At 68.2% G+C, this 57671-nt stretch carries 49 protein-coding genes and 1 pseudogene (1 of these 50 running past the window's edge); 30 read left to right on the top strand and 20 right to left on the bottom strand.

What is annotated here, in order from left to right:
• The 3 genes from ACT53N_RS04150 to pbpC all read left to right on the top strand — a co-directional run.
• Nucleotides 1–801 carry the 3' portion of a carbonic anhydrase gene (locus ACT53N_RS04150; RefSeq protein ID WP_476062719.1) on the top strand. 27 nt of this gene lie to the left of the window's left edge, so 801 of the gene's 828 nt are visible here — the last part of the coding sequence; its start codon lies beyond the left edge, outside the window; it ends in the stop codon at nt 799–801.
• A gap of 74 nt (nt 802–875) precedes the next feature.
• On the top strand, nt 876–5933 hold the full coding sequence (locus tag ACT53N_RS04145) for an alpha-2-macroglobulin family protein (RefSeq protein WP_476062718.1): 5058 nt from the start codon (nt 876–878) through the stop codon (nt 5931–5933).
• A gap of 26 nt (nt 5934–5959) precedes the next feature.
• A complete protein-coding gene (gene pbpC, locus ACT53N_RS04140; protein ID WP_476062717.1) occupies nt 5960–8143 on the top strand; it encodes a penicillin-binding protein 1C in 2184 nt (727 codons plus the stop codon).
• A 4-nt stretch (nt 8144–8147) separates the two neighbouring features.
• Here pbpC and ACT53N_RS04135 read toward each other — a convergent pair whose 3' ends face one another.
• From ACT53N_RS04135 to ACT53N_RS04125, 3 genes are read right to left on the bottom strand one after another with little or no spacing between them, the layout of a single operon-like run.
• On the bottom strand, nt 8148–8774 hold the full coding sequence (locus ACT53N_RS04135) for a carbonic anhydrase (protein WP_310213724.1): 627 nt from the start codon (nt 8772–8774) through the stop codon (nt 8148–8150).
• Entirely contained in the window at nt 8775–9407 is a 633-nt protein-coding gene (gene maiA / locus ACT53N_RS04130) for a maleylacetoacetate isomerase (RefSeq protein ID WP_476062716.1), read from the bottom strand.
• 40 nt (nt 9408–9447) lie between these two features.
• Nucleotides 9448–10128, bottom strand: a complete 681-nt coding sequence (locus ACT53N_RS04125; RefSeq protein WP_476062715.1) for a fumarylacetoacetate hydrolase family protein — start codon at nt 10126–10128, stop codon at nt 9448–9450.
• 300 nt (nt 10129–10428) lie between these two features.
• Between ACT53N_RS04125 and ACT53N_RS04120 the strand changes: the two genes are divergently transcribed.
• The 3 genes from ACT53N_RS04120 to ACT53N_RS04110 are packed head-to-tail and all read left to right on the top strand — an operon-like array spanning nt 10429 to nt 15339.
• Entirely contained in the window at nt 10429–11313 is an 885-nt protein-coding gene (locus ACT53N_RS04120) for an ABC transporter ATP-binding protein (protein ID WP_476062714.1), read from the top strand.
• 13 nt (nt 11314–11326) lie between these two features.
• Nucleotides 11327–14914, top strand: coding sequence for an ABC transporter permease/M1 family aminopeptidase (locus tag ACT53N_RS04115; protein ID WP_476062713.1), 3588 nt, complete (start codon nt 11327–11329; stop codon nt 14912–14914).
• Entirely contained in the window at nt 14911–15339 is a 429-nt protein-coding gene (locus ACT53N_RS04110) for a PaaI family thioesterase (RefSeq protein ID WP_476062712.1), read from the top strand. Before ACT53N_RS04115 ends, ACT53N_RS04110 begins: the two co-directional genes overlap by 4 nt.
• Here the strand turns inward: ACT53N_RS04110 and ACT53N_RS04105 are convergent, their stop codons facing one another.
• Nucleotides 15340–15966, bottom strand: coding sequence for a DUF4142 domain-containing protein (locus ACT53N_RS04105; RefSeq protein WP_476062711.1), 627 nt, complete (start codon nt 15964–15966; stop codon nt 15340–15342).
• 137 nt (nt 15967–16103) lie between these two features.
• Between ACT53N_RS04105 and ACT53N_RS04100 the strand changes: the two genes are divergently transcribed.
• A complete protein-coding gene (locus tag ACT53N_RS04100; protein ID WP_476062710.1) occupies nt 16104–17303 on the top strand; it encodes a CaiB/BaiF CoA transferase family protein in 1200 nt (399 codons plus the stop codon).
• Between the two features lie 20 nt (nt 17304–17323).
• Here the strand turns inward: ACT53N_RS04100 and aac(6') are convergent, their stop codons facing one another.
• Complete coding sequence (gene aac(6'), locus ACT53N_RS04095; protein ID WP_476062709.1) at nt 17324–17767, bottom strand: aminoglycoside 6'-N-acetyltransferase; 444 nt, start codon at nt 17765–17767, stop codon at nt 17324–17326.
• A 2-nt stretch (nt 17768–17769) separates the two neighbouring features.
• Complete coding sequence (locus ACT53N_RS04090) at nt 17770–19605, bottom strand: HWE histidine kinase domain-containing protein (protein WP_476062708.1); 1836 nt, start codon at nt 19603–19605, stop codon at nt 17770–17772.
• A gap of 166 nt (nt 19606–19771) precedes the next feature.
• On the opposite strand from ACT53N_RS04090, the gene ACT53N_RS04085 reads away from it, so the two are divergent.
• From ACT53N_RS04085 to ACT53N_RS04075, 3 genes are all read left to right on the top strand, one after another.
• A complete protein-coding gene (locus ACT53N_RS04085) occupies nt 19772–20116 on the top strand; it encodes a hypothetical protein (protein WP_476062707.1) in 345 nt (114 codons plus the stop codon).
• Nucleotides 20113–20514 (top strand): hypothetical protein, encoded by a 402-nt coding sequence (locus ACT53N_RS04080; RefSeq protein WP_476063385.1) that lies wholly within the window; start codon nt 20113–20115, stop codon nt 20512–20514. The genes ACT53N_RS04085 and ACT53N_RS04080 overlap by 4 nt, the downstream gene beginning before the upstream one ends.
• Nucleotides 20515–20730: 216 nt before the next feature.
• Nucleotides 20731–21351, top strand: coding sequence for a superoxide dismutase (locus tag ACT53N_RS04075; protein ID WP_476062706.1), 621 nt, complete (start codon nt 20731–20733; stop codon nt 21349–21351).
• 42 nt (nt 21352–21393) lie between these two features.
• Here ACT53N_RS04075 and ACT53N_RS04070 read toward each other — a convergent pair whose 3' ends face one another.
• Both ACT53N_RS04070 and ACT53N_RS04065 read right to left on the bottom strand, forming a co-directional pair.
• Nucleotides 21394–22182 (bottom strand): metallophosphoesterase family protein, encoded by a 789-nt coding sequence (locus ACT53N_RS04070; RefSeq protein WP_476062705.1) that lies wholly within the window; start codon nt 22180–22182, stop codon nt 21394–21396.
• Nucleotides 22182–23033, bottom strand: a complete 852-nt coding sequence (locus ACT53N_RS04065) for a diacylglycerol/lipid kinase family protein (RefSeq protein WP_476062704.1) — start codon at nt 23031–23033, stop codon at nt 22182–22184. Before ACT53N_RS04065 ends, ACT53N_RS04070 begins: the two co-directional genes overlap by 1 nt.
• Before the next feature lie 129 nt (nt 23034–23162).
• Here ACT53N_RS04065 and ACT53N_RS04060 point away from each other — a divergent pair, with 129 nt between their 5' ends.
• The 4 genes from ACT53N_RS04060 (at nt 23163) to ACT53N_RS04045 (ending at nt 24845) form a co-directional block, all read left to right on the top strand.
• Nucleotides 23163–23507, top strand: a complete 345-nt coding sequence (locus ACT53N_RS04060; RefSeq protein WP_476062703.1) for a YMGG-like glycine zipper-containing protein — start codon at nt 23163–23165, stop codon at nt 23505–23507.
• Nucleotides 23508–23587: 80 nt separating this feature from the next.
• Entirely contained in the window at nt 23588–24046 is a 459-nt protein-coding gene (locus tag ACT53N_RS04055) for an OmpA family protein (RefSeq protein ID WP_476062702.1), read from the top strand.
• 334 nt (nt 24047–24380) lie between these two features.
• Entirely contained in the window at nt 24381–24569 is a 189-nt protein-coding gene (locus ACT53N_RS04050) for a hypothetical protein (protein WP_476062701.1), read from the top strand.
• A gap of 12 nt (nt 24570–24581) precedes the next feature.
• Nucleotides 24582–24845: a hypothetical protein gene (locus ACT53N_RS04045; protein ID WP_476062700.1), complete on the top strand. Its 264-nt coding sequence runs from the start codon at nt 24582–24584 to the stop codon at nt 24843–24845.
• A gap of 75 nt (nt 24846–24920) precedes the next feature.
• Here ACT53N_RS04045 and ACT53N_RS04040 read toward each other — a convergent pair whose 3' ends face one another.
• The 4 genes from ACT53N_RS04040 to dapB are packed head-to-tail and all read right to left on the bottom strand — an operon-like array spanning nt 24921 to nt 29585.
• A complete protein-coding gene (locus ACT53N_RS04040) occupies nt 24921–25277 on the bottom strand; it encodes a YdbL family probable chaperone protein (RefSeq protein WP_476062699.1) in 357 nt (118 codons plus the stop codon).
• 15 nt (nt 25278–25292) lie between these two features.
• Entirely contained in the window at nt 25293–25478 is a 186-nt protein-coding gene (locus ACT53N_RS04035) for a YnbE family lipoprotein (RefSeq protein ID WP_024265977.1), read from the bottom strand.
• A gap of 35 nt (nt 25479–25513) precedes the next feature.
• A complete protein-coding gene (locus ACT53N_RS04030) occupies nt 25514–28762 on the bottom strand; it encodes an intermembrane phospholipid transport protein YdbH family protein (protein WP_476062698.1) in 3249 nt (1082 codons plus the stop codon).
• 49 nt (nt 28763–28811) lie between these two features.
• The gene (gene dapB / locus ACT53N_RS04025; RefSeq protein WP_476062697.1) at nt 28812–29585 is read right to left on the bottom strand and encodes a 4-hydroxy-tetrahydrodipicolinate reductase; all 774 of its coding nucleotides are present in this window, start codon (nt 29583–29585) and stop codon (nt 28812–28814) included.
• Nucleotides 29586–29839: 254 nt separating this feature from the next.
• Between dapB and ACT53N_RS04020 the strand changes: the two genes are divergently transcribed.
• The 8 genes and pseudogenes from ACT53N_RS04020 (at nt 29840) to ACT53N_RS03985 (ending at nt 38419) form a co-directional block, all read left to right on the top strand.
• Nucleotides 29840–32125: an NADP-dependent malic enzyme gene (locus ACT53N_RS04020; RefSeq protein ID WP_476062696.1), complete on the top strand. Its 2286-nt coding sequence runs from the start codon at nt 29840–29842 to the stop codon at nt 32123–32125.
• Nucleotides 32126–32342: 217 nt separating this feature from the next.
• Nucleotides 32343–32555, top strand: a pseudogene (locus ACT53N_RS04015) (hypothetical protein); the annotation flags it as partial.
• A gap of 544 nt (nt 32556–33099) precedes the next feature.
• On the top strand, nt 33100–33369 hold the full coding sequence (locus ACT53N_RS04010; RefSeq protein WP_310213670.1) for an usg protein: 270 nt from the start codon (nt 33100–33102) through the stop codon (nt 33367–33369).
• A gap of 49 nt (nt 33370–33418) precedes the next feature.
• A complete protein-coding gene (locus ACT53N_RS04005) occupies nt 33419–34078 on the top strand; it encodes a phosphoribosylanthranilate isomerase (RefSeq protein WP_476062695.1) in 660 nt (219 codons plus the stop codon).
• 22 nt (nt 34079–34100) lie between these two features.
• Nucleotides 34101–35321 (top strand): tryptophan synthase subunit beta, encoded by a 1221-nt coding sequence (gene trpB / locus ACT53N_RS04000; RefSeq protein ID WP_476062694.1) that lies wholly within the window; start codon nt 34101–34103, stop codon nt 35319–35321.
• A gap of 12 nt (nt 35322–35333) precedes the next feature.
• A complete protein-coding gene (gene trpA / locus ACT53N_RS03995; RefSeq protein ID WP_476062693.1) occupies nt 35334–36161 on the top strand; it encodes a tryptophan synthase subunit alpha in 828 nt (275 codons plus the stop codon).
• A gap of 12 nt (nt 36162–36173) precedes the next feature.
• Entirely contained in the window at nt 36174–37097 is a 924-nt protein-coding gene (locus ACT53N_RS03990; protein ID WP_476062692.1) for an acetyl-CoA carboxylase carboxyltransferase subunit beta, read from the top strand.
• An 8-nt stretch (nt 37098–37105) separates the two neighbouring features.
• A complete protein-coding gene (locus ACT53N_RS03985) occupies nt 37106–38419 on the top strand; it encodes a bifunctional folylpolyglutamate synthase/dihydrofolate synthase (protein ID WP_476062691.1) in 1314 nt (437 codons plus the stop codon).
• Nucleotides 38420–38481: 62 nt separating this feature from the next.
• Here ACT53N_RS03985 and trxA read toward each other — a convergent pair whose 3' ends face one another.
• The 7 genes from trxA to ACT53N_RS03950 form a co-directional block, all read right to left on the bottom strand.
• Nucleotides 38482–38814, bottom strand: a complete 333-nt coding sequence (gene trxA / locus ACT53N_RS03980; protein WP_010921368.1) for a thioredoxin — start codon at nt 38812–38814, stop codon at nt 38482–38484.
• 125 nt (nt 38815–38939) lie between these two features.
• Nucleotides 38940–42401, bottom strand: coding sequence for a double-strand break repair helicase AddA (gene addA / locus ACT53N_RS03975; protein WP_476062690.1), 3462 nt, complete (start codon nt 42399–42401; stop codon nt 38940–38942).
• The gene (gene addB / locus ACT53N_RS03970; RefSeq protein WP_476062689.1) at nt 42398–45388 is read right to left on the bottom strand and encodes a double-strand break repair protein AddB; all 2991 of its coding nucleotides are present in this window, start codon (nt 45386–45388) and stop codon (nt 42398–42400) included. Before addB ends, addA begins: the two co-directional genes overlap by 4 nt.
• Nucleotides 45385–46110, bottom strand: coding sequence for an N-acetylmuramate alpha-1-phosphate uridylyltransferase MurU (gene murU, locus ACT53N_RS03965; protein ID WP_476062688.1), 726 nt, complete (start codon nt 46108–46110; stop codon nt 45385–45387). Before murU ends, addB begins: the two co-directional genes overlap by 4 nt.
• Nucleotides 46107–47201: an N-acetylmuramate/N-acetylglucosamine kinase AmgK gene (amgK, locus tag ACT53N_RS03960; protein WP_476062687.1), complete on the bottom strand. Its 1095-nt coding sequence runs from the start codon at nt 47199–47201 to the stop codon at nt 46107–46109. The genes murU and amgK overlap by 4 nt, the downstream gene beginning before the upstream one ends.
• The gene (tsaE, locus tag ACT53N_RS03955; protein WP_476062686.1) at nt 47185–47631 is read right to left on the bottom strand and encodes a tRNA (adenosine(37)-N6)-threonylcarbamoyltransferase complex ATPase subunit type 1 TsaE; all 447 of its coding nucleotides are present in this window, start codon (nt 47629–47631) and stop codon (nt 47185–47187) included. Before tsaE ends, amgK begins: the two co-directional genes overlap by 17 nt.
• Nucleotides 47628–48503: a GNAT family N-acetyltransferase gene (locus ACT53N_RS03950; RefSeq protein ID WP_476062685.1), complete on the bottom strand. Its 876-nt coding sequence runs from the start codon at nt 48501–48503 to the stop codon at nt 47628–47630. Before ACT53N_RS03950 ends, tsaE begins: the two co-directional genes overlap by 4 nt.
• 79 nt (nt 48504–48582) lie before the next feature.
• On the opposite strand from ACT53N_RS03950, the gene zapE reads away from it, so the two are divergent.
• Nucleotides 48583–49701, top strand: a complete 1119-nt coding sequence (gene zapE, locus ACT53N_RS03945; RefSeq protein ID WP_476062684.1) for a cell division protein ZapE — start codon at nt 48583–48585, stop codon at nt 49699–49701.
• Nucleotides 49702–49710: 9 nt separating this feature from the next.
• Nucleotides 49711–50295 (top strand): GDP-mannose pyrophosphatase, encoded by a 585-nt coding sequence (locus tag ACT53N_RS03940; protein ID WP_476062683.1) that lies wholly within the window; start codon nt 49711–49713, stop codon nt 50293–50295.
• 28 nt (nt 50296–50323) lie between these two features.
• On the opposite strand, the gene ACT53N_RS03935 is transcribed toward ACT53N_RS03940, so the two are convergent.
• Nucleotides 50324–51757: a sensor histidine kinase gene (locus ACT53N_RS03935; RefSeq protein WP_476062682.1), complete on the bottom strand. Its 1434-nt coding sequence runs from the start codon at nt 51755–51757 to the stop codon at nt 50324–50326.
• A gap of 172 nt (nt 51758–51929) precedes the next feature.
• Here ACT53N_RS03935 and sdhC point away from each other — a divergent pair, with 172 nt between their 5' ends.
• The 6 genes from sdhC (at nt 51930) to ACT53N_RS03905 (ending at nt 57067) form a co-directional block, all read left to right on the top strand.
• The gene (sdhC, locus tag ACT53N_RS03930) at nt 51930–52337 is read left to right on the top strand and encodes a succinate dehydrogenase, cytochrome b556 subunit (protein WP_476062681.1); all 408 of its coding nucleotides are present in this window, start codon (nt 51930–51932) and stop codon (nt 52335–52337) included.
• On the top strand, nt 52304–52759 hold the full coding sequence (gene sdhD, locus ACT53N_RS03925; RefSeq protein WP_476063384.1) for a succinate dehydrogenase, hydrophobic membrane anchor protein: 456 nt from the start codon (nt 52304–52306) through the stop codon (nt 52757–52759). Before sdhC ends, sdhD begins: the two co-directional genes overlap by 34 nt.
• Nucleotides 52759–54546: a succinate dehydrogenase flavoprotein subunit gene (gene sdhA / locus ACT53N_RS03920; protein ID WP_476062680.1), complete on the top strand. Its 1788-nt coding sequence runs from the start codon at nt 52759–52761 to the stop codon at nt 54544–54546. Before sdhD ends, sdhA begins: the two co-directional genes overlap by 1 nt.
• A 7-nt stretch (nt 54547–54553) precedes the next feature.
• Nucleotides 54554–55336 carry a succinate dehydrogenase iron-sulfur subunit gene (locus ACT53N_RS03915; RefSeq protein ID WP_310213631.1) on the top strand — a complete coding sequence of 261 codons (783 nt, stop codon included), beginning with the start codon at nt 54554–54556 and terminating at the stop codon, nt 55334–55336.
• Nucleotides 55337–55464: 128 nt separating this feature from the next.
• On the top strand, nt 55465–56703 hold the full coding sequence (locus ACT53N_RS03910; protein ID WP_476062679.1) for an NAD(P)/FAD-dependent oxidoreductase: 1239 nt from the start codon (nt 55465–55467) through the stop codon (nt 56701–56703).
• A gap of 43 nt (nt 56704–56746) precedes the next feature.
• Nucleotides 56747–57067, top strand: a complete 321-nt coding sequence (locus ACT53N_RS03905; protein ID WP_476062678.1) for a 2Fe-2S iron-sulfur cluster-binding protein — start codon at nt 56747–56749, stop codon at nt 57065–57067.
• Nucleotides 57068–57671 lie beyond the last annotated feature (604 nt).

The raw sequence follows: 57671 nt of genomic DNA, 5'->3' as shown, positions 1-57671 counted from the left end.
GCGCTGGCGGGCATGGCCGCGCCGGCTCTGGCGTTCGCCGAGGGCGACGGGCACGCGCCGAGCGTGCTGACCAAGAAGGGCCGCCGTACGGCCAGCGCCCTCAAGCATCAGGCTAGCGACAAGGCCGCGCTCGACAGGGCCATGGCCAGCGTCAAGCCGATGGAGCCCGATCCCGCGCACGAACCTGAAAATCATGCGCCGCCGCAGGAGGTCTCACCCGAAGAGGCCCTCGGCCGCCTCAAGCACGGCAACGCCATCTTCGCGCGGGGCGGCGCCAATCTGATGCTGCCCAGCCTCGCCCGGATCAATGATCTATCGAAGGGCCAAAAGCCTTTCGCGATCATCGTCGGCTGCTCGGACAGCCGTGTGGCGCCCGAACTGGTCTTCGACTGCAATCTCGGCGAACTGTTCGTGGTCCGCGTCGCGGGCTCGACGGTCGGTCGCGAGGGCCTGGGATCGATCATCTACGCCGTTGAGCACCTGGGCGCGCCGTTGATCGTGGTGCTGGGCCACACCAAGTGCGGCGCGGTGGGCGCCGCCGTCGATGTCGCCACCAAGCACGCCCACCTGCATGGGGCTTTGCACGAGATGGTGCTGCCGATCCTGCCCGCCGTCGTCGCCGCCGAGGAAAAGCATCCGGCGGACCTCCAGGACGCCGCCATCCGCCAGAATGTTCGCGACGTCGCTGGCCGACTGAAGGTGGCCGACGGCGTGCTGGCCGAGCGGATCGAGCAAGGGCGCTTGAAGGTGGTCTCGGCCTGCTACGATCTGGCCAGCGGCCTGGTGGCCTTCGACGCATAACATCGTCATCTTGGCGCCGTTGACCCCTGTCGCCGCTTAGGTTCAAGTCCCCCCCGGGGCTGAGCCGAAGGGGAATGACGATGTCGACGGACGAGACGCCGCCGGAAGGTGGCCGCGACTTCCGCGCGGCGCTACAGGCTCGCTGGAACGCTACGCGTGAAGCGGTCGCCCAACGTTGGCCCGCCTCCCTGAAAGGCCCTGTCGCCCTGGCCCTGGCCGGGGCGCTGGTCGTCGGCTTCGGCGGCGGCTTCGCCGTCGGCAAGGGCGGTCATTTCTTCGGCGGCGGCAAACCGGCCGGCGCGGAGTCGGTCAAGGGCGAAGCCTGGTCGCTGTTCGGCAAGCCGCGCTCGGCCAACGCGCCCCGGCGCGGGATCCCCAAACCCGAAGGTTTCGCCGTCTGGCAGACCCGCGTCGACAGCAGCGGCCCCGACCCGCTGGCCTGTATCCGCATGAGCCGGGATCTGGATCCCTCCAAATCCTACGCCGACTTCGTGCTGGTCTCGCCGGACCTCGGCCGCCAGCCGTCGGTGCGGGTGAAGGGGGATGAGTTGTGCCTGGGCGGCGTCGGCTTCACCGATCATCGCATCACGCTGCTGAAGGGCCTGCCCGCCAAGGGCGGCGAGACCCTGGGCGCCAACGCCGATGTCGACTTCACCTTTGGCGAGAAGCCGCCCTACGTCGGTTTCGCCGGCGACGGCGTGATCCTGCCGCGCGAGGAGTCGGACGGCGTCGCCATCGAGACGATCAATGTCCAGACCCTGGCCATCGAGGTCTGGCGCGTGCCGGACCGCAACCTCGTCCGCAAGTCGATCAGCGCGCCCGACCCCTCGGGCGAGGGCGACTGGGCCGGCGACTATGGCGAGGATGCGGTCGGCGACGACGGCCGTCAGGTCTGGAAGGGCACGGTGCAGGTCACCGGCGGCGCGACCGGCCAGAAGGCGACCACCGTCTTCCCGCTCGGCGCGGTGCTGAAGGACATGAAGGCCGGCGCCTTCGTGATCAAGGCGCGCGACGCCTCGGGCGGCCGCGACGCCGAGGACGGCGACAACAATCCCGCCCAGGCCCGCCGCTGGATCGTGTTCACCGACATGGCGATGCTGGCCTATGACGGCTCCGAAAGCCTGGATGTCGTGGTCCGCTCGCTGAAGAGCGCCAAGACCCTGTCGGGCGTACGCGTGGCCCTGGTGGCCGCCGACGGCGAGCCGCTGGCCGAGGCCCAGAGCGACGCCGACGGCCGCGTGCGGTTCCTGCGTCCGCTGCTGAAGGGCCAGGGCGCTGAGCGCGCCAAGATGGTCATGGCCTACGGCGCGCAAGGTGATCTGGCGGTGCTGGATCTGGACCGCTCGCCGGTGGACTTGTCCAAGCAGGGCGTCGGCGGCCGCACTGAGGGCGGCGTCGATGGTCGCAGCGTCGCGGCCGATATCGACGGCTACCTCTACGCCGACCGGGGCATCTATCGTCCGGGCGAGACGGTTCATCTGACCGCCATGATCCGCGACCGGATGGCCAAGGCCGTCAACGATCGCAAGGGCGAGATCATCGTCAAGCGTCCTTCGGGCGTGGAGTTCCGCCGCTATCCGTTCAGCCAGGCCAACGCCGGCGTCGCCCTGGCCGACATCGCCTTGCCGCGCTCGGCGCCGCGTGGGCGCTGGATGGCCGAGTTGCATGTCGAGGGCATCGAGGAGGCGACGGGGTCGTTGAGCTTCTCGGTCGAGGACTTCGCGCCTCAGCGTCTGGCGGTCACCGCCACCGGCCAGGAGTCCGTGCCGCTTGGCGCGGGCGACACCCGCAAGGTCGATGTCTCGGCCCGGTTCCTTTATGGCGCGCCGGGCGCGGGCCTGCAGACGCAAGGCGAGGCGCGGCTGCGCGCCGACACCGATCCGTTCCCGGCCTTCAAGGGCTTTGAATGGGGCGACCAGGGCAAGCCGTTCGAGGAGAAGTATCTCGACCTCGGCTCGACGGTGACCGACGGCGAGGGCCGCGCGATCCTGTCGGTCGGAACCGGCGATGTCGGCGACACCGCCCAGCCGCTGGTGGCCTCGGTCACGGCCTCGGTGTTCGAGCCGGGCGGCCGTCCGGTTCGCGAGGGGCTGGAGCTGAAGGTCCGGCCCAAGGCCGTCTACTACGGCGTCAAGGTCGAGCAGGGCGAGGGCAAGGGCGATCCGCCCGTCAGCCTCGACATCATCGCCGTCAACGCCGCCGGTCAGCGCATCGGCGCGACGGCGACCTACACCCTGGTGGCCGAGCGCTGGGACTATGACTGGTTCCAGCAGAACGGCCGCTGGCAGTGGCGCCGCAGCAGCCGCGACGCGATCGTGGCCAAGGCGCAGGTCAATATCGGCGCCGGTCAGCCCGCCAAGATCAACCGCCGTCTGGGCTGGGGCGACTATCGCCTCGAGGTCGAAGGCGCCGACGGCGCGCGCACCGTGACCCGCTTCTCGGCGGGCTGGGGCGCGCCGGCCCGCGAGGGCGAGGCGCCGGACGTCGTCCGCGTCACCGCCGGAACCAAAACCTATGCGCAAGGCGGCACGGTCGAGATCACCCTGAAGCCGCCCTATGCGGGCGAGGCCCAGATCGCGGTCGCCACCGATCGCCTGATCGACCTGAAGACCGTCAGCGTCGGCGAGAACGGAACCACCGTGCGCCTGAAGACCTCGGCCGCCTGGGGCGGCGGGGCCTATGTGATGGTCAGCGTGATCCAGCCGCGCGATCCGGTGGCGTCGCCGAAGCCGCGCCGGGCTTTGGGTCTCGTCTATGTCCCGATCGACCCCAAGGGCCGTAAGCTGACGGTCGACCTGGGCACGCCGAGCAAGATCGATAGCAAGGCCCCGGTCGAGATCCCGGTGAAGGTGTCGGGCATGGGCCTGGGCCAGAAGGCCCGGATCACCATCGCGGCGGTGGATGAGGGCATCCTGCGCCTGACCCACCAGGAAAGCCCCGATCCGGTTAAGTGGTACTTCGGCAAGCGGGCCCTGACCCTCAACTACCGTGACGACTATGGGCGTCTGCTCGACCCGAACATGGGCGCGCCGGCCAATGTCAATTTCGGCGGCGACGAGATCGGCGGCGAGGGGCTAACAACGACTCCGATCAAGACCGTGGCCCTGTGGTCGGGTGTTGTGGAGACGGGCTTTGACGGCAAGGCGGTGGTCAAGCTGCCGGCCGCCGACTTCAATGGCGAGCTGCGCATCCAGGCGGTGGCCTGGACCGACACCGCCGTCGGCTCGGCCTCCAAGCCCCTGACCGTGCGCCAGCCGGTGGTGGCCGACCTGAACCTGCCGCGCTTCCTGGCGCCGGGCGACCAGGCCTACGCCACGCTGGAGCTGCACAATGTCGAGGGCAAGTCCGGCGCCTACACCGCCGAGGCCTTCTCGGTCGGCGGGCTCAAGGTCGCCTTCAACAAGGTGTTCCAGCTGATCCTGGGCCAGCGCGTCGCCGAGAAGATCCCGTTCCTGGCCCCCGACGTCACGGGCGTCGGCAAGATCGGCTTCAAGGTCGCAGGGCCCGGCTTTACGACCCAGAAAGACTATCCGATCCAGACGCGCCTCGGCTGGGGCGACATCGTGCGCACCACCACCGAGCCGCAGAAGCCGGGCGAGGCCTTCACGCCGTCGTATCCGCTGCTGGCGGGCCTGGCGGCGGGCGATGTGACGATGCAGGTCAGCTACTCGCCGATCCGGGGCTTTGACCCTTCGGCGATCGCGGTGGCGCTGCAGCGCTATCCGTACGGCTGCACCGAGCAAATGGTTTCGACGGCCTATCCGCTGCTCTACGCCCAGACCTTCTCGAACGACCCCAAGCTCAAGCGCACCCCGGCCGCCCTGGCTGGCGCGGTGGGCAAGCTCTTGGACCGTCAGACCCTGGACGGCGCCTTCGGACTCTGGCGCGTGGGCGACGGCGAGGCAGACCCGTGGCTGGGCGCCTATGTCGTCGACTTCCTGCTCGAGGCCAAGGCGCAGGGTGTGGCCGTGCCGGACGCGGCCATCGACAAGGCCGTCAGCGCCATGCGCCAGGTCAGCCGTCCCGACGGCTGGGCCTCGGTCGCCTATCGCATGGAGTATCCAGGCTGGTGGGCCAGCAACCAGGAGGCCTCGAAGCAGGCCACCGAACGCATGCGTCGCCGCGCCAGCGCCTACGCCCTCTACGTGATGGCCAAGGCCGGCAAGGGCGACCTTGCGCGCCTGCGCTGGTGGCACGACGTGCAGATGAAGGACGAGGACCAGCCGATCGCCAAGGCCTATGTCGCCGCCGGCCTGGCCCGGATGGGGGACAACGCCCGCGCCCGCTCAGCCATGCGCCAGGCGGTGAAGTCGCTGGGCTATCGCGACGAGATGGACTGGTACCAGTCCACCCTGCGCGACACTGCCGTGCTGACGGCCCTCGCCGCCGAGTCCGGCATGATGGACGTGGCGCGCCAGATGCAGGGTCGCCTGGAGAACTCGGTCAAGGATCCCGACGCCCTGAACACCCAGGAGCAGGCGGCGCTGCTGCACGCGGCCAACGCCCTGATCAAGGCCTCGGGCCCGATCTCGATCCAGGCCACGGGCGCCAATCCGCTGCCGCCCGCCGGCGGCGCGCCCCGCTGGGCGGTGGGCAAGCTGACCGACGCCCGCTTCGTCAACACCGGCAAGGGCTTGCTGTGGCGGACGGTCAGCGTGCGCGGCACGCCGGTTTCCGCCCCGCCGGCCACCGCTAGCGGCCTGTCGGTGGGCAAGCGCCTGCTGTCGATGGGGGGCGCGGCGATCGACCCGGCGACCATCCGGCAAGGCGACCGGATCATTGTGCTGGTCTCCGGCCGCTCGATGCAGGAGCGCTCGGTGGCCCTGGTGGTCGACGACGCCCTGCCGGCCGGGTTCGAGATCGAGACCACCCTGGGGGCCGACGACGCCCAGAATGGTCCGTTCAAGTTCCTGGGCGAGCTGACCGCCGCAGACGTGCAGGAAAGCCGCGACGACCGCTTCATCGCGGCCCTGGACCTGGAGGGGAACAAGCCCTTCGCCCTGGCCTATGTGGCGCGGGCGGTGACGCCGGGCTCGTTCTTCCTGCCGGGCGCCGTGGCCAAGGACATGTACCGACCGGCCATAGTGGCGCGCTCGGACGCCTCGCGCGCGACCATCGCGCCGGGGCAATAGATGACTTCAGTGCGGCCTGAAACGTCGTGTCATCCCGGACGGCCCGCAGGGTCGATCCGGGACCCAGCGGCCAAGCGCAGTGCGGTCGCTCCTGGGTCCCGGCTCTCCCCCCGGCTCAAGGCCGGGGTCCGGCCGGGATGACACGGTTTGAGTTTTGGGGAGACGAAGCCCGTCGCGTCCCCCGCCTGACCAAAGCCCTTATCGCGGCCCTCGCCCTCGAGCTGGCCCTCTTCACCCTCAGCGCCCTCTTCCCGCCCGACATGACCCGCGCCCGGCAGTCCTCGCCGGTGGTGCTGGATCGGCGCGGCGCCTGGCTGCGCGCGTTGCCGGTGGAGGATGGCCGTTGGCGGATTCGGGCCGATCTCGAGCGCACCGACCCGACCTTCCAGAAGCGCCTAATCAAGGTCGAGGACGCCCGGTTCTATCTCCATCTGGGCGTTGACCCGCTGTCGCTGGTCCGCGCCGTGGGCTCAGCGGTGGTCCGTGGCCGGGTGACCTCGGGCGCCTCGACCCTGACCATGCAGACCGCGCGTCTGTTGGAGCCGCGCCCGCGCACCCTGGGCGCCAAGCTGATCGAGATGGTTCGCGCCATGCAGCTGGAGTCGCGGCTCTCCAAGCGCGAGATCCTGACCCTCTATCTGACCCTGGCCCCCTATGGCGGCAACCTGGAGGGCGCACGGGCGGCCAGCCTCAGCTATTTCGGCCATGAACCGTCCAGCCTGACCGACGGCGAGCAGGCCCTGCTGATCGCCCTGCCGCAGTCGCCCGAGGCCCGGCGTCCGGACCGCCGGCCCGAGGCGGCCAAGGTGGCGCGGCGGGCGGTTCTGGACAAGATGGTTCGGGGCGGAACCCTCAGCGCGGCGGCCGCCTACGAAGCCGAAAACGAGCCCATGCCGCGCCGGGCCGCCTTCCCTACCCTGGCCTGGCACGCGGCGGGGGAGCTCGCGCGGACCGCCCCCGAGGGCCAGGCCAGCGTGGTCTCGACCCTGGACGCCGACCTGCAGTCGCGCCTGGAGCCCATGGCCGCCGCCGTCGCCGCTGCGCAGGGCCCGGACGCCACCGCCGCGATCATCGTCGTCGAGATCCGCAACCGAGCGGTGCGCGCTTCGGTGGGCTCGGCGGGCCGCGACCGGGCCGGCGGTTGGGTCGACATGACCCGCGCTTTGCGCTCGCCCGGCTCGGCCCTGAAGCCGTTCATCTACGCCATGGCCATGGACGACGGCCTCGTCGCCGCCGACACCCAGCTGACCGACAGCGCCACCCGCTTCGCCGACTATCAGCCTGAGAACTTCGACCGGGTGTTTCACGACAAGGTCACGGTGCGCGAGGCCCTGGCCCATTCGCTCAATGTCCCGGCCGTCGCCACCCTGGAGAAGCTGGGGCCTGAGGCCTTCGCGGGCCGTATCGAGGCGGCCGGCGCGCATCTGGCCCGGCCCAAGGCGCAGCTCAAGGAGGCGGGCCTCGCCCTCGCGCTGGGCGGTGAGGGGATCACCTGGCGCGACCTCGTCATGTTGTACGCGGCGCTGGGCGACAACGGGATCGCCAAGCCCCTGGCCTGGACGGAGACTGAGGCAAAGGCGCGCGAGAAGGCCGGCGGGACGCGCCTCGTCCGGCCCGAGGCGGCGCGGCAGGTGCTCGACATCCTGCGCGAGGCGCCTGCGCCCAAGGGCCGCGCGCCGTCAGCCCTGACCCGGGGCGGGCCATCGATGGCCTTCAAGACCGGAACCTCCTACGGCTTCCGGGATGCGGTGGCGGCCGGCGTGGTTGGCGGCTATGCAATCCTGGTCTGGACGGGCCGCGCCGATGGGGGCGCGCGGGGCGGGCTGACGGGACGCGACGCGGCCCTGCCGCTGCTCTTCGACGTGGCCGACGCGATCGGCGCCCAGGGCTCCGCACCCCGGCCCATCGCGCCCAAGGCCGCGCCGCTGGCGCTCCAGAAGCTGCGCGCCGCCGATGACGGCCCGCGCCTTATCTTTCCGCCCGACGGCGCCTCAGTGCAGGTCGACGCCCTGGGGCCCAAGGCGCGAGGGCTCGTGCTCGCCGCCGAAGGCGAAGGTCTGACCTGGTACGTGGAGGGCGCGCCGCTGGACCCCGACCCCGTCAGCGGCCGCGCGATCTGGAAGCCCGCAGCGCCGGGCTTCTACAAGCTCACGGTCGTGGACGCGGAAGGGCGGAGGGTCAGCGCCAAGGTCCGGATCAGGGGCGGGTAGGTCCTCACCCCGGTTGGCCGACCGCCCGCTGATAGTCCTCCAGCCCGGCGATGCCGACATTGAGATCGTTCACCAGACCGTCGGCCAGCGAATAGACCCAGCCATGCACGGCCAGCGACTGGCCGCGCGCCCAGGCGTCCTGCACGAAGACGTCCGAGGCGACATTGCGCACCTGGCGGGTGACGTTCAGCTCGGTCAGGCGGTCGAGGCGAGCGCGCTCTTCCGGGATCGCCTCCAGTTCGTGGCGGTGTTCGGCGTGGACCTCGCGGATCGGGTGCAGCCAGTGGTCGACGAGACCCCGGCGCTTGCCGTCGATGGCCGCCGCGACGCCGCCGCAGCCATAGTGGCCCACGACCATGATGTGCTTGACCTTCAGCACGTCGACCGCGAACTGCAGCACGCTCAGATAGTTGGCGTCCTGCGGCGGGGCGAGGTTGGCGACATTGCGGTGGACGAACAGCTCGCCCGGATCCAGGCCGACGATCTCGTTGGCCGGCACTCGGCTGTCGCTGCAGCCGATCCACAGATATTCGGGGCTCTGCTGATTGGCGAGGCGCTTGAAGAACTCGGGATCGACCGCCGTCTTGCTCTTCGACCATGCGGCGTTGTTGGCTTTCAGGTCCTCAAGCATCTAGCGCTCCGGGTGGTGATCAGGGTGGGCGGCGGCGATGGCCGGATGCGCCCGGGCGTGGGCGGCGGCGGCCTCGATGGCCGGGAACGGCGACAGGTCGACGTTGAAACGGTTGGCGTTGAACACTTGCGGCACCAGCAGGCAGTCGACCAGCCCGGGCGTATCGCCGAAGGCGTAGCCCCGGCCGTGCTGGGCCACCATGGGCTCCAACGCGGCAAACCCGTCCTGGATCCAGCGCGCCACCCAGGCGTTACGGGCCGGCTCGTCGATGTCCATCGCCGTGAGCTGACGCAGGATGCGCAGGTTATTCAGGGGGTGGATGTCGCAGGCGATGATCTCGGCCATCGCGCGAACCGCCGCGCGGTCGAAGGCGTCCTTCGGCAGAAGCGGATTTTCGGGGAAGGTTTCGTCCAGCCACTCCAGAATGGCGAGGCTCTGGGTCAGCGGCCGGCCATCGACCTCGAGGGTCGGCACGAGCGCCTGGGCGTTCAGGGCGCGGTAGGCCTCGCCCTGGTGGGCGTTGGCCACCAGGTCGACGGGCCGCAGCTCGAACGGAATGCCCTTCAGGTTCAGGCCGATCCGCACCCGATAGGGCGCGCTGGCGCGCTTGGCGCTGTGCAGGACGAGCTTCATCGAAGTCTCTCTCAAAGACGGCGGGATCGTGCCAGCGACGTCAGGCCAGGGTGAATTCCAGGCGGCCCACGCCCTCGATCTCGCCGACGACCTTGTCGCCGCGGGCGATGGCGGCGACGCCCTCGGGCGTGCCGGTGAAGATCAGGTCGCCGGCGGCGAGGGTCCAGAGCTCGCTGGCCTTGGCGATCACCTCGCCGATGTTCCAGATCATGTCGCCCACCAGGCCGTGTTGGCGCGCCTGGCCGTTGACCGACAGCGTCACCGCCGCCTCGGCCGCAGGCGCGTCCGTCACCTGGATGGCGCTGATCGGCGCGCTCTCGTCGAAGCCCTTGGCGGCCTCCCAGGGCTGGCCCTTGGCCTTGGCCGCGGCCTGTAGGTCGCGGCGGGTCAGGTCGACGCCGACCGCATAGCCGAACACGCAGGCCAGAGCCTGTTCGATCGAAAGGTTGGCGCCGCCCGCCTTCAGCGCCACTACAAGCTCGATCTCGTGATGCAGATCGCTGGTCGCCGACGGATAGGCGATCTCTGCGGCCAGCGGCGCGATCGCGTCGGCGGGCTTGGCGAAAAAGAACGGCGGATCGCGATCATCGCCGCCCATCTCGCGGCGGTGCGCGGCGTAGTTGCGGCCAACGCACAGGATGCGACGCACCGGAAAAACAGCGTCCGATCCCTCCACCGGGACCGTCGGGATGGCGTGCGGGGGAAAAGCGTAGGTCGTCATGGCGCTTCCTGTAGACCCAAAAGCGGCGCGCCAAAACCCCGGTCGCGCAACCGTGAAAGTCTGGGCTCAAAATGGCTGTGGTTCCGCAAAGAGATGGTTGAACAGCCGGTCTAAACGTTCTTTCACTTGCCGCCGCGCTCGCCGTCGAGTCATCTCGCCGTTGGGGACTAGGGCTTAGGCTCGTCGGGCGGGTGGCGACACCGGGCCGACGGACGCTGAATTGGAAACTTTGGAGCTTGGCTCAGCCGCGCCGTCATGGCCGGCGGCGGCCCGGCTTCCATCGGGGGCATTAGGAAGACCATGCTGATCATCGAGAATCTGACCCACGTCTATGGCAACGGCACCCGCGCCCTGGATGAGGTCAGCCTGACGATCCCGCGCGGCATGTACGGCCTCTTGGGCCCCAATGGCGCCGGCAAGTCGACCCTGATGCGCACCATCGCCACCCTGCAGGCGCCGACCTCGGGCCATATCCGTTTCGGCGACATCGACGTGCTCAAGCACCCCGAAGAGCTGCGCAAGACGCTGGGTTATCTGCCGCAGGATTTCGGCGTCTATCCGCGCGTATCCGCCTACGACATGCTCGACCACATGGCCGTTCTGAAGGGCATCGCTGGGGGCAAGGAGCGCAAGGAAACTGTCGAGAACCTGCTGAACCAGGTGAACCTCTGGGGCGTGCGCAAGAAGGCGATCGCCGGCTTCTCGGGCGGCATGCGCCAGCGCTTCGGCATCGCCCAGGCCCTGATCGGCGATCCGCGCCTGATCATCGTCGATGAGCCCACCGCCGGCCTCGACCCCGAAGAGCGCAACCGCTTCCTGAACCTTCTGGCCGAGATCGGCGAGAACGTGGTGGTGATCCTGTCGACCCACATCGTCGAGGACGTCTCCGACCTCTGCCCGGCCATGGCCATCATCTGCAACGGCCGCATCGTGCGCGAGGGCGCGCCGGCCGACCTGGTGGCCCAGCTGAAGGGCCGCATCTGGAAAAAGATCATCGACAAGGCCGAGCTGGAAGCCGCCAAGGCCCAGTACAAGGTCATCTCCACCCGCCTGCTGGCCGGCCGCACCGTGATCCACATCGAGTCCGAGACCGATCCGGGCGCGGGCTTCGCCCCCGTCGAGGGTGGGCTGGAGGACGTATACTTCTCCACCCTGTCGTCCACCCGCTCGCGCCAAGCGGCGTAAGGAGGACGAGTCGATGTTTGGCAAGATCGCGGGCTTTGAGCTCCGCTACCAGCTGAAGTCGCCCGTGTTCTGGGTGGTGGCGGTCATCTTCTTTCTGATGACGTTCGGCGCGGCGACGATCGATCAGATCCGGATCGGCGGCGGCGGCAACATCCACAAGAACGCCCCGTACGCGATCGCCCAGACGCACCTGATCCTGGCGATCTTCTACATGTTCGTGACCACGGCCTTCGTGGCCAATGTAGTGGTGCGCGACGACGAAACGGGCTTTGGTCCGATCCTGCGATCCACGCGGGTTCGCAAGTTCGACTACCTGTACGGCCGGTTCACCGGCGCGTTCCTGGCGGCGGCGATTTCGTTCCTCGTCGTGCCGCTGGCCATTTTCGTGGGTTCGTTCATGCCCTGGGTCGACCCCGAGCGGCTGGGCCCCAACGATCTGAACGCCTATCTGTTCGCGTACTTCGCCCTGGCCCTCCCAGCGATCCTGCTGACCTCGGCGATCTTCTTCGCCCTGGCCACCGTCACCCGCTCGATGATGTGGACCTATGTCGGCGTCATCGCTTTCCTGGTTCTGTACATCGTCGCCGGCATCGCGCTGGATCGGCCTGAGTACGAGAAGGGCGCGGCGCTCTGGGAGCCGCTCGGTACGGCCGCCTTTGGCCTCGCGACCAAGTACTGGACCGCCAGCGAACGCAACAGCCTGACCCCGCCGCTGGCCGGCGCGCTGCTGTTCAACCGCGTGTTCGTGCTGGCTCTTGCAGCCGGCTTCCTGGCGCTCGCCTACAGCCTGTTCCGCTTCCAATCGGCGGAGCTGTCGGGTCAGCGCAAGAGCGCCAAAAAAGCCAAGGCCGCAGCGGCCGAGCCCGCGCCCGTCGCCTCCGGCCCGCTCCCGGCTCCGGTGTTCGATCGCAGGACAGCCTGGGCCCAGCTCGTCGTCCGCACGCGCCTCGACATGGGCCAGGTGTTCAAAAGCCCGGCCTATTTCGTGCTGCTGTTCTTAGGGTTGGCCAACGCCATGGGCTCGTTGTGGTTCGCCACCGAGGCCGGCCGCTACGGCGGCGTCGTCTATCCGGTCACCCGCATCCTGCTTGACCCGCTGCTGGGGTCGTTCGGCCTGATCCCGATCATCATCGCCATCTACTATTCGGGCGAGCTGGTCTGGCGCGAGCGCGAGAAGAAGACCCATGAGATCATCGACGCCACCCCGGTCCCGGACTGGGCGTTCGTCGCGCCCAAGACCCTGGCCATCAGCCTTGTCTTGATCTCCACCCTGCTGGTCAGCGTGGTCGCCGCCATGCTCAGCCAGGTGTTCCACGGCTACTTCAATTTCGAGCTTGAGAAGTACCTAGTCTGGTATGTCCTGCCGCAGGCCCTGGACTTTATCCTGATGGCCGTCCTGGCGGTGTTCCTGCAGACGATCAGCCCGCACAAGTTCATCGGCTGGGCCCTGATGGTGGTCTACATCGTCAGCACCATCACGTTCAATAACCTCGGTTTCGAGCACAAGCTCTACAACTACGGGGCCACGACCGGCACGCCGTTCTCGGACATGAACGGGCTGGGCAAGTTCTGGATCGGCGCCTGGTGGCTGCGGGCCTACTGGACGGCCTTCGCTCTGGTGCTTCTGGTGCTGGCCTACGGCCTGTGGCGGCGCGGGACGGAAAGCCGGCTTCTGCCGCGTCTGCGCCGACTGCCGCTTCGCCTCAACGGCGGCGCCGGGGCGCTGATGGGCGTGTCGCTGGTCGCCTTTGCGGGTCTGGGCGGGTTCATCTACGTCAACACCAACGTCTGGAACGAATACCGCACCAATATCGACGGCGAGAAGTGGCAGGCCGAGTATGAAAAGACCCTGCTGCCGTTCGAAAACGTGCCTCAGCCCAAGATCATCGCCCAGACCCTGGACGTCTATATCCAGCCCCATGCGCCCAGCCTCGAAACCAAGGGCTCCTACGTCCTGGAGAACAAGACCGGCGCGGCGCTGAAGGAAATCCACGTCCGCTTCGACCGCGATCTGCAGGTCAAGGGCCTGTCGATCGAGGGGGCGCGGCCCAAGAAGACCTTCGAGAAGTTCAACTACCGCATCTTCGCCTTCGACACCCCCATGGCGCCGGGCGAGCAGCGCAAGATGAGCTTCATCACCCTGCGGGCCCAGCGCGGCTTCCCCAACAGCGGGGCCGAGACGCGGGTCGTCGACAACGGGACCTTCGTCAACAACCTGGAGATCGCGCCGATCCTGGGCATGTCGCGCGACGGCCTGCTGAGCGACCGCGCCAAGCGCCGCAAGTACGGCCTGCCGCCCGAACAACGCATGGCCAAGCTGGGCGACGTCCCCACCCGGCAGTTCCACCAGCTGCGCAAGGACGCCGACTTCATCCGCTCCGACATCACGGTGACCACCGTCGCCGACCAGACGCCGATCGCGCCTGGCTACAAGGTGTCCGACACGGTCAAGAATGGTCGCCGCACCGCCCGCTTCGTCACCGAAGCGCCAATCATGCCGTTCGTCTCGATCCAGTCGGCGCGCTACAAGGTGGCCGAGGAGACCTACAAGGGCGTTCAGCTGGCGGTCTATTACGATCCCCAGCACGCCTGGAACATCGACCGGATGAAGACGTCGATGAAGCGGTCTCTGGACTATATGGGGACCAACTTCAGCCCCTATCAGTTCCGCCAGCTGCGCTACCAGGAGTTCCCCGACTACGCGCAGTTCGCGCAGTCGTTCGCCAACACCATTCCGTGGTCGGAAGGGATGTTCTTCATCTCCGACTACCGCGACCCGACCAAGATCGACATGGTCACCTATGTCGGCGCCCACGAGATTGGCCACCAGTGGTGGGCCCACCAGGTGGTCGGCGCCGACCAGCAGGGCGCGGCCATGCTGACCGAGACCTTCGCCCAGTACTCGGCCCTGATGGTGATGAAGCACACCTATGGCGAGGACCAGATCCGAAAGTTCCTCAAGTTCGAGCTGGACAGCTATCTGCGGGCGCGAGGCGGCGACGTCATCGACGAGCAGCCGCTCTACAAGGTCGAGAACCAGCCCTACATCTACTATCGCAAGGGCTCGCTGGTCATGTACCGGCTGCAGGACCAGATCGGCGAGGAGGCCGTCAACCGCGCCCTGCGCAAGCTGATCGCCGACTTCGCCTTCAAGGGCGCGCCCTATCCGACGACGCTGGACTTCCTGGCGGCGCTTCGGGCTGAAGCTCCGGCCGACAAGCAAGCGCTGATCACCGATCTCTTCGAGAAGATCACGCTCTACGACCTGAAGACCAAGACCGCTTCGGTGAAGAAGCGGGCCGACGGCAAGTTCGACGTCACGGTCGTGGTCGACGCCCAGAAGAAGTACGCCGACGGCAAGGGCAAGGAGACCAACGCCCCCCTCAACGAGACGATGGAGATTGGCCTCTTCACCGCCAAGCCGGGCGACAAGGGCTTCGCCGCCAAGAACGTGGTGCTGTACCAGCGCCGGCCGATCCGCTCCGGCGAGAACCGCTTCACCTTCACGGTCGACAACGCGCCGACCTTCGCAGGCATTGATCCGTACAATACGGTCATCGACCGCAATGGCGACGACAACACGGTCAAGGTCGGCGGATGAGCGACGGGGGCGAGATCCGGATGGATGCGGGGGCGCTCAATGCATTCCTGCGTCGCGCTTTTCCCGAGGTGGATCCTGAGCAGATGCCGCAGGTGCTGGAGGTCGAGGCGGGGCGGGCGCTGCTGAAGATGCCCTATGCGTCCCGGCAACTGCGGCCGGGCGGCGTAATCTCGGGCCCGACGATGATGAGCCTGGCGGACACCGCCGCCTACGCGATGATCCTGGCGCGGATCGGCGAGGTGGCCCTGTCTGTGACCACCTCGCTCAACATCCACTTTCTTCGCGGCTGCAAGCCGGGCGACCTCTATGCCGAGGCCGTCCTGCTCAAGCTCGGCCGTCGGATCGCGACGGTCGATGTCCTGATGTGGACTGAAGGACGCGAGCGCGCCGCCGCCAAGGCGACGGTCGCCTACGCCATTCCGTAACTACTGACGGGCCTTGGCCACGTCTTCACCGGTCTCGAAGCCCTTCTTCAGGCCTTCGGCCATGTTCAGGTGCTCCTGGACCTTCGGCGCGGTTTCGGCGGCGAAGGTCTTCAGCGCCGGCGTGTCACCGTCCTGGGCGTAGCGTTGCAGCAGGTTCAGGGCCGACTGGTGCGCGTCGACCATGGCGTCGGCGTACTCCTTGTCGAAGTCCTTGGCGTCGGCCTTCGACAGATCGTCCAGCTCGTCCTGCATGTCCTTGGACAGCATGGTCGGCGCCGTGAACGCCACGCCCGAGGCCGAGATCGCCGACTTCAGACCATCGCTGGTCTTCTTGTGTGCGGTCTCCATCATCATGGCGAACTTCTTGACCGACGGATTGTTCGAACGCGAGGCGGCCAGCTTGGCGGCTTCGATCTCGAACATGTCGCTGTCGGCCATCTTGGTGGCGAAGACATCGGCCTTGGTTTCATCGGCCATGGTCGGGACCGTGGCGGCGGGGTTGGCGTCCGGCGTCGCGGCCTGTTCGGCCGGCGTGGCGGCGCCCTTGGTTTCATCGGATTTCTGGCCGCAAGCGGCGAGGCTCAGCGCGGCGACGGCGGCGCCGACGACGAGAAAATGACGGGTCATGGCTGTCTTTCCCTGGAGTTCTTTTTGTAGTGAGGGTCTCTTCAAAGAGAGATCGGGGCCGGCGCCGCGGTTCGCCGTCGTGCCATAAAGAACATCACGGGGCCGTGATCGGTTCCTCAAGCTTGGGGTAAATTCGTATGGGCCAGGGTCCGTTGACCGGGTTGCGGGTGATCGAGATGGGCTCGCTGATCGCCGGCCCCTTCTGCGGTCAGGTCTTGGGCGACTTCGGCGCCGAGGTGATCAAGCTGGAGGATCCCAAGGTCGGCGATCCGATGCGCCAATGGGGGCGCTCCAAGCCCAAGGGTCTGTCGCCCTGGTGGCCGGTGATCGGCCGCAACAAGAAGTCCGTCACGGTGGATCTGCGCACCGAGGAAGGCCGCGATATCGCGCGAGCCCTGATCGCCAAGGCCGACGTCGTGGTCGAGAACTTCCGTCCCGGCACGCTGGAGAAATGGGGCATGGGCTACGAGGCCCTGTCCAAGACCAATCCGGGCCTGGTGATGGCGCGGGTGTCAGGGTTTGGCCAGACGGGACCCTATGCCAGCCGCGCAGGTTACGCTCTGGTCGGCGAGGCGATGGGCGGCCTGCGCCACATCACCGGCGAGCCCGATCGTCCGCCTGCGCGCGCGGGCATCTCGATCGGCGACAGCCTGTCGGGTCTGAACACGGCCCTGGGCGTGATGATGGCTCTCCACGCCCGCCAGCGCACAGGCCGGGGGCAGGTGGTCGACACCGCCATCTATGAAAGCGTGCTGACGGTGATGGAGAACCTGGTCACCGAGTACGACCTGACCGGCTATGTCCGCGAGCGGTCGGGCGCAGTGCTGCCCGGGATCGCCCCGTCCAACGTCTATCCGACCAGGAGCGGTGAGCTGGTGCTTATCGGCGCCAACCAGGACACCCTGTTCCGCCGCCTGTGCGAGCTGATGGGGCGGCCGGACCTGGCCGATGATCCGCGCTACTGCGACCACGCCGCGCGCGGTGCGCATCAGGCTGAGCTCGACGCCCGCATCGCATCCTGGACCGCCGATCAGGAGATCGAGGATCTGCTGCCGAAGCTCGAGGCCGCAGGTCTGGCGACCGGCCGCATCTATCGCGCGCCCGACATGCTGACGGACCCTCAGTACGCGGCGCGGGAGTCGATCGTGGCGGTGCCGCATCCAGTGTTCGGCGCGGTCAAGATGCAGAACGCCTTCCCGAGACTCACCGACACGCCGGGCGGAGTGCGCTGGCCGGGCCCCGCCCTGGGCGAGCATACCGACGCGGTTCTCGCTGACGTCATCGGCATGAGCGCCGAAGCGATCGCAACCTTGCGAACGGCTGGCGTCCTAGGCTGACGAGCACCAGGCGCGCCGCTTCAGAGCGCTTTCCGGAAATAGACGACGCGTTCGGTTTCCTCAAAGCCGATGGCCTGGTGGAAGGCGTGGCTCGTCACATTGTCGATGTCGGCGTCGGAGGCGAGCTCCGTGCAGCCCCGTCCGCGGCCCCAGTCCGCGACAGCGTCGCACAGTCGGCGCGCGACCTCGGCCAGCCGATGATCCGGGTCCACATACAGGCCTTCGACGAACGCCACTGGCGAGCTATCGCAACCGTTGACGTAGTCGTGGCGTAAGGCGGCTTCGGCGAAGCCGACGAGTCGACCATCGGCCGCCTCGGCGACATAGGCGACGAGATCATTCTCGGCTGCGAGCGCCTCCGCGATCTCCGCACGATGATCATCAAGCGTTCCGTCGGGCCACAGGGCGAAACGCAGGACGGCCCAGGCCTCAAGGTCTCGTGGCGCGGCGCGGCGTATCAGCATGATCAGACGCGTCCGGTGACCCCCGCCACGGCCCGGGCGATCTGGTGCACATTGTAGGGCTTACGCACGATCGGCGCGTCAAAACCCATTGGCGCGGCCTTGTCAGCGTAGCCGGTGGCGAAGACGAACGGGCGGCCCATCGAGCGCAGAATTTCGGCTACCGGGGCGACGGACTGACCGTTCAGGTCGGCGTCCAGCACCGCCACGTCGAAGTCTTGCTCGACCATCGCCAGCGCTTCGCCCAACTCGGCGGCGCAGCCGATCACTTCGACGCCGGCGTCCTCCAGCCCCGCCTCCAGCTCCAGGGCCAGCAGCAGGGAGTCTTCGACAATCAGCACCTTGAGGCCCGCGATGGCGCCGGGGCGCACGGTCTCATCGGCGGCGACGACGGTCTCCACGATGCGCTCAGGCGCGACGCTGACCGGCTCGACCGGCGGCGCGTCGGCCAGGGCCTCGGCGGCGCCCTGGATCATCGCGGTGACACCGCCCGGGCGGTAGTTGATCTTGGCCGAGCCGCCCAGCTCGCGGCCGGCGACGTCCTCGATCAGGGTGGCGCCGAAACCCTTGGTGGCCGGGGCGTTGGCGGGCGGACCGCCGGTCTCCAGCCATTCCAGGGCGAAGCCGCCGTCGGGCGTGCGCCGCCAGACCACCTCGACCTTGCCGTTCTCGGTGGACAGCGAGCCGTAGCGGACGGCGTTGACCGCCAGCTCATGCAGCGCCAGCGATAGGGCGGCGGCGGCGCGCGGTGTCAGGAACAGCTCGGGCCCATCCCAACGCGTCTGGGTCGGCGCCAGTCCCCCCAGTTCGGCGGCGGCGATCCGCGCCAGGGTCGCTCCCCGCCAGCGCGCGGCGCTGAGCAGGTCGTGCGCGGAGCTCATAGACTTCAGGCGCGCGGCGAAGGTCTTGAGGAACACGTCCAGCGAAGCGGACTTGCGGGCGGATTGCGCCGCCACCGACTGGACGACGGCCAACAGGTTCTTGATGCGGTGATCCAGCTCGGCGACCAGGCTCTCCCGCTGCTCTTCCTGCAGCTTTCGAGGGGTGATGTCCTGTACCACGCCGATCAATCGCGTGGGCTGGCCGTCTAGGCCCATCAGCATGACGCCGGCCGCGCTGTTCCAGGTCTCGCCCGCGCCCTCGTGCGGTGCGCGACGGTACTCAATGGTGAAGCGGCCGCTTTCGGCCAGTTGTCGGTCGACGCTGGCGCGCGCCGCCGGACGGTCTTCGGGATGGATGTACTGGTAGAGCGCGTCGCCGTCCTGGCTGTCCAACTCACCTTCAGGAATGCCCGAGAGCTTGGCCAGGCGCGAGCTGATCCTGAAGGTGTTGGTCGGGATGCACCACTCGAACTCGCCCAGGCTGGCGGCGGCGATGGCCAAGTCCAAGCGTTCGCTCTCCAGCGTCGGCTTGGCGCAGGGGCCGCAGAGGGCCTCGGTCGCGAGGGCGGCGAGGTCGGTCAGGGCCTGCAGATCGTCTTCTGAAGCCGGCCCGCCCATACCCGGACCTTCCACAACCAAGGCGCCGAGAGGCCGGCCGTCTGAGTCGCGGATCGGAACCCCCAGGTCGACGGGGGCGTTGGCGCTGACAACCTTGTGCGCCAGGTCGTTCTCCCGGGGGCTTTCCGGTCCGGCGTAGCCGATATAGGCCGCGCGCCAGATGCGCGTCTTGTCCACCAACACGATCGCGGCCTTGGGGGCGTCGAACAGCCGCGTCGCAAGCCGGACCAAGCGCGACAAGGCTGGACCGTTGACCGCACCGTCCATGACGCCCAGACCTCGCACAGCCTCAAGGCGCTCGGCTTCCAGGCGATCGTCGCTGGGTCTCTGGGCGTCGTCCATGATTCGACCTTAGCCCCGCTTCGCGTGTAGCGCGAGCGCCTTTGGGATTCCTCAGTGGTGAAGCTTGGGGCGTTGCGCTAACTTGGAACCCTAGCGCCAAGCTCGGCGTTGACGGGGCGCATCATCAGCGCCCGGTCGGTCGCGTCGCGAACAGGAGAGAAGACCTATGCCCGCCAGTTCCCCCGCCGCCAAGGAAGCCGCCAAGGCCAAGACCGCGACCCTTGAGGCGGTCGAGCACGCCGAGCGCAGCTTCACGCAAGCCGCCGACGCGGCCCGCGTCTCGCTGACCGAAGCGGCCAAGCGGGTGGAGAAGTCGGTATCGGAAGGGTTCGAAACCCTGCGCGCTCAGAGCCGCGCCTACACCGACACCGCCGGCCAGACCCTGGAAGAGGCGCAAGCCTACGCCGCCGAGCGTATCCGCGAGCGTCCGATCACCGCCACCCTCGCGGGCCTTGGCGTCGGCGTGCTGATCGGCCTGCTGATCGCCGGCGGCAGCCGTCACAACCGCTGATGTTCGAAAAAACCCTGATGACGCTGGCGGCGGCCGCGGCGATCGCCGCCGCCGCTGCGGTCAGCGTCGTCTCCGCCGCCTTTGCGCTGTATGCGTTGCTGGTTCCGTTGGTGACTCCGGCGGGCGCTGCGGCCATTGTCGCCGCCGTGGCCGCGCTGATCGTGGCCATCGCCGGCATGATCGCCGCGCGGAAGGTCGAGAGCCATCGCGCCGCCAGCAACCAGGCCCCGCCGCCGGCCGGCTTCGACATGACCGGCAAGATCGTCGAGATCGTCCGTGAGCGGCCGATCATGTCGATCGGCCTGGGCCTAGCCGCAGGGATCTTCGCCCTGAAGAACCCCGGCCTGACGGCCACCGTGGCCAAGGCCTTCCTCGACCCCAAGCCGCCGCAACGCTGAGCTGAGGCGCCGTGAGACGCGCGCCCCGGGCCCGTCCCGGCGGTGCGGCTCTGATCCGTCTGGCGGCGGAAACCCCAGCTTTTCAAGGGTATTTCTCAACTAAAGTTGAGCGTTCGGGACCACGGAGCCGCTTACGCTTCGCGCCTGCGCGCACTAGATGCCTTCCCGCGCGTTCCCGCTCCTCCCTTCATGGGAACGCCTTCCCATGGAGTGAACATGCCGTACACGCTTCCCGACCTGCCCTACGCCTATGACGCGCTGGAGCCGACCATCTCGGCCAACACGCTGCGCTTCCACCACGACAAGCACCACGCCGCCTACGTCACGGCCCTCAACGGCCTGCTGAACGGCGACGATAAGGGCTCGCTGGAAGCGGTCATCAAGGGCGCCGGCCCCGGCAAGGTGTTCAACAACGCCGCCCAGGCCTGGAACCACGCCTTCTTCTGGGACGGCCTGTCGCCGACCAAGACCGCGCCGGGCGCCGAGCTGGCCGCCGCCATCGACGCCACCTTCGGCGGCTTGGACGCGCTGAAGGAAAAGTTCGTCGCCGAGGGTATCGGTCACTTCGGCTCGGGCTGGGTGTGGCTGGTCTCGGACGCCTCGGGCGCCCTGAAGGTCATCTCGACCCACGACGCCGAGAGCCCCGTCACGGAAGGCCTGACGGCCCTGGTCGTCGCCGACGTCTGGGAGCACGCCTACTACCTGGACTACCAGAACCTGCGGAAGGGCTTCCTCGAAGCCGTCTTCGACAACCTGATCAACTGGACCCTGGCTGACAGCCAGTACGCGGCCGCCAAGTCGGGCGCGCAGGGCTGGGCCTATCCGGCGCCGACCTGACCGGACAATGGCGGCGCGAGCGTGTTCGCGCCGCCGCAGTCCTCATGGTCGGCGATCGATCGCCCAAGTCCGCCAAGCCTCGAAATGGCCGTGCGCATAGGCCATGGCCGTCACGCGCACGCAGCCGGGTTCGACCTCGATAACGTTGAATCCCGGCGCAGCGCCCCGCTCGCGGTGAGACAGGGTGCCTGACCCAATCGCCTGGGTTCGTCCGTCTCCGAACGGCAGCGCCGTAACGAACGGCAGATGGATGTGTCCCGAGAGGATCACATCCGCGCCGGCCCCGACAAACCGATTGGCCGCATCCACGCCGCCGCGCACGCGGGCCGTCATCGGCCCGCCCAGAATCTCCATCAGCGGATGGTGACAGACCACCACGCGCAGGTCGCTGGCCGGCGCGGCTTCCAGCTCACGCACCACGCGTCGGATCTGATGTCTCGCCACCGCGCCCTTTGACCAGTTCCAGCGCAGCTGGGCGGCGCGGGCGGTGTTCAGCGTCGTGAGCGTCACTCCAGCGCCGCTCCAGCGCGCGCCGTCCTCCGCGCCGAAGCGGTCGGAAAAGCGTCGCCAGGGGTGGGTGAATCGTTCCCACAGCTCGCCGGGCCCAACGAACGGCGTGTCATGATTGCCCGGCGTCAGGACCATGGGCCGAGGCAAGGTGTCCAGCCACGCGGCCGCAGCATCGAACTCGCCCGCCTTGCCATCCAAGGTGATATCCCCCGCCACCACGACCAGATCGGGGGCGGCCGCTCGGATCCAGGCGCCGGCGGCGGCCACGGCCTCGACGTTCTCGCCGCCGAAATGGATATCGGAAAGCTGGACCAGCTTCATCAGTTGGCCGGAACCAGCGCGCGAAAGGCTTCTGGCCGGAAGCGGATCGAGGTCTCTGGGTCGAGGCGCGCGGGCTCGCCGTCCAGAATGGCCGGGATTCGCCCATTGGCCCAGATCTGGCCCGACCGGCAACGGCCGACCGACACCGAGGGGTCCTCGCGCCATTGGCCAAAAGCGGCGTTCATGCCCAGGCGGAACACCTCCACCGCGCCGCTGGGGTCAAGGGCGGCGGCCTCCAGCGCCTGCTCCTCGGCGTCGAGCGCGCTGGACACCAGCGGGCACAGAAACGTCAGGGCTTCGGCCTTGCCCCTGGGGCGACCGTCCAGCGCATAGCGCAGGCGGCCGGAGAAGGCGCGGCGGAGAGCGCGGCGGGCGCGAGCGATCGCCAGGTCGATGCGCCCCTCGCGGGCGGCTTCGCGCGCCGTCGCCCAGAGGGCCGGGCTGCCGAGGATGGCGGCCACGAAGAACAGGCGTCCGCCCACCTCGCCGCCGGAGATAGCCCGCGCCTCACCGTCGCCCAGACAATCGCCCATGACCTCCTGCCAGGGGCGCTCGCCATAGAGCGCATGCGGCAGCATGTTCATGGTTCCGCCCGGCAACGGCGCGATCATCGGGCCATCGGCGCCCGCCATCTCCGCAGCGGCGCGCGCTGTGCCATCACCCGCCAGGACCAGAACCGCATCCGGAGCTCCATCGATCACCGTCCTGAGGCAATCGATCAGCTCGCCCGGCGCTGGAGCGTGGACGACGCCGGTCACGCCGTATTCGGCGAGCAGACGTTCGGCGATCTCGGGGGCGTCGGGTCCGACCGAGCCCGAGGCGATGTTGGCGACGACGTCGATGCGCTTCATGCGCACACCCCCTCATGAAAACCCACGCCACGCAACGGCTCGATCCGCCCATGGTTCCGCTTGTGGCGCGGAACCCCCACCCGTCGGAGCCGTTAGCTGGCCTGGGACAGCTCGAAACGGAGAGCCAAGATGAAGATGACCATGATCGCCCTGATGGGCGTGGGTGTGCTCGCCGCGGCATGCACCTCGACGGGTAACGTGGAACGGAACGCCGCTGGCGGCGCAGCGCTGGGCGCGATCGCCGGCGCGGTGATCGGCAACAATGTTGGCGGCGGCAGCGCCAGCACCGGCGCGGCGGTTGGCGCGGCGATAGGTGGCACGGCGGGCGCCGTGAAGGGCTGTCGCGAGGATGGCGGCTGCGGTGCGGCCAACGTCAACCGTCGCCAGTACTACGACGAGCGCGCGGGCCGATACTACTACTACGACGCCGGCAGCGGTCGGTACTACTGGGAGAACGGCGCGCCCCGCTCCTGATTGCGGCGTCAGAGTTCTGTGTGAAGGCGATCGGCCCAGCCGGTCGCCTTTCTCATACGGGGATCTCCAAGGAGGTTGGCATGAAGACCCTAAGAACCGTGATCTTCAGCGGCGCACTTTTGGCGACGGCGGGATGCGCCCAAACCGATGGGCCCTTCCGCGTTTTGCGAAAGCCGGTAACGGTGACCCCGTCGGCGTGCACGGGCTTCCAGGCCTCGATCTATTTCGACCGCGACAGCGCTGCGCTCACCCGGGAGGCGCGGACGGTCCTCAGGAACGCCAGCGCGCAGGCGCAAGACTGCGTCGTGCGTTCGGTCCGTGTTGTGGGGTTGGCTGACGCTGTGGGCGCGCCCGCCGCCAATCTCGCGCTATCGCGCCGTCGGGCCGAGGCGGTGTCTCAGGCGCTGGGCCGCGCCGGCTTCAAAAAGGTGGATGTCGATCTGGCTGCGGTCGGCGATGCGGGCTCGATTTCCGCGTATGGAGCCGCTGCTCCCCTGCGACGGCGCGCAGACGTTCTGTTCGATCTCGCGCCCCGCTGACGGGCGCGGGCTGTGGCGCTCGCGCCTCATGCGCCAGTGCAGTATCGGAGCGCCACTAGGACCAAACGAAGAAAGGCGGTCCGACAAGCCGGCCCGCCTGGAGTTCGCATCAACAAAGGGGGGTGCGAAGGCGGCCGACCAGCTTTCGCTGATCTCAAGTCGGGGGGGCGTCGCCGCCTTCGCAATTCAAAAACGATCCAGCGTGGGGTTGGTTCCCGGCCGAGGTGAAATTTTTCTGATCGGCCGTTCACCGCCGTTCGACGGAACGGCCTCAGGCGCAAGACGTTGAAATTGCAGGGCGGACACCGGGTCCGCCTGGCAGGGGAGCAGCGTCGTGATCCGCACCTATGTGGCCGAGCATGGCGGTACAGTTTTCGTTTCGACGCCAAGCCAGCGTCAAAAAAGAACCCGTTCGCGGATCATGGCTCTCGTCGTGATCGCCGTGGTGGGAGCCTCAGCCGGGACGGTGCAGGCCTTCCACAATCATCAGCGCGCGGACGCCATCCCCATGTGGACACCCTAGGAGGTCGCAGTCATGCCCGCCGATATTCACCACCATACCGCCCCGAACGAGCCGGCCCCGCGCCTGAACGCTACGCGCGCGCGCCAAGGCCGCTGGGGCAAGCATATCTTCTGGGTCCTGATCGTCTCCACCGTGTTGGCGGCGATCGCCCTGTTCGGCGCCTGGAGCTACCGCGCCGACGATCTGGCGGCGGTGGAGGTCAACAACGGCGTTCAGACACCGGCGGAGGCTGAGCGTTATGACACCCAGCCCTCGCCCGCGCGGCAGACGCCGTAAGCGGGGCCCAAGACAGAAAAGAAGGGCGGTCTCCGCAAAGAGGCCGCCCTTCTTCTTGGCCGAAACGTCAGCCGGCTATTTCTTGATCCAGCCGCCGTCGAGCGGCTTCCAGTACTGGCCAGGCGCGAGGCGGGCGTAGAGCTGCTTGGCGGTGGCCTGGCCGGCGGCCTCGGCGGTTACGCCGGTCTTGGCGGCGATGTCCTTGTAGGCGGCGGCCCGGCCGGTGTTGATCTCGGCCACGGCGGCGCGCAGCGCGGCGTCGCCGCCAGCCACGATGCCGAGATAGCCGTCGGCCTGCTCGCCCACGGTTCCCGCCGTCTTGGCGGCGTCGACGGTCGCCTTGGCGGCGGCCGATTGCGCCATGGCCAGGCCCGCGCCGGCGGCGGTCATCGCCAGGCCCAAAGCCAGAACCGTCATCGTCTTGCGGATCATGTCGGTCCTCCTTGCTTAGAACAGGTTGGGGTTCTGCTGGATCAGCGACTGGACTTCCTTGTCCAGCCGCACGCGCACGTCGGCGTCCAGCTTGGCGTAGATGTTGATCGGATCGACCTTGACGCGAACGGTGGGCGTGCAGGCGGCCGCGCCGAGCGCTCCCGTCGCGATCAGGGCCATCAAGAGGGCGCGCTTTCTCATGCGTCTGGTCTCCAGTTCGTGGGCAGGATGACGGGTCACGGTTGAACCGGACCTGAACGGGGCGGGGCAGAATCCTCGCCGGCGAACGAACGCCGCCAAGCGTCGAGAAGCTCGTCGAAGTTCAGCGACGTGTCGAGGGTCAGGTCGACGGGCGTCTTGGCCGGCAGGGCGATGCGCTTGTCGAACGCGCGGCCGCGCAGCAGGTCGAGAATGCCGACCTTGGCCTTCTCGGCCACCTTGGGGGCGTGCTGGCCTTTCACATGGAAGAGGATGCCCAAACGACCGTTGTCGGTGCTGTTGACCCCGGCCTCCAGCTGTTCGAACGCGAGGTTCTCCATGGCCTGATAGGCGAAGTCCTGGATCGCATTGACCTGACCGGGAGGCTGGGTCGGTGGCGCGCCCGGCGCGTCAGCGGGGCTGGCGGCGACGTCGGAGAGGGCGGTGCGGGCGATCTCCAATCGCCCGGGCTGGATCGCCCGCACCTGGCCGTTCTGGAACCGCAGGCCCTCGGGTCCGAAGGTGAAGGGCAGGCGGCCGTCGACGACGGCGTCGATCCTGATGCGATCGGCCAGCGACGAGGCGGCGATCAGTTCGCCGAGGTCCAGATGCTCAATGACGACCGCACCCTTGATGGTCTTGTCCGCCCCCAAGGGCACGTCGATCGGCTCGATCGACACCCGCCCCTTGGCGGCCTCAAACGTCGCCTTGGAGACATGCAGAATCTCCGCGCCGAGCTGGAACACCGACTCGACGCCGGTGAGCGGCACCAGCGAGTCGATCTTCACCACCCGCATTGTCTGACCGGGCGCGCTGGCCAGGGGGGCGAGGCTGGTGAAGTCGATCGCGCCGTCCAGGGTGGCGACGAAGCCGATCGGGCTGGTGAAGTCGATCTTGTCGGCGACCAGGCGTCCCTGGCTGGTCGCGCCGTCCGGATCCCAGGCGAAGACGCCGGTGAAGCTGGCGGGGCCTTTGGCCTCGCGGGCGAAAGCGGCCATCGGCGACAGCTCCGACGGCTGCAGGCCGCCCGGCGCGAAAGCCAGTTTTGAGGCGTCGATATCGGCCCGGCCGTTGCCGGTGGCCACCACATGGCGCAGGCGGATCTCGCCCAAAGGCGCGCCGACGGGCGTCGTGGCCTGGAAGCCGCCGGTCCAGAGGCCGCCCGACAAGCCAAGGCGTCCCTTGGCGAGGATTGGGTTGAAGCGGCGCTCGGTGGCCGCGTCGGCGACAGCGGCGCTGTCGATCCGCACCTCGGCCCGTTCGAAGCCGCCCGCTCCGCCCAGCGAGGCCTCGCCCTGGATCGTCTGCAGGCGGGCCTGAGCGGTGGCCAGGTCGCCTTCGCCGTCCTTGAAGCGCAACGCCGCGCTCCAGCCGTCCGGCCCGGCGGCCACGAGCGGCGCGGCGCTCGGACAGACCATCGCCTTGAGGTCGGTCACAGGGCTTTCACCCAGCACATAGGCCTTGGCTGCGATCGGCGCGCATTGACGCGTGACCAGGGTGAAGCGCCCGCCCGCGATCCGCGCCTGGCCGTCGATCTGACCGGTGACGCCCTGGATCGGCGGCAGGTCAAAGCCCTCCGTGGCGATGGACAGCGGTGACGTCACGACGCCGCCCGCCGCCCGCCAGTCGCTAGCCGCCAGACGCACCGTCGGCAGGCCGCCGCCCGACAGCGCCGCGCGCAGAGCGCCGCGCGCGCCGTTTGGCCCGGCGTCCACGAGCACGCCGTTCGGCGCGGCGGCGGTCAGGACGACGCCGTTCGGAGCTGTCAGGTGCGCCTCCCGCGACAGGGCCACCCGCGTGCGACCGCCCGCGATCTCGAGGCCAAGCCCTGGCGCGGCCAGCGTGAAGGACCGCAGCGCCCGGCTGAGCGCTGGGCCATAGGCGGGGTTGGGGATCAGGGCCGCCAGCCGGTCCGCGTCCGGTCCGGAGATCCCGCTTTCGCCCGAAGCCGCGCCCGCCAGGCTGAGCGTCAGGCCCCGGGCGTTCTGGCCGATCCGGCCGCCAGCGGTCAGGCGCGCCGACGCCAGCGCCAGCGCGCCCATGGCCAGCCGCTCGGCGCGGGTCTCGATCGTCAGCGGGCCGTCGAGGCGCGCGCCTTGCGGGTCCGCGACCAGGGAGAGGTTGTCCGACGCCGCCAGGCCGCTCAGGTTCCGTACCGCCGCGCCGGCCGCGATAGCCTGTCCCGCGCCCAGTTCGGCGGTGGTCGCGCCGCGCAGGCTCAGCCGGCCATCACGACGCCCGCCCACCACGCGAGCGAGCTTCAGAGCCAGGGTGATGTCCCGCGCCTGCAGCGACGGGGCGTAAAGCCGCTCGCCACGCAAGCCCGCGCGGCCCTTGCCCATGAAGGCGAAGTCCTGCGGCCCGCCGTCCAGGCTTCCGTTCCAATCGAGGTTGGCGGCCAGGCTTTCGATCTGGCTTTCGCTGAGCCGCGCGCTGGTGGCGCGCAACGCCAGCTGGGCCGCCAGCGGACCACGCGCCGTCATGCGGACGAGATCCGGGTAGGGCAGGTCGGCGCTGAGCTGGGCGGTCGTTTCCGCCAGATCGGCCGCTGAGGACTCCAGGCTGTTCAGCGCCAGGGTGACGTCGACCGTCAGCCGATCGCCGCGCTTTCGAGCGATGACGGTCGCGCCCTTGGCGTCGATCGCCAGATCTTGGACCGCGTAGCGCAGCGGCGCCAGATGCGCGTCGAGGCGCAGCAGCTGGCCGTTGTCGAGGCTGGCGTCGCCGCTGATCCGTACGCGACCACCAGGGGTGGTCAGATCCAGTCGCGCCCCCTCCACCAGCACTGTCGGGCTCGGGACATCGGGGCGCCGCGGCGCTTTCAGCGCCTCATCGATCAGCGGCTGCAACGCGCCCAGCCGCAGGCCCTTGTCGTTGAGGGAGGCGGCGATGCGCGGCCGCACCAGGCGCACGGCCTTGGTCTGGAGTCCAAACGCGCCCCCGCTCCAGGGCGTGGACAGGTCGTAGGCGACCTCCAGCCGGTCGGCGGCGAAGATCGGCGCCTGGCGCGGACCCAGCCGCACCTTGCCGACGAAGCCGGTGGCGTCGACATCCTCAAGCTCGACGGCCGCCTCGATCCCGCGCTCCCTTAGCCAGGACTCGGCCAGATCGCGACTGATCTCGCGCCGGCCCGACCAGACGACGAGGCCCGTCGCGATGAACGCCATCATCGACAGCGAAACCGCCTCCAGGCCCAGATCGACAAGGCGCGCGCGCCGGCGTGCGGCCGCGGCGGGCGGCGAGGGCGCGGTGTCTGGCGTCGGGTCGATCGAGGGTTCAGCCATCACGTCCTGGCGTCTGGTGTCCTAACAAAGCCCCCGGCCAAGCTTTGGATCCCTATTTCTTGAAGCCCAGCACGTCCTGCATGTCATAGAGGCCGGGCGGCTTGTTCTTGACCCAGACGGCGGCGGCGATGGCCCCGCGGGCGAACAGGCCCCGGTCGATGGCTGAGTGCGACAGGGTCAGGCTCTCGCTTTCGCCGGCGAAGATCACGCTGTGCTCGCCGATGATCCCGCCGCCGCGCACCACCGAGAAGCCGATGTCGCCATCCTTGCGGGGACCGGTCACGCCGTCGCGGCCCCGGTCAGCCACTTCGGCGAGCTTGACCCCGCGACCCTGCGCGGCGGCTTCGCCCAGCATCAGGGCCGTGCCCGACGGCGAGTCGACCTTGCGCTTATGGTGGGCCTCATAAACCTCGATGTCCCAGTCCTGCGCAGGCAGGGTGGCGGCGGCCTGACGCACCAGGCCCATCAGCATGTTGACCCCCAGCGAATAGTTGCCCGAGCGGACGATCGGGATGGTCTTGGCGAGCGCGTCGATGCGCACCAGTTGCTCATCCGAAAACCCGGTCGAGCCGATCACCAGGGCCGGGCCGCCGTTGGCGGCGGCTTCTTCGGCCAGGGCGACCGAGGCCTCGGGCAAGGTGAAGTCGATCACCGCCTCGGCGGCGGCCAGGGCGACCTCGCGCGCGACCAGGCCCTCGCCCTCGACGCCGGGACGCTCAAAGCGGGCGGCGACTACGGCGTCAGCGCGTCCCTCCAGCGCCTGGGCGACGGCGCGACCCATGCGGCCGTTGGCGCCGGCGATCGCGATCTTCACGGGCTGGGACAAGGCGGGCTCCAGGAGAAAACAGACCTGCGGCAAATCACCCGTTCCGCCCCTTCAGGTCAACCTCACGCGGCCTTCCGTAACGGCGCCGGGCTTGACGCAACGCCAAGTCCAACAAGCGTTTGCGGGGATTTTCCCGATCCGACCCGGTTGTGAGGTCCGTCCCCCCTCGTTACGGTGCGGACATATAAGGGCGTGTCCGCAACGATCGGCGCGCCCCCTTGATCAACTTGCGCAGCAGGAATGGGGAACGCCGGATGAGCGACGCGGAACGCAAGACCTTCACGGACGCGGAGGCCCTGGCCTTCCACCGTCACCCCACCCCCGGCAAGATCGCTATCGTGCCGACCAAGCCTATGGCCACCCAGCGCGACCTGAGCCTGGCCTATTCGCCCGGCGTCGCCGTGCCCGTCCACGCCATCGCCGCCGATCCGGACATGGCCTACGAGTACACCTCCAAGGGCAACTTGGTGGCGGTGATCTCGAACGGCACCGCGATCCTGGGCCTGGGCGATCTGGGGGCCCTGGCCTCCAAGCCGGTGATGGAAGGCAAGAGCGTCCTCTTCAAGCGCTTCGGCGACGTCGACTCGATCGACATCGAGGTGACCACCAAGGATCCCGACGAGATCATCACGGTGGTCAAGAACATCGGCGTCACCTTCGGCGGCATCAATCTGGAGGACATCAAGAGCCCCGAGTGCTTCCGCATCGAGACCGAGCTGCAGGAGCTGCTCGACATCCCGGTGTTCCACGACGACCAGCACGGCACGGCGATCATCTGCGCGGCCGGCCTGATCAACGCCTGCCACATCACCGGCAAGAAGATCGAGGACGTGAAGGTCGTGCTCAACGGCCCCGGCGCGGCCGGCATCGCCTCGCTGGAGCTGATCAAGGCCATGGGCGTGCGGGCCGAGAACTGCATCGCCGTCGACTCCAAGGGCGTGCTCTATCGCGGCCGCACCGAGGGCATGAACCAGTGGAAGAGCGCCCACGCGGTCGAGACCGACAAGCGCACCCTGGCTGAAGCCGTGGTCGGCGCCGACGTTCTCTTGGGTCTGTCGGCCAAGGGCGCCTTCACGCCTGAGATGATCGCTTCGATGGCCCCCAATCCGGTCATCTTCGCTATGGCCAATCCCGATCCGGAGATCACGCCCGAAGAGGTCAAGCGGGTCCGAAAGGACGCGATCATGGGCACGGGCCGCAGCGACTATCCCAACCAGGTCAACAACGTCCTGGGCTTCCCCTACATCTTCCGCGGCGCGCTGGACGTGCGGGCCCGCCGCGTGAACCACGAGATGAAGATCGCCTGCGCCCAGGCCCTGGCCATGCTGGCCCGCGAGGACGTGCCGGACGAGGTGGCCGCCGCCTATCATGGCCGTCAGCTGAAGTTTGGCCCCGACTACATCATCCCGTCGGCCTTCGACCCACGCCTGATCTGGTACGTGCCGCCGTTCGTCGCCCAGGCGGCGATGGACACCGGCGTTGCCCGCAAGCCGATCGCCGACATGGACGCCTATCGCGCCAGTCTGGCCCAGCGCCTGGATCCGACCGCTGGCTTCCTGCAGAAGATTTCCGGCTCTGTGCTGGCCAATCCCAAGCGCATCGTCTTCGCCGAGGGTGAGGACCCCAGCGTCATCCGGGCGGCCTACGCCTATCAGAGCGGCGGGTTCGGCAAGGCGATCCTGTGCGGTCGCGAGAACCTCGTGCACGAGAACATGAAGCTGGTGGGTCTGGACCCCGACGCGGCGGGGCTGGAGATCATCAACGCCCGTCTGTCCGACCGCAATCCGGACTATGTCGACGCACTCTACGCCCGCCTGCAACGCCAGGGCTATCTGAAGCGCGACGTCCAGCGCCTGATCAACCAGGACCGCAACAGCTTCGCCGCCTCAATGGTCACCCTGGGCGAGGCCGACGGCATGGTCACCGGCGTCACCCGCAGCTTCGACCAGGCGCTGGAAGAGGTGCTGCGTGTGGTCGATCCCGCGCCCGGCGGCCGGATCATGGGCATGTCGGTGGTGCTGGCAAAGGGCCACACCCTGTTCGTCGCCGACACCAACGTCACCGAGCTGCCCGAGGCCGAAGAACTGGTCGAGATCGCCTGCGAGGCGGCCCGCGCCGTCCGCCGCCTGGGCTTCAAGCCACGCGTGGCCTTCATGAGCTATTCGACCTTTGGCAATCCGATGGGCCTGCGCTCGGAGAAAGTGCGCGAGGCCGTCGCCATGCTCGACGAGATGGATGTCGACTTCGAGTACGAGGGCGAAATGCCGCCCGAGCTGGCGCTCGATCCGGAAAAGCGCGCGAACTATCCGTTCATGCGCCTGACAGACAGCGCCAATGTTCTGATCATGCCGGCCATCCACGCCGCCTCGATCTCGACCAAGCTGGTCCAGTCGCTGGGCGGCGCCACGGTGATCGGCCCGGTGCTGCTGGGTCTCTCCAAGTCGGTGCAGATCGCGCCGCTGTCGGCCTCGGTGTCCAAGATCCTGAACATGGCCATGATGGCGGCCTACGATCAGCCGGTGGACGACGGCGAGGGGTAAGGGTCAAACTCCCTCTGCTGAGAAGCAAACGCGACGCGACTCCCTCTCCCAGCGGGAGAGGGCCGGGGAGAGGGCGTACGGCCTTGGCCCGGGCGCGCCGGCAGGGCGGCGGCTTTGAAACCCCTCTCCCGACCGCTTCGCGGCCACCCTCTCCCTCTGGGAGAGGGAATTGGGCGCCGTGAACGCTCGGAATTGGCGGGGCTGAGATCAATGATTTCAACCGCTTCTCACTTTTACGCGCCAACTTGTCCCCGGCGCTAAATCCTGCTGCACAATCATAGCCATCCCCGTCGCGGGGGAGGGCGTTTGGATCCGGCCCAACGGTCTGCTTGCAGACCGGTCTCTCGCAAGGAGTCACGGCGGCGGGGCTAGGTTGAGCGGGGCCGCGTGGTCTCGAAGCGGTTTCGACCGGGGTCTGTTCGTTGGATAGATCCGGGATCTCGGAAGAAGCCGTGGAGAGACGAGCGCGGAGCGACAGGGTGGTGATCGTACAAGCCGCCTATCGTGGATCGTCGGGCTGGACACGGAAGTCGCCGCTCCAGTTGGTCCGCGCCCGTCCGGGGGCTCCTGGGGTCCCGAGCTGAAAGACGCTCACGCCCCCCATCCTCACGGGCAAGAACAACCTGGCGGAGCGGACAGTCGAGCCGAAACGCAAACACAAACTCACGGTCTCCGGGTTCGCCCGGCCGCTCCGTCGCCTCCCCATGAACTTCAGCGAGCGATCGCGTGAGGCCGATGAAATGCGTCCAGAACGCCCCCTCCGTCTCGTCGCGTATCCGCGCCGATCCACCTCCCCCGCACGCGGGGGAGGATGACAGATAACCCTCCTCACCCGTGCAACGGGGGAGGTGGCGCGCGGCGCAGCCGCGTGACGGAGGGGGCGCTACGCCGCAACCCGCGACAACGCGCCTCTTGAGCGACTCGCCAAGTCGGCCAAATCTTCTTGCGTCGGAACGTTTGTCGGAGGCTCTTCGATGGCGAGTAAGGCGTTCGAGCTGCAGATGATGGGCTACGGCCTGACCACGGCCGAAATTCACTACCACCTGCCTGACCACCCCGCTCTGCTGCAGCTCTATGTCTGGCAGGAGTATGATCTGGCTCCGAAATTCCCGACCCTGAAGGGGTTCCTGGACTTCTGGGCCAAGGAGCTGGACGGGGTGCTGCATTCGGTGCGGATCGCGCATAACCGGCTGATCAGTCCTCGCGAATGGCGGGCCGTGAACGGGGTCTTCACGCTGCAATGAGCATCGCCGGGGTTGCGCGGCGGCTTCCCCGCCCGTAACTCCCCGCACGATGAGCCTGTCAGCCCATGGGGCCAAGATCTGCGGACTGTCGACGCCCGAGACGGTGAAGGCCGCCTTCGACGGGGGCGCTGCGTTCCTGGGTTTCGTCTTCTTCGACAAGAGCCCGCGCAACGTCGCGCCCGAGGTCGCCGCGCGGCTCATTGAGCCGGTTCGCGGCCGCGGCGTGCGGACCGTGGCGGTCACGGTCGATCCGGACGACGCGCTGATCGACCGCCTGATGGCGACGACGCGGCCCGACCTGATCCAGGTCCACGGCAAGGAAACGCCCTCGCGGGTTCGCGAGATCGCCGCCCGGGCCGGGGTCGGGGTGATCAAGGCGTTCTCGGTCTCATCGTCGGCGGATGTCGACCAGGCGGCCGCTTTCGACGGCGTCGCAGAGCACCTGATGTTTGACGCAAAGCCCGTGGAGGGATCGGTGTTGCCCGGCGGCACCGGCGCGCGTTTCGACTGGGGCCTGTTGGCCGGCCGGCGCTTTTCGCGGCCGCATTTCCTGGCCGGCGGGCTCGACCCGTGGAGCGTTCGCGAGGCCATCAGGACCTCCGGAACGCCCCTGGTGGACGTTTCTTCTGGCGTGGAGCGTGGTCCCGGCCTAAAGGACCCGGCTCTGATCACGGCGTTTCTCGACGCCGTCAAACGCGCCCAAGACTGAACAGCCCAGCTCGGAAGCTCTCGTGAACGCTCCTGCGAAACCCAATGACTATTCGGCCTATCCCGACGCGGAGGGCCGCTTTGGCGGGTTCGGCGGCCGCTATGTCGCCGAGACCCTGATGCCGCTGGTCCTGGACCTGGGCAAGGCCTATGCCGACGCCAAGGCCGACCCGGAATTCCAGGCGCAGCTGAAAAGCTACAACACCCACTATGCCGGCCGGCCCAGCCCGCTCTATTTCGCCGAGCGCCTGACCGAGCACTTCGGCGGGGCCAAGATCTATTTCAAGCGCGACGAGCTGAACCACACCGGCTCGCACAAGATCAACAACGCTCTGGGCCAGATCCTGCTGGCCATGCGCATGGGCAAGACCCGGATCATCGCCGAGACCGGCGCTGGCCAGCACGGCGTGGCCACCGCCACGGTCTGCGCCCGCTTTGGCCTGCCCTGCGTCGTCTATATGGGCGCCACCGACGTCGAGCGTCAGAAGCCGAACGTGTTCCGCATGAACCTGCTGGGCGCCGAAGTCCGCCCGGTGAGCTCGGGCACGGGCACGCTGAAGGACGCCATGAACGAGGCGATGCGCGACTGGGTCACCAACGTGCATGACACCTACTACCTGATCGGCACGGCCGCCGGTCCGCACCCCTATCCGGTGATGGTCCGCGACTTCCAGAGCGTGATCGGCGCCGAGGCGCGCGAGCAGATCCTCGAGATGGAAGGCCGCCTGCCTGACGCGGTGGTCGCCTGCATCGGCGGCGGCTCCAACGCCATTGGCCTGTTCCACCCGTTCCTGGGCGACGAGGGCGTGCGCCTGATCGGCGTCGAGGCGGCCGGCCACGGCGTCTCGACCGACAAGCACGCCGCCTCGCTGACCGGCGGCCGTCCGGGCGTGCTGCACGGCAACCGCACCTATCTGCTGCAGGACGACGACGGCCAGATCATCGACGCCCACTCGATCTCGGCCGGCCTCGACTATCCGGGCATCGGCCCCGAGCACTCGTTCCTGCACGAGATCGGCCGCGCCGAATATGTCTCGACCACGGACACCGAGGCCCTGGAGGCCTTCAAGCTGTGCTCGACGCTCGAAGGCATCATCCCGGCGCTGGAGCCGGCCCACGCCCTGGCCCGGGTCGGCGAGATCGCCCGGGAGCTGGGCAAGGGCAAGATCGTGGTGATGAATCTCTGCGGTCGCGGCGACAAGGACATCTTCACGGTGGCCGAAGCCCTCGGGCGCAAGATCTAGGACCGACCTCGCGTGACCAAAGACCGTATTGACCGCCGTTTCGCGGCGCTTAAGGCCGAGAACCGCGCCGGCTTCGTGACCTATGTCATGGCCGGCGATCCTGGCGCGGCCACGACCCTTGATGTGCTCAGGGGCCTGCCCGCCGCGGGCGCCGACCTGATCGAGCTGGGCTTTCCCTTCTCAGATCCGATGGCGGAAGGACCGACCATCCAGCGCGCCGCCCAGCGGGGCCTGAAGTCCGGCATGACCCTGCAGGGGACGCTGGACCTGGTGGCCGCCTTCCGGGAAGGAGACCAGGACACCCCGGTCATCCTGATGGGTTATCTCAATCCTGTGTTGAACAAGGGCTTCGAGACCTTCGCAGCGCTCGCCGCCAAGGCCGGGGTCGATGGCCTGATCATCGTCGACTGCCCGCCGGAAGAAGCCGATCCGCTGTCGGACGCGCTGGAGGCCGAGGGTATCGCGCTGATCCGCCTGGCGGCACCGACCACCGATGACGGCCGCCTGCCAATGGTGGTGCGCCGGACCTCGGGCTTCGTTTACTACGTCTCGGTCGCCGGGGTGACCGGCGTGAAGTCGGCCGACGCGGCCGATGTGGCGCCCGCCGTCGAGCGGCTGCGCAAGGCCTCGGGCCTGCCGGTCGCTGTGGGCTTTGGCATCCGCACGCCGGACCAGGCCGCAGCGGTGGCCAAGGTCGCCGACGCGGCCGTCGTGGGCTCCGCGCTTGTGGATGAAATCGAGTCGGCGGCGCAGTTGAACGAAAACGTGACCGAGAAGGTTCTTCTAAAAGCGTCGGAGCTGGCTAAGGCTGTGCGATCGGCGCGAGTCGGGACGAAGTGAGGCTTTAAGGCTATGGCTATGGCTGAACCCCAGGACCCGAAAAAGGGCGACAAGAAAACAGCGGAGCGCCGGGGCGGCGGCTGGCTGTCACGGATCGCGCCTGGCGTGCGCGGCGCGTTCGCCAAGCGCGAGACGCCTGAGAACCTCTGGGTCAAGTGCCCCGATACGGGCGAGATGATCTTCCGCTCCGACCTGGAGGCGGCCCTGTGGGTCACGCCGGCCGGTCGCCACATGCGGATTGGGCCGGAAGCCCGCTTCAAGTTCACCTTTGACGAGGGCCAGTACGAGGCCCTGCCGACTCCGCCGGTCGTCGAGGATCCGCTGAAGTTCTCGGACGGAAAGCCCTACAAGGACCGCCTGATTGCAGCCCGCAAGGCGACCGGTGAACCGGACGCCATGGCCATCGGCTACGGCAAGGTCGGCGGCGTCGACGCCGTGGTGCTGGTGCAGGACTTCGCCTTCATGGGCGGGTCGCTCGGCATGGCCGCCGGCGAGGGCTTCATCGCCGCCGCCAAGGCCGCCCTCGAGCGTGAAGTCCCGCTGATCGCCTTCACCGCCGCCGGCGGCGCCCGCATGCAGGAAGGCGCGCTGTCGCTGATGCAGATGGCTCGCACCACGCTCGCGATCAACGAGCTGAAGGACGCGGCGCTGCCCTACGTTGTGGTCCTAACCGACCCAACTACCGGCGGCGTCACCGCCTCCTACGCCATGCTGGGCGACATCCACCTGGCCGAGCCGGGCGCCCTTATCGGCTTCGCGGGGCCCCGCGTCATCGAGCAGACCATCCGTGAGACCCTGCCGCCGGGCTTCCAGCGGTCGGAGTACCTCGTCGAGAAGGGCATGGTCGACCGCGTCACGCACCGCAAGGAGCTGCCGGAGGTTCTCGGCTCGCTGCTGGGCACCCTGATGATGGGCCGCAAGCGCAAGGCGGCCTGAGCTTCGGCGTGACCGACCACCTCCGCGCCCATGACGCCGCCCTCGCGCGGCTTCAGGCGCTGCATCCCAAGCTGATCGACCTGTCGCTGGACCGGATGCGGCGTCTTTGCGCCGCTCTGGGCGACCCGCAGGATCGCCTGCCGCCGGTCATCCACGTGGCTGGAACCAACGGCAAGGGTTCGACCGTCGCCTTCCTCCGCGCCATGGCCGAGGCGGCGGGGTTGAGCGTCCACGTCTTCACTTCGCCACATCTGGTGCGCTTTTCCGAGCGCATCCGTCTGGCTGGAACCCTGATCACCGACGATCACCTCGCCGCCGTGCTAGATCGCGTCGAACAGGCCAACGCCGGCCAACCGATCACCTTCTTCGAGATCACCACGGCCGCAGCCTTCGTCGCCTTCGCTGAGGTTCCGGCCGATCTTTGCATCGTCGAGGTCGGGCTCGGCGGGATCCTGGATGCGACCAATGTCGTCACGCCGAAGGTCAGCGTGATCGCGCCGGTGGACCTTGATCACCGCGAGTTCCTCGGGAACACGATCGGTCAGATCGCCGGCGAGAAGGCGGGAATCATCAAGCGGGGCGCACCGGTCGTATCCGCGCAGCAACACGAAGAGGCCGAGCCCGTCATCGAAGCCGCCGCCGATCGGGCCGGAGTCCCGCTGACCCTGATGGGCCGCGACTTCGACGCCTGGCGCGAGCGTGGCCGCCTGCTGGTCCAGATGCAGGACCGGCTTCTGGATCTGCCCGGCCCGGCGCTGCCCGGCGAGCACCAGTTCGCCAACGCCGGCCTGGCGGTCGCCGCTCTGCTGGCCCTGGGCGACTCGCGAATCGATGAGGCCGCCATGGCGGGGGGGCTGGAGTCCACCGTCTGGCCGGCCCGCTTCCAGCGGCTGGCGGCGGGTCCGCTGGCCGAGCGCGCCAAGGTCGCCGGGGCGGATCTCTGGCTGGACGGCGGTCACAACCCGCACGCCGGCTTGGCGGTCGCCCGCGCCATCGCCGATCTCGCCGCCCGCGATGGCCGGCCGGTGGCGCTGATCTCGGGCCTCTTGGCCAACAAGGACGCCGTCGGTTTCTTCGGCCCGTTCCGGGGCGTGGCGACCAAGGTCTTCACCGTGACCTTCGAGGGCCATGCTGCGGCCAGCGCCGCGGACACGGCCGCCGCCGCCGAACTGGCGGGCCTGCGAGCCTGCGCCTGCGACAGCGTCGAGGAGGCCCTTGAGCGCGCACTTCAGCTCGATCCGGCGCCACACGTCCTGATCTGCGGATCGCTCTATCTGGCTGGCGAGATCCTGGCGCTGAGCCCCGAGACCTGGCCCACCTGACAGCAAAACGCCCGCCCCGGACGGACTGGGACGGGCGCTTCAAACTCAGCGGAAGAGGGCGCCTAAGCCGCCTGGACGCCGGCTTCGTTCAGCCATTCCAGGATCTTCTGCTTGGGCATGGCGCCGACCTTCATCGAGGTCATCTGGCCATCGCGGAACAGCATCATGGTCGGGATGCCGCGCACGCCGTAACGCGACGGGGTCGTCGGGCTGTCCTCGATATTGACCTTGGCGATGGTCACGACGTCGGCCAGCTCTTCGGACAGCTGCTCCAGCGCCGGAGCGATCTGCTTGCACGGACCGCACCATTCAGCCCAGAAGTCGACGAGCACGGGCTTGCTCGACTTCAGGACATCGGCTTCGAAGGTGGCGTCGGTCACCGCAACGGTGCTCATGGTCTGCTCCAGTCTGGCGTCACGCCGCCGTTTCCGGCGCGGAGGACGCGATAAGGGGTCAACTCCGGAATCGTGCCGGAGACTTGCATCAAGATGTAGGAGCACGCGAGCAGGGCGGCAACGGGCTAGGTCAACCGCGCCAGCGCGTCGGCCATCACCTTTTCTGGAACGGGCATCAGTTTGGGACCGTCGGTCCATACCAGCGCCGCCTCCACTGCGCGACCTGGGAACACCTCGCGCAGCACGGCCGCATAGACCGCCATCTGGGCCAGATAGGCCGTATCAGCGTCTTCGATACGGTCAGGCGAGGGGCGGTTGGTCTTGTAGTCGATCACCAGCACGCGTGTGTCGTCGACCACCAGCCGGTCGACTCGCCCCGAGACGGCAAGCCCCTGGGGTAGATGGACGCTGGTCCCGGCCAGGGCGACCTCGGCGCGAGAGTTGGGCCCGAACACCGCCGCAAACCGGGCGTCCTCCAGGACCCCGAACGCCGCGCTCGCCATCTCCGTCCGCTGGGCGTCGGTCAGGTCGCGCTCGGCCGCCAGGATGCGCCGCGCCGCGTGGGGACGCTGAGCGGGCGGCAGGTCCGGCAGCAATTGGAGCAGCTTGTGAATGAGCTCGCCGCGCCGATAGTGGCCCAGGCCGGCGATCCGGGCCAGGGGCGAGGGGGCGGGAACGCGGGCGGTGTCCTCCAGCCGCGACGGCGCGGCGTAGCGGGCGGCGGCGGGCTCGGGCGTGGCCTGCGCCAGGATCCAGCTCGGCGCTGTGGCGGCGGTGGCGGCTGCGAGGTCAAGTCTCGGCGCGCTGATCGGATCAGGGCCGTAGCGCAGGAACGCCGTGTCGCCGTCTCCAATCGTCCGGACGCTGGGCGCGATATCGGGGTGGGCGAAGGCGGCGCGGGCTGCGGCGTACCAGCCGCCGACCTTGTCGTCCTTGGTGCGGGCGTCGATCCGCCCACAAAGAATCAGGCGCTCGCGAGCCCGGGTCAGGGCCACATAGAGCAGGCGCAGCGCTTCCTGGCTTTCCTTGTCGTCGCGCAGTTGGCGGGCCTTGGCGGACGCCGCGCAGTCGCCTTTTCCGGACGCGCACCACAGCAAGGCGCCGTCCTCGGTGACCAGCAACGGGGAGCCGCCGGCGCCGCGCTTTACGGTGGTCTCCGGCAGGAACACGATCGGGGCTTCCAGACCCTTGGAGCCGTGGGCGGTCATCACCCGCACCTCGCGGCGAGCGCCTTCCATCTCGCGCTTGACCACGATGTCCAGCGCCGCGAAGTCGGCGACCAGCGCCTCCAGATCGCGAACGCCGCGTTGCTCGGCCTCCATCACCTGGGCCAGGAACTCGTCCAACGCCTCTTCGGCTTCGGCGCCCAGCCGGGTCAGGACCTTGGCGCGGTGCGAGCGGCCGTCGGCGCCCGCCAGGCCCAGCCAGCCGGCGTAGAACTCGAACGGCTGACGGCGGCGTCCTTCGGCGAGCGCCCAGTCGAGCACCGTGCGGGCGGCGGTCCATTCGGCGCGCTCCTCCGACCGTCGGGTCAGTTCGGCCCATAGCGTCACCCGACGACCCTTGGCCAGCGCGTAGACGTCATTATCGCCAAGCCCGCAGAACGGCGTCTTCAGCAGGGCCGCCAGGGTCAGGTCGTCCTCCGGGAATAGGATGAACCGGCCCAGGGCCAGCAAGTCCTCGAAGGCGATATGGCTTGAGAGCGCCAGGCGATCGGCGCCCGCCACCGGCACGCCCCGTCGCTTCAGGGCGCGGATGATCTCCTCGAACAGGACCTTGCGGCGGCGGACGAGGACGAGAATGTCCCCGGCGTGGGCGGCGCGATGCCGGCCCAGATCCTTGTCGAACACCGCATCGCCGCGATCCAGGATCGCCTTGGTCTCGGCGGCGATCGCTTCGGCCAGACGGCGATTGGCGCTGCGTTCGCCCTCTTCGTCGAGCGGCCGCTCCCAGGCCTCTCGCTCCTCGCCGGGGAGCTCGCGGGTCAAGGGCCAGAGGTCGACACAGCCGGGGTGGCCATGGCGGAAGAGTTCGTGGCGGACGAGGTCCTGGCCGACGGGGGGCGGCACGCCTTCGCGGGTGTCCGGATCGGAGAACAGGGCGTCGACGAAACTCAGGACCTCGTAGGTCGAGCGGTACGAGACCGTCAGCGGCACGCCCTTTCCAACGGCGCCGACCGCCTCGATGCGGGAGATGTAGCCCTGCGTTTCTTCCAGCAGCCGCGTGGGATCTGCGCCCTGGAAGGAATAGATCGACTGCTTCTCGTCGCCGACCACGAACAGGGTGCGTTCGGCGCGGCTGCCGCTCCAGCCCTCGGACGTTTCGCCGACGAAGAAGTCGGCGGTCAGGGCGCGCAGGATCTCCCACTGCTCGGGGGCGGTGTCCTGGGCCTCGTCCAGCAGGATGTGGTCGATGCCGCCGTCCAGCTTGTAGAGCACCCAGGCGGCCTCGACCTTCTCGGTCAGCAGAAGCCGCGTTTTGTCGATCAGGTCGGTGAAGTCGAGCGCGCCGCGCGCTTCCTTCTCGGCCATGTGGCGCTCGATATAGAGACCGGCCAGCAGCAGGGCGTTCTGCGTATCCTCGGCCACCCTGGCGGCCCGGACCTGCTCCCGGGCGGCCTCAAGCTTGGCCTGCTCCAGGAGCAGGGCCTCACGCAGGTCCTCCCGGCTCTTCAGGCCCGAGGTCTTGGCCGGCCAGGTCGCGGGCGTGCCCTCGCCGCCTTCGGTGAAGAGGGCGCGCAGGGCCAGGTCCAGTGTGGCGTCGGGATCGCGGGCGACGGCGGCCAGGGCCTCGGCGTACTTCGCGTCCTGCTTGCCGCCGCCGTCGAACAGCACGGTCGCGACGGCCCGCCAGGCGGACAGATCAAGGCGCGCCATGGCCCGGGCGGCCAGGTCCTCGGCGGAGGTCGGGGCGTCAAAGCCGCAACGCGTCCAGGCGTCGGCGATCGCTCCCGCCAGGCCGCCGCAGCGCTGGACATAGGCCATGATCTGGCCGCGCCGGGTCTCGAAGCCGGCGAACATCGCCTCGAAGCTCTGGAAGTCCAGGGCGACAGAGAAGCGGGCGTAGGCCTCGGAAAAGGCGTCGTCGTGGCTGTCGACCCAGGCGGCGACGGCGCGGCGGGCGGCGCGGGCGATGGCGGCGCCGGCCTGGTCGTCCATCACGGTGAAGCCGGGCGAGACCCCGGCCTCCAGCGGAAAGCGCCGTAACAGCTTCTCGCAGAACGCATGGATGGTCTGGATCTTCAGGCCGCCCGGGGTTTCCAGCGCCTTGGCGAACAGGGCGCGGGCGTCGGACAGGCTCTTGGCGTCGTAGCGGGCGTCGGCCTCGCCGACCAGCTTGACCAGTTCAGCGCGCAGGTCCGCGTCGCTGGTCACCGACCACTTGCCCAGCCGGTCGAACAGGCGGCGTTGCATCTCGGCGGCGGCGGCCTTGGTGTAGGTCACGCACAGGATCGCCTGCGGCTCGACGCCGGCCAGCAGAAGGCGGGCAACGCGGTCGATCAGGGTCTTGGTCTTGCCCGAACCGGCGTTGGCGGTGACGAAGGCCGAGATCGTCGGGTCGGCGGCGATGCGCTGAGGGTCGATCATTCGCCCTCTCCGTCATCGCCGCTGGTCGACCATTCGAACACCCGCGCCAGGTGCGCATAGTCGCCGGGGTGCTCCTTGACGAACTGCGGTGCGACCCGCGAGCGGTAGGGCTCGTCGGGGTCATCGTAGCGGGCGATCAGGGACGACAGGCCCTCCAGAGCCTTGCGCGCGGCGTCTTCGCTCTCGCCGTCGCCCTTGGCCCGGACCTGCTCCTCGCCGGCGGAGCGTCTCCCCGTGACGCGGACATAGGTCAGGTCGCCGGGCGCGGGCCTGCCGAGGTCCGGGAACCCGCCCTTCATCAGGATCGCCGCCGTCAGGGTCAGCTGCGGCGAAAAGCCGGTGTCGACCTGTTTCTGCGACGGCGCGGCGCCGGTCTTGTAGTCGAGGATATGGGCCGTTCCGTCCGGGGTCGGCTCGATGCGGTCGGCCTTGGCGGTCAGGGTGAACGGACGGCCGTTGATGGCAAGGTCCAGCTTGCCCTCGGCCTCGACGACAATGTGTCGGACGTTGGTGCGCCGTTGACGCTCCCAGTCGGCGACCCAAAGCGCCGCCTCACGGGCCAGGGCCTTCTCGCGGGCCAGAGCCGTGGGCGGCATGCCGGCGCTGACCAGGGCGTCGACATAGAGCTTTTCGAAGGCTGAAGCCGCTTCGGCCGGGACGGTTTCGGGATAGAGCTCGGCGAACTTTTCGAAGGCGGCGTGAATGGCCGTGCCGCGGGCCCGGGCCTCGACCGGCTCGTCGGGACGCTCCAGCGGATAGAGCTTCAGGATGTCGCGCGCCCAGACGGCGTAGGGATCGCGGGTCAGGGCCTCGACCCGCGTCACCGCCATCTTGCGCGGGCGGTCCTCGACGGGCGGCTTGGGCGCGGGGCGGCTGATGGGGGCGTAGGGGCCTGGCGCGTCCATGGCGCGGATCCAGTCCAGCACGTCGTCGCGACGTGGCAGCGCCAGGCCTGCGCCGGCGGCCAGGGTCTTCAGACGCCAGAGCCAGCGGGACTCGACGGCGGGCGCGCCGCCGCGCCGCTCGCAATGGACCAGAACCACGTCCGGCGCGCTGGCGGCCTGGGCGAAGTCGTGGGCGGTCAGGCCGATGCGGCGTTCGGGCGGCGGCAGGCCGAGGCGCTGACGCATGGGACGCGAGAGGAATGGATCAATCGGCGCGCCCTGCGGCCAGACGCCTTCCTCCAGCCCCGCCAGCACCAGACGGTCGGCGCGCACCAGCCGCGCCTCGATGGCGCCGAGGATGCGCAGACGCGGATGGGTCGCGCCGCCGACGCGCACGGTCTCTTCGTTCACGAGGCGGTCGAGAATGTCGGCGAAGGCCTGAGGCGAGGCGTCGGGCAGGGGCTCGCCGTCCTGGATCAGGGCCGCCATGAGGGTTCCCAGGCACTCGCCAGCGTTTCCGGCCCAGAGGCGATGGGGCGCGATCAGCGACTCCAGCGCCTCGACCAGCGCCTGGGCCGCCCGCGCTGGCGGAGCGACGGCGCTGGCGGCGTAGGGCGCGGCGGCATGGTCGACGGCTGCCAGCACACGCTCAGCCAGGGACAGGGCGTCGGGCGCATCGCGAAGGCGGGCGCGCAGGACGTCGGCCGAGCCCGGGGCGGCGCCACGCAGGCCTTTGCGTTCCAGCAGGGCGGCGGCGGGCGCCTCATCCTCGCCCAGAACCAGCGGGTGCTTAGCGAAGGCCAGCAGGCGGATGGGATTGAGCGGCTCTTCGACCAGCCGCGCCAGGTGCAGGGCCAGGATCGCCGACCCGGCGGCCGCCAGCGGGGCGCCGGCCGAGCTGTCGGGAATGACGCCCCACCGCTGCAGCCGGGTCATGACCCGGCGCGCGAGGGTCTGGTCGGGCGTCACCAAAGCGGCGGTGCGGCTCGGATCTTCAAGGGCCTCGCGCAGCAGCAACGCACAGGCGCCGGCGGCCTCTTCCTCGGCGCGGGCGGCGATGACTGAAAACCCCTTCAGCCCTTCGGCGACGGGATCAAGGTCCGGAGCTTCGGCGCGCAGGGCAGCGATCTGGCTTAGCCAGTCGGCGGTGGCCTCGGCGGGACGCAGCGCTTCGTTGACGATGCGGCGACGCCAGCGGCCCCGGCTATCGACCTCCGGGACCCAGGCGCGAACCTCGGCGCGGGAAACGCCGGCGCGATCCAGGAGGCGTTTCATTGCGCCCTGCGGATGTTGCTCGCCTTGGGAGCCCTCGATCTTGGCCCAGGCGGTGTTAGCCAGATCCTCATCCAGACCCGGCAGGACCACGGCCCCCTTTGGCGCAGCGGCGACGACACACAACAAGTCGGCGGTCGCGGGCGCGGTGCCGGTCGAACCGGCGGCGACCAGCACCTCGGTCGGCGGGTTGTCGCGCCACTGGGCCTCCAGCGCTCGGAGCAGGCGCACCCGGCGTTCGGAGACATCGATCAGACAAAGATCATTCAGGCGCGTCGACCACGCTCGCAGCACCGACCGCAGGAACCGGGCCGAGACTTGCCAGTGCTGGGCCAAATCGCCTTCGGCCAGGCCGTCGAGCTTGTCGTCGAAGTTCACTTCCTCGATCTGGCAGCTGTCGAGAAACTCGCTGAGCGCCTTGGCCAGCTCCAGCGCCTGAACGGGACCGGGCTTGAAGGACAGCTTGTCACCGTGGTCAGTCACCAGCTTGGCCAGTTCGAACCGACGGCGTCGCGACGAGATCGCCGGCGGCAGGGTCAGAGACAGCTCACCCGGCTCAAACGGCGGTTCGCCCTCGTCGAGATCGCCCAGAGGGCGGATCTGCGGCAGCAGCAAAGCCCTCCCGCCGCCGACGGCGAGAAAGGCGTCGGCCAGGGCCCGGGCGCCTCGGCGGGTGGGGGTCAGCACCGTGGCGCGCGGCAGGGCCTCCGGGCCCAACGGCTCCAGCGTATTCAACAGGCCCCGCGCGAGGTCGTCGACGAACGGGCGGTGCGCCGGGATCGAATACCAGCGCGGCCCTTCTCGCTCGAAGAACGGCGCGGGCCCGCTCATGCCTCGGCGAGCCGGGCTTCGGCCGCCAACTTGGCCTGGGGATCGCCGACATGCATCCAGAGGCCCTCTGGCGCGACGCCGTGGACCCGTCCGTCGGCGGCCAGGCGCTTCCACAGCGGCAGCAGCGAGAACGGCCCGTCGGGACCATCGGCGGCGATTGCTGGCTTGCAGATATGCACGCCGACATAGACGAGCGGCGCGATCTCGCCAGCGTCCTTGAAACGCACCAGGCCGTCGGCGCCCAAGAACACGTCGCCCGTATCATGGAAGCCCAGAGATCCTTTGGTGGAGGCCAGCATTAGGCACACATCCATGTGTTCCGGATCCCAGGCGGCGGCCACAGCGTCTACGGCGGCGCCGGCGTGTTCGATCCAGATCGAGTCGATGTTGGCGACGAACACTGGTCCCTCGCCAAGCAAGGGCAGGGCGTGCTTGATCCCGCCGCCCGTCTCCAGCGCCTGGGCGCGCTCGTCGGAGATGACGATTCGGGGGGCGAGGCCCTTGGCCTCGCGGGCCCGCAGGTGCTCCTCCACCAGATCGGCGAAGTAATGGACATTGACCACGGCGGTCTCGACGCCGGCCGCCACGAGACGGTCCAGCATGTGATCGATCAGCGCCTTGCCGGCGACCTCGACCAGGGCCTTGGGGCGGTCGTTGGTCAGGGGGCGCATGCGGGTGCCGAGACCCGCCGCCAGCACCATGGCGACTTTCGGGCCGCTCATCGGCGCGTCTCCACGGGCACGTTGCGATCGAACCAGGCTTTCAGGTCCGCCAGGGCGGGGTCTGCGAAGCAGACGTCCAGATAGACCCACAGGCGCGGAATGAAGTCAGCGTAGCGCGGCTTGCCGTCGCGGGTCACCAGACGCGCGAAGATGCCCAGGATCCGGATGATGTTGAGCGCGCCCAGCGCATGGTAGTCGGCCAGGAAGGCGGTGCGGTCCAGGTCGGGGCGCGCGGCCAGATAGCGGTCGAGGCAGATAGCCTCGCGCTCGGGCGAGACGGTGCGGCGGGCGTCGTGCAGCAGCATCGACAAGTCCCAGGCGGGATGGGCCAGGACCGCGTCCTGGAAGTCCAGCATGCCGACCCGCGCCGCGCCGTCGCGCTGCGGCAGCCAGATCAGGTTCTCGGCGTGATAGTCGCGGTGGCAGAAGACCGTCGCGCCGGCTTCGCCCTTGGCGCGGATCGGCGCCCAGATCGCTTCCCACTCGGCCAGGGCCGCTTCGTCGAAGGCGATGTCGCGAAACTTGGGCTGCCACTCGACGAAAATGTCGTGAGCGGTCTTCAGGGCCAGATCATCATAGGTCAGCAGCGGCCAGGCCGAGCCGTCGTAGTCCAGAACTTTGGGCGCCTGCGCCGCGTGGATCGCCAGCAGGCCGTCGATGGCCGCATCGTAGAGCGGGGCCTCATCGACTCCGGCCTCGATCAGGCGCGCGTAAAGATCATCGCCCAGGTCTTCCAGCACGGCGAGGCCCGCCGCAGAGTCGGCCGCGAGCACCTTGGGCGCCGAAAGGCCCTGGGCGTTCAGCCATCCCGCGCAGGCGACGAAGGCGTCGACACGGCCAGCCGCCAGACGCGCCAGGGCGTTGTAGCCCAGCGCCGCGCGCTCGGCCGGCGAGGCGTCAGGCGGACAAGGCGCGGTTTCGACCGAGGGTGGCTGGTCCATGAAGATGAAGCTTTGGCCGCCCTCGCGGTGCAGCCGCTCATAGGCGCGCGTCGAGGCGTCGCCGCCCAGCGACTGGCGACGCACATCACCGAAGCCGCGGGCCGACAGGAACGCGGCCTTGGCCGCCTCGCGTTCAGAGCTCAAGATCACGTCCTTCGAAATCGCCGTGCGCCACGATGACGGCGCGTCGGGCGTCGCCGTCGAGGGCGATGTCTATATCGAGCCGAGTCCTCGGCAAACGGCCTTCCAGCCGCTGGGGCCATTCGATCAGGGCGACCCCGCCGTCGAGCGCTTCATCCAGTCCGATCTCGTAGGCCTCGTCGGGGTCCGAGAGGCGGTAGAGATCGAAATGGGCCAGGGGGAACTGCGCCGTCTCGTAAAACTGCACGAGGGTGAAGGTCGGGCTGGGGACCTCCTCGTCCGGCGTGGTCAGAGCCCGGATCAGGGCGCGGGCCAGGGTGGACTTCCCCGCGCCTAGAGGGCCGGTCAGGCAAAGGGCGTCGCCGGGACGAAGCGCCCTGGCGAGCCTCTGGCCCAGGCGCTGGGTCGCGGCCTCGTCGGCAAGGTTCAAGGCGTTCACGTCAGGCGACTCGTCGGATCATGGGGCAAGACGCGCTCCACATAGCGCTTCAGCGCTTCCGTGGCCTGTGTGGCGTCCTCGGGCAAGGCCTGGGCGTCGATTGGCGCGCCGACGGTCAGGGTGAAGCGGCGGCCTTGCTTGTTCAGCAGCTCGTGGAAGAGCGTGATATCGCGCAGCTCGCGGGAGAACCGGTCGAAAAGGTGGAACAGCGTCGACCACGGGCCAGCGACATGGATGGGCACGATCGGCGCGGCGTATTTCCGAGCGATCGAAACCGCCGACGCCATCCAGGGCGGATCGGTCAGCCGTCCGTCATGATCCTTCACCGCTAGGCGGCCGGCCGGGAAGATCATCAACGCGCGATCGGCCTCCATCGCCTCGCGCGTCATAGACAGCGTGAGGCGCATACGCTCGCGGCTGCGCTTCTCCTCCACCCACTCGACGGGGATCAGCACCTCGTCGAACTGGCCGCAGACCCGGTGCGCGTCCGCGTTGGCGTAGAACACGATGTCCGGACGGCGCGTCTTGATGGCGTCGTAGACCGCCACCCCGTCACCGATGCCGGTGGGATGGTTCGCCACGATGATGGTGCGACCCCCCGTCGGAAGGTTTTCCAGGCCTGTCGCGTCGACCTGCAGCGAAAGCAAGCCAGAGACATGGTCCAGCGCCTCGCGTCCGCCCAGGCTCGCGATCGTGTCGGCCATGGTCCGCGCCTTGCGATAATCGAGCAGGCGATGGAGAGCGGGCTTGGCCAGCGGCCAGATCGGCGAGCCAGTGAGGCCCGGAGCCCGTTCGGCGATCAGCGTGTCGATGATGTGGGGATCGGCGGCTTGGCCCGCTTGGACCGCCCCGGCGGCCGGAACATGAACCATGCGGCGAGCTTAGGCGGGGTCATCGGTTCTGTCAGCGGCCTCTTGCTCCGAGCGCGGCGAACGCGCTAACCGCATCCCGATGCCGACATCCCTTCGCACCGCCTATCGCGAGCGCCTCGCCCAGGGCGAGATCAGGCCCGACGTCGCCCAGGCCGCTGCGGTCGAGGCGCTGTCGCGCCTGGAGGCCGATCTCGACGCCGCCGGCGAGCCTGGGTTCTCGTTCTTTGGCCGCAAGCCCAAGAGCCAGCGCGGCGTCTACCTGTGGGGGCCGGTCGGTCGCGGCAAGTCCATGGTGATGGACCTGTTCTTCGACAGCGCGCCCGTCGCCAAGAAGCGGCGGATCCACTTCCACGCCTTCATGGCCGAGGTTCACGCCGACATCGACGCCTGGCGCAAGGGCGACGCCGCTGCGCGCAAGGCGCGTTTTGGCCAGTCCAGGGGCGACGATCCGGTTGCGCCGACCGCAGAACGGATCGCCGGCGAGGCGCGCCTGCTGTGCTTCGACGAGCTGCAGGTCACCGACATCGCTGACGCCATGATCCTGGGGCGGCTGTTCGAGGCGCTGTTCGCGCGGGGCGTCACCCTGGTGGCGACCTCGAACCGGCCGCCGGAGGACCTTTATAAGGACGGCCTAAACCGGCAGCTCTTTTTGCCGTTCATCGACATGCTGAAGTCGGCGCTGGATATCGTCGCGGTGCGCGGACCAGTCGATTTCCGACTGGATCGCCTGCGCGCGGCCCGCACCTGGCTGGCGCCCAACGACAAGGCGACTCAGGCTGAGTTCGAGCGCCTGTGGGCCGACATGCGGGATGGCGCACCGGAGACGGGAGCGACCCTTGAGGTGCTGGGCCGGAAGATGCGTCTGCCGCGTGCGGCCGGCGGCTTGGTGCGGTCGTCGTTTGCGAGCCTCTGCCAGCAAGCCCTTGGCCCGCAGGACTACCTGGCCCTTGCGGAGCGCTTTCACACCGTTTTTCTGGAAGACGTGCCGTGCCTGACCCCCGCGCGTCGCGACGCCGCCCGGCGCTTTAACACCCTGGTCGACGCGCTCTACGAGGCCGACGTCAAGCTGGTGGCTCTGGCCGAAGCTGAGCCGGAACAGCTCTATCCCGATGGGGATGGGGCGTTCGAGTTCGAGCGGACCGTATCGCGCCTGCAGGAAATGCGGTCGGCCGACTATGTCGGCCGGGTCCGGGACTAGGAGACGCTGATGTCGGTAAAGGATCGCATTCGAGTCCGCGAAACCAGACTCCTCTCCGACAACTGGTACGTTCTGCGCACGACCACCTTCGACTGGAAGCGCCGCGACGGGACGTGGCAGACCCAGTCGCGGGAGCACTGCGATCGCGGCAATGGCGCGGTCCTTCTGCCCTACAATCTAGCTAACCGAACGGTGCTTCTGGTCAGGCAGTTCCGCTATCCGGCTTTCGTCAACGGTCATGACGACCTGCTGATCGAAGCCGCCGCCGGCTTGTTGGATGACGCCGAGCCCGAGGTCCGCATCCGCGCCGAAGTCGAGGAAGAGCTGGGCTATCGCCTGGGTGCGGTTCGCAAGGTTTTTGAAGCCTTCATGAGCCCCGGCTCGGTCACCGAGATCCTGCACTCCTTTGTCGCCGAGTACGACGCCACGATGCGTATCGGCGCAGGCGGTGGCCACCCCGACGAGGGCGAGGATATCGAAGTGCTCGAACTGCCGATCGACCAAGCGTTGGCGATGATTTCCGACGGCCGCATCAAGGACGCGAAGACCATCATGCTCTTGCAGCACCTGGCTCTGTGCGTGCTGCGAGACTAGGGCGTTTCCAATCTCGTCTGAAGAGCGTCTAGGCTGGATCGCGGATCAACGGGGTCTCAAACCGCATGATCAGGCCGTCCGGCGCGTAGTCGACCTCGACCCAGCCTCTGAGTTCGCCGGTGATGCTCCGTTCAATGAGCCGCGATCCAAACCCGCGCCGCTGAGGGGTGACGACGGGCGGGCCGCCGGTCTCGCGCCATTCGAACCGCAGCGCGTCGTTCTGGACAGACCATGTCAGGACGAGCTTACCGGCCTGCGCCAGAGCCCCGTACTTGGCGGCGTTGGTGGCCAACTCATGAAGGACCATGCCCAGAGATAGCGCCAAACGCGCTGGCAGATGGACGTCGGGGCCGTTCATCACGACGCGTTCAGCGCCATAGGGGCCCAGTTCCTGCGACAGGATCTGGCGCAATCCCGCGCCCGCCCAGTGGCTATCGGTCAGGGCGTTGTGCGTTTGAGAGAGCGCCAGCAGTCGCGACTCGAAGGCGCCCGCGAAGGCTTCCGGATCGCTCGCCCCGCGGAGGGTCTGCTGTGCGATGGCCTGGACAGTCGCCAGGGTGTTCTTCACGCGGTGGTTCAGTTCGTCGAGCAATAGACGCTGGCGCTCATCGGCCTGCACCTGTTCAGTCATATCGACGCCTTCGACGAAGACGCCCGACGCGACGCCGTTCGGATCGAGGATCGGCTGATAGACAAAGTCGAGATAGCGCTCTTCCAGCGGCGCGCCGACTTCACGCTGCAGCGCGACCTTGACGCGGCGCCCGACGAACGCCTCGCGCGTCTCCAGGACGCGATCGAGGAGTTCGATGAAGCCTTGATCAACGACCTCCGGCAGAGCGGCGCCGAGCGGTAGACCGATCACCTCGCGATGCCCGATCAGCTGTGCGTAGGCGTTGTTGGCGAGATCAAAGACGTGTTGGGGGCCGCGCAGCACAGCCATGAAGCTCGGGGCCTGCATGAAGAGATTGCGGAGCTGCCGGACCTGGGCCTGAACGGTCTCGGCGCGCCGTAACACATCCTCGCCGAGCCTTGCGGCGTACGACCGCTGGCCGAGGGCTGCGTCCTTCAGCCTCTGGATCGCTGTGATGTCCTGCGTGTGCTGGAGGATAAACCGGGTGGCGCCGGTCGCGTCGAGGATCGGCGTGTGGGTCGCGCTCCAGATGCGATCCTCGAATCCGCCGCCCAGATGGGCCGGGCGCTCAATCGCATATTGGATCAGGGGGAGTTCATCGACCTCGCCGCTGTCGCGGGCCCGCGTGATAGAGGCTTCAAGATCCCGACGGCTGGCCCCTTCGGATGGGAAGGCGTCGAAGATATGGCGCCCCTCAAGATCGGCCCAACTCCGTGCGGTGGTCCGAAGGTAGGCGGCGTTGGCGGCGACATAGCGAAGGTCGCGGTCGAGCAACATGTAGGGCGATGGGATGCGATCGAAAATCGCGTGGAAGTCGATCGCGCTGGTCATGCTGTTCCCCCGAAGCAACCGAGCCTAACGCCAGGACGCGGAAGAGGGTTCCATTTTCTGCAGACAATGTCGTTGCGAACGTTTCTCAATGGGGGCCGGTTTAATTGACACCCCCGTCCTCGCGCTTAAAAGCATCCCGCAACGCACAAAGGCTACTGGGGTTGGACCTCTCATGACCGACACGAGCCGGGGGCTGCCTGAGCGCCCGATGTCGCCGCACCTGCAGGTGTGGCGTTGGCATATCACGATGGCCTGCTCGATCCTCCACCGCGGCTGTGTCATCGGCCTTTGGGTCGGCGCCGTGATCCTGGCGGGCTGGGCCGCCGCGCTGGCCGCCGGGCCCGAGGCTTATGCCGGCTATGTCGGCCTGCTTGGCTCGCCGATCGGCAAGCTTGTCCTGCTGGGCGAGACCTTCGCGGTGTTCTTCAACGTCGCCTACACGCTTCGCCAGACCTTCTGGGACGCCGGCAAGGGCTTCGCCCCGCGCACGGCCGATATGACCGGCGCCATGGCCATCGCGTTTGCGGTGGTGGCGACGATCGTCACCTGGGTCATCGCCGGTGGCATCGGAGCGTTCTGATCATGAGCAAGAAAGATCTCTTCCAGCCGCAGCAGTTCCGCACGCCGCTGTCGCGCGCACGCGGCATGGGCGCCTCGCGCCATGGCGTCAGCCACTTCATCACCGAACGCGTCTCGGGTCTGGCGTTCGCGCCGCTGACGATCTGGGGCGTCTATTCGGCGCTCAAGCAAGTGCGCGCGCCGCATGACGTGGTCGTGCAGTGGATGGCCCAGCCCCTGAACGCGGTTCTTCTGAGCCTGCTGCTGATCGCCGCTCTGGTGCACCTGCAGAGCGCCGTTCAGGTGGTGATCGAAGACTATGTCGAGCGCTTCACGACCAAGACCGCCCTGGTGATCGGCAATCTGTTCGTCTGCGTGCTCGCCGGCGCCGTGGGGGTCTTCTCGATCCTCAAGGTCGCCCTGACCGTGACCGGAGCCTATTGATGTCGGCCTACAAGTTTATCGATCACAAGTTCGACGTCGTCGTCGTCGGCGCCGGCGGCTCGGGTCTCCGCGCCGCGCTGGGCGCGGCTCAGGCCGGTCTGAAGACCGCCTGCATCACCAAGGTGTTTCCGACTCGCAGCCACACCGTGGCGGCGCAGGGTGGCATCTCGGCCTCGCTCGGCAACATGGGCCAGGACGACTGGCGCTGGCACATGTTCGACACCGTCAAGGGGTCGGATTGGCTGGGCGACCAGGACGCCATCGAGTACTTGACCCGCAACGCTCCGGCGGCGGTCTACGAGCTCGAGCACTGGGGCGTGCCTTTCTCGCGCACGCCTGACGGCAAGATCTACCAGCGCGCCTTCGGCGGCATGACCAAGAACTTCGGCGAAGGCCCGATCCAGCGCACCTGCGCGGCGGCCGACCGGACCGGTCACGCGATGCTGCACACGATGTATGGCCAATCCCTGGCCCACGACACCGAGTTCTTCATCGAGTACTTCGCCCTCGACCTGATCATGGACGACGGCGTCTGCCGCGGCGTGACGGCGTGGAAGCTCGATGATGGCACCCTGCACCGCTTCCAGGCCCAGATGGTGGTCCTGGCCACCGGTGGTTACGGTCGCGCCTATTTCTCGGCGACCTCGGCCCACACCTGCACGGGCGACGGCAACGCCATGGCGCTGCGCGCCGGCCTACCGCTGCAGGACATGGAGTTCGTGCAGTTCCACCCCACCGGCATCTACGGCGCCGGCTGCTTGATCACCGAAGGCGCCCGTGGCGAGGGCGGCTACCTGACCAACTCGGAAGGCGAGCGCTTCATGGAGCGCTATGCGCCGACCGTGAAGGACCTGGCCCCGCGTGACATGGTCAGCCGCGCGATGACCATCGAGATCCGCGAAGGTCGCGGCGTGGGCCCCAACAAGGACCACATCTTCCTGCACCTCGATCACCTGGATCCGAAGATCCTGGCCGAGCGTCTGCCGGGCATTTCGGAAACCGCCAAGGTGTTCGCCGGCGTAGACGTGACCAAGGCCCCGATCCCGGTTCTGCCGACCGTCCACTACAACATGGGCGGCATCCCGACGAACTATCACGGCGAAGTCGTCACCAAGTCGGGCGACAACCCCGACCAGGTGATCCCGGGCCTGATGGCCGTGGGCGAGGCCGCCTGCGTGTCGGTGCACGGCGCCAACCGCCTGGGCTCCAACTCGCTGATCGACCTTGTCGTGTTCGGGCGCGCCGCGGCCCTGCGCTGCGCCGAGATCCTCAAGCCGGGCGCCAAGCAGCCCGAGCTGAAGGACGCCCAGACCGACGCGCACCTGGCGCGCTTCGATCGCTTCCGCAACGCGTCGGGCTCGACCGGCACGGCCGAACTGCGTCTTGAGATGCAGAAGGCGATGCAGGAAGACGCCGCCGTGTTCCGCACCGGCGAAAGCCTCGACAGCGGCGTCAAGCGCCTGCAGGCCGTCTGGGACAAGAAGGCCGATCTCAGGGTCAGTGATCGCGGTCTGGTGTGGAACACCGACCTGATGGAGACCTTGGAGTTCGACAACCTGATCGGTCAGGCGGTCGTGACGGTGAACGGCGCGGCCAACCGCACCGAAAGCCGCGGCGCCCACGCCCGCGAGGACTTCTCGGATCGCAACGACACCGAATGGATGAAGCACACCCTGGCGTGGCTCGACCTCGACACCGGCAAGGTGAAGATCGATTACCGCCCGGTCCACAGCTACACCATGTCGGACGACATCGCTTACATCCCGCCGAAGCAACGGGTCTACTGAGGGTACGATGGTCGAACTCGCACTCCCCAAGAACTCGCAGGTCAAGTCGGGCAAGCACTGGCCGGCTCCTGCAGGCGCCAAGAAGGTCAAGACCTTCAAGATCTACCGCTACGACCCGGAATCGGGCGGCAATCCGCGCTGGGACACCTACGACGTCGACGTCGACGCCGTCGGCCCGATGGTCCTGGACGCCCTGCTGTACATCAAGAACAACATCGACCCGACCCTGGCCTTCCGCCGGTCGTGCCGGGAAGGGGTCTGCGGCTCGTGCTCGATGAACATCGGCGGCCGCAACACCCTGGCCTGCACCCACGGCTGGGCTGAAGTCCCGGGCAAGGCCGTCCAAATCAGCCCGCTGCCGCACATGCCGGTGGTCAAGGACCTGATCCCGGACCTGACGCTGTTCTATGCGCAGTACGCCTCGATCGAGCCCTGGCTACACACCGACACGCCCGAGCCGCAGACCGAGTGGAAGCAAAGCCCCGAGGACCGCGAGAAGCTCGACGGCCTTTACGAGTGCATCCTGTGCGCCTGCTGCTCGACCTCGTGCCCCAGCTACTGGTGGAACGGCGACAAGTATCTGGGCCCGGCGGCCCTGCTGCACGCCTATCGCTGGCTGATCGACAGCCGCGACGAGGCCACCGGCGACCGTCTCGACGCTCTTGAGGATCCCTTCAAGCTCTATCGCTGTCACACGATCATGAACTGCGCCCAGGTCTGCCCCAAGGGTCTCAACCCCGCCAAGGCGATCGCTGAGATCAAGAAGATGATGGTCGAGCGCGTCGTCTGACGCACGGTCCAGAACGAGAAATATGGGGCGGCTTCGGAGACGGGCCGCCCCATTCCGTATCCGCCTCGTTCGAAGGCGCTTGCCAATAGGTGACGCCGGCGTCATTTTTGACGAAAGGGAGGGCGTCATTGAGCGCTAACGTCAATCAGAACGCATGCGTCGTCATCGTCGGCGCGGGTCATGCCGGCGGCTCGATCGCCGCGTTCCTGCGCCAGTATGGGCACGAGGGCCGGATTGTCCTGATCGGGGACGAGCCGCTGCTGCCCTATCAGCGTCCCCCGTTGTCAAAGGCTTGGCTGAAGGGGGAGGCCGACGCAGACTCGCTTTCGCTCAAGCCTGCCGACTGGTACGCCGAGAACAACGTGATGCTGCGCCTGGGCGGCGTGGCCGAACGGATCAACCGGTCCGAGAAGACTGTGACCCTCGCCTCGGGTGAGGTGATTCCCTACGATTTCCTGGTCCTCGCCACAGGCGCCCGGGCCCGCGAGCTGCCAATCCCCGGGTCAGATCTCGCCGGCGTTCTGGCGCTCCGCACGGCGGCGGACGCCGAGCAGCTGAAAAACGCCCTGGGCCCGAACAAGCGCCTCGCTGTTGTCGGCGGCGGTTATGTCGGCCTCGAGGCGGCCGCCTCGGCGCGCGCTCTGGGCAGCCACGCGATGGTGATTGAGCGCGAGAGCCGGGTGCTGGCGCGCGTCGCCTGCGAGACGCTGTCGCACTTCTTCCAGGATTATCAAGGCAAGCATGGCGTCGCGTTCGAGCTGAACGCCGGCGTCGCGGCCTTTGAAGGCCAGGACGGTCACGTCACGGGTGTGCGCTTTAATGACGGCCGGGTCGTGGCGTGCGATGTCGCGCTCGTCGGCGTGGGCGCGGTCCCGAACGATGAGTTGGCGAAGGACGCCGGCCTGTCCACCGTCAATGGCGTGGTCGTCGACCTTGAGGCCCGGACCAACGATCCGGCGATCTTCGCCATCGGTGATGTCGCCCACCGTCCGCTACCGCTCTATGACCGTCAGTTCCGTCTCGAGAGCGTCCCCAATGCACTCGAACAGGCCAAGCAGGCGGCTTCAGCGATTCTGGGCCGTCCTGGGCCGCCCCCCGAGACGCCTTGGTTCTGGTCGGACCAGTATGATCTGAAGCTGCAGATCGCCGGGTTGCCGTTCGACGCCGACCGCCAGGTCGTGCGCGGTGACGTCGCTGCGGCGAAGTTCGCCGTCTTTCATCTGAAGGGCGATCTGATCCAGGCCGTCGAGGCGGTGAATGCGCCGCCCGAGTTCATGGCTGGCAAGCAACTGATCGCCAAACGCACGCCGGTCGACGCCAAAAAGCTCGCCGATCCGTCGGTGTCCATGAAAGAGGTGGCGGCCTAAGGTCGCCCCATAGAGAGAGCCTTCCAAGGGTAACGGGAAACAGATGGCCAAGATCACCTACATCCAGCACGACGGCGCCGAGCAAGTCATCGACGTGAAGCCGGGCCTGACCGTCATGGAAGGCGCCGTGAAGAACAATGTGCCGGGCATCGACGCTGACTGCGGCGGCGCCTGCGCTTGTGCGACGTGCCACGTCTATGTCGACGAGGCTTGGCTCGCTAAGACCGGTGACAAGTCAGCCATGGAGGAGTCGATGCTCGACTTCGCCGAGAACGTCGAACCCAACAGCCGCCTGTCTTGCCAGATCAAGGTGAGCGACGCGCTGGACGGCCTGATCGTTCGACTCCCGGAGAGCCAGCACTAGGGCCCTCGATCGGAGCCTGGCGCGCCGGGCTCCGAAAACCTCCGGTTAACGACGTCGTCAAAAGAGCGTCGTTATATTGTCGCGAGGGGGTTGCCAGTCGCCGGCTGGCCGACTAGATCACCGCCTCGCTCGGAACGGCATCGCGACCGGACGACGCGGCCCCCGAAAGGGAGTTGCATCGGTCCAGACGCTTCGCTAGAAACCGCGCTCCAATCGACTCGATGATGGATCCGCAAGGGCGGCCTCGGCGGCCCAGGGTTCCTTTTTTGTCTCTTCGATATCCGGTCTTCCGGAGCATCGAAAAAGCCGAAAAGAGTTGGTTGACTTCGGAATGTCGCCTCTTTAGAAGCGCCGCTCCGGACATCGCCGCCAAGACTTCGCAAGAATTCAGCGGCGCGATGTAAGGTCTAGTTGCTCGATACTTTGAAGTTTCTTCAAAATAATCGGTTGACTGGATTGGTTAGCTTCTCTAGAAGCTGGCCGCTCTGGCGGATCCGGATTTTCTGGTTTCGCCGCCCAGTTCGAAAAGTTTTGAAAAAAACGATTTGACACGGGTTTCGAGGTTGGATAGATAGCCGCCTCCGCCGACATCGGGCGCTAAACG

It is taken from the genome of Caulobacter sp. DMC95, assembly GCF_056313785.1.
This window is presented reverse-complemented; position numbering and strand designations above follow the sequence as displayed.

What these genes read in the sequence shown, in the direction of transcription:
- ACT53N_RS04145 (WP_476062718.1), top strand. Translation starts at nt 876, where the DNA reads ATGACGATGTCGACGGACGAGACGCCGCCGGAAGGTGGCCGCGACTTC.
- ACT53N_RS04135 (WP_310213724.1), bottom strand. Translation starts at nt 8,774, where the DNA reads ATGCTTGAGGACCTGAAAGCCAACAACGCCGCATGGTCGAAGAGCAAG.
- maiA (WP_476062716.1), bottom strand. Translation starts at nt 9,407, where the DNA reads ATGAAGCTCGTCCTGCACAGCGCCAAGCGCGCCAGCGCGCCCTATCGG.
- ACT53N_RS04125 (WP_476062715.1), bottom strand. Translation starts at nt 10,128, where the DNA reads ATGACGACCTACGCTTTTCCCCCGCACGCCATCCCGACGGTCCCGGTG.
- ACT53N_RS04120 (WP_476062714.1), top strand. Translation starts at nt 10,429, where the DNA reads ATGCTGATCATCGAGAATCTGACCCACGTCTATGGCAACGGCACCCGC.
- ACT53N_RS04115 (WP_476062713.1), top strand. Translation starts at nt 11,327, where the DNA reads ATGTTTGGCAAGATCGCGGGCTTTGAGCTCCGCTACCAGCTGAAGTCG.
- ACT53N_RS04110 (WP_476062712.1), top strand. Translation starts at nt 14,911, where the DNA reads ATGAGCGACGGGGGCGAGATCCGGATGGATGCGGGGGCGCTCAATGCA.
- ACT53N_RS04105 (WP_476062711.1), bottom strand. Translation starts at nt 15,966, where the DNA reads ATGACCCGTCATTTTCTCGTCGTCGGCGCCGCCGTCGCCGCGCTGAGC.
- ACT53N_RS04100 (WP_476062710.1), top strand. Translation starts at nt 16,104, where the DNA reads ATGGGCCAGGGTCCGTTGACCGGGTTGCGGGTGATCGAGATGGGCTCG.
- ACT53N_RS04090 (WP_476062708.1), bottom strand. Translation starts at nt 19,605, where the DNA reads ATGGACGACGCCCAGAGACCCAGCGACGATCGCCTGGAAGCCGAGCGC.
- ACT53N_RS04085 (WP_476062707.1), top strand. Translation starts at nt 19,772, where the DNA reads ATGCCCGCCAGTTCCCCCGCCGCCAAGGAAGCCGCCAAGGCCAAGACC.
- ACT53N_RS04075 (WP_476062706.1), top strand. Translation starts at nt 20,731, where the DNA reads ATGCCGTACACGCTTCCCGACCTGCCCTACGCCTATGACGCGCTGGAG.
- ACT53N_RS04070 (WP_476062705.1), bottom strand. Translation starts at nt 22,182, where the DNA reads ATGAAGCTGGTCCAGCTTTCCGATATCCATTTCGGCGGCGAGAACGTC.
- ACT53N_RS04065 (WP_476062704.1), bottom strand. Translation starts at nt 23,033, where the DNA reads ATGAAGCGCATCGACGTCGTCGCCAACATCGCCTCGGGCTCGGTCGGA.
- ACT53N_RS04060 (WP_476062703.1), top strand. Translation starts at nt 23,163, where the DNA reads ATGAAGATGACCATGATCGCCCTGATGGGCGTGGGTGTGCTCGCCGCG.
- ACT53N_RS04055 (WP_476062702.1), top strand. Translation starts at nt 23,588, where the DNA reads ATGAAGACCCTAAGAACCGTGATCTTCAGCGGCGCACTTTTGGCGACG.
- ACT53N_RS04045 (WP_476062700.1), top strand. Translation starts at nt 24,582, where the DNA reads ATGCCCGCCGATATTCACCACCATACCGCCCCGAACGAGCCGGCCCCG.
- ACT53N_RS04040 (WP_476062699.1), bottom strand. Translation starts at nt 25,277, where the DNA reads ATGATCCGCAAGACGATGACGGTTCTGGCTTTGGGCCTGGCGATGACC.
- ACT53N_RS04035 (WP_024265977.1), bottom strand. Translation starts at nt 25,478, where the DNA reads ATGAGAAAGCGCGCCCTCTTGATGGCCCTGATCGCGACGGGAGCGCTC.
- ACT53N_RS04020 (WP_476062696.1), top strand. Translation starts at nt 29,840, where the DNA reads ATGAGCGACGCGGAACGCAAGACCTTCACGGACGCGGAGGCCCTGGCC.
- ACT53N_RS04010 (WP_310213670.1), top strand. Translation starts at nt 33,100, where the DNA reads ATGGCGAGTAAGGCGTTCGAGCTGCAGATGATGGGCTACGGCCTGACC.
- ACT53N_RS04005 (WP_476062695.1), top strand. Translation starts at nt 33,419, where the DNA reads ATGAGCCTGTCAGCCCATGGGGCCAAGATCTGCGGACTGTCGACGCCC.
- ACT53N_RS03990 (WP_476062692.1), top strand. Translation starts at nt 36,174, where the DNA reads ATGGCTATGGCTGAACCCCAGGACCCGAAAAAGGGCGACAAGAAAACA.
- trxA (WP_010921368.1), bottom strand. Translation starts at nt 38,814, where the DNA reads ATGAGCACCGTTGCGGTGACCGACGCCACCTTCGAAGCCGATGTCCTG.
- addA (WP_476062690.1), bottom strand. Translation starts at nt 42,401, where the DNA reads ATGATCGACCCTCAGCGCATCGCCGCCGACCCGACGATCTCGGCCTTC.
- addB (WP_476062689.1), bottom strand. Translation starts at nt 45,388, where the DNA reads ATGAGCGGGCCCGCGCCGTTCTTCGAGCGAGAAGGGCCGCGCTGGTAT.
- murU (WP_476062688.1), bottom strand. Translation starts at nt 46,110, where the DNA reads ATGAGCGGCCCGAAAGTCGCCATGGTGCTGGCGGCGGGTCTCGGCACC.
- ACT53N_RS03950 (WP_476062685.1), bottom strand. Translation starts at nt 48,503, where the DNA reads ATGGTTCATGTTCCGGCCGCCGGGGCGGTCCAAGCGGGCCAAGCCGCC.
- zapE (WP_476062684.1), top strand. Translation starts at nt 48,583, where the DNA reads ATGCCGACATCCCTTCGCACCGCCTATCGCGAGCGCCTCGCCCAGGGC.
- ACT53N_RS03940 (WP_476062683.1), top strand. Translation starts at nt 49,711, where the DNA reads ATGTCGGTAAAGGATCGCATTCGAGTCCGCGAAACCAGACTCCTCTCC.
- ACT53N_RS03935 (WP_476062682.1), bottom strand. Translation starts at nt 51,757, where the DNA reads ATGACCAGCGCGATCGACTTCCACGCGATTTTCGATCGCATCCCATCG.
- sdhC (WP_476062681.1), top strand. Translation starts at nt 51,930, where the DNA reads ATGACCGACACGAGCCGGGGGCTGCCTGAGCGCCCGATGTCGCCGCAC.
- sdhA (WP_476062680.1), top strand. Translation starts at nt 52,759, where the DNA reads ATGTCGGCCTACAAGTTTATCGATCACAAGTTCGACGTCGTCGTCGTC.
- ACT53N_RS03915 (WP_310213631.1), top strand. Translation starts at nt 54,554, where the DNA reads ATGGTCGAACTCGCACTCCCCAAGAACTCGCAGGTCAAGTCGGGCAAG.
- ACT53N_RS03905 (WP_476062678.1), top strand. Translation starts at nt 56,747, where the DNA reads ATGGCCAAGATCACCTACATCCAGCACGACGGCGCCGAGCAAGTCATC.